54 protein-coding genes and 1 tRNA gene (2 of these 55 cut by a window edge) are annotated in these 55,125 nt (G+C 65.3%); 17 read left to right on the top strand and 38 right to left on the bottom strand.

The window, feature by feature from the left end; all coding sequences use genetic code 11:
* Positions 1–2,641 carry the 5' portion of a pyruvate dehydrogenase (acetyl-transferring), homodimeric type gene (aceE, locus tag V9K97_RS00820; protein WP_258505830.1) on the bottom strand. Its footprint begins 74 nt before the window's first position, so 2,641 of the gene's 2,715 nt are visible here — the first part of the coding sequence; it begins with the start codon at positions 2,639–2,641; its stop codon lies beyond the left edge, outside the window.
* Between the two features lie 216 nt (positions 2,642–2,857).
* Here aceE and V9K97_RS00815 point away from each other — a divergent pair, with 216 nt between their 5' ends.
* The 5 genes from V9K97_RS00815 to V9K97_RS00795 all read left to right on the top strand — a co-directional run bounded on the left by V9K97_RS00815 (position 2,858) and on the right by V9K97_RS00795 (position 9,700).
* On the top strand, positions 2,858–5,398 hold the full coding sequence (locus tag V9K97_RS00815; protein ID WP_258505829.1) for a PAS domain-containing sensor histidine kinase: 2,541 nt from the start codon (positions 2,858–2,860) through the stop codon (positions 5,396–5,398).
* On the top strand, positions 5,395–6,027 hold the full coding sequence (locus tag V9K97_RS00810; RefSeq protein ID WP_012747279.1) for a response regulator transcription factor: 633 nt from the start codon (positions 5,395–5,397) through the stop codon (positions 6,025–6,027). The genes V9K97_RS00815 and V9K97_RS00810 overlap by 4 nt, the downstream gene beginning before the upstream one ends.
* A gap of 80 nt (positions 6,028–6,107) precedes the next feature.
* Positions 6,108–6,959 (top strand): bifunctional methylenetetrahydrofolate dehydrogenase/methenyltetrahydrofolate cyclohydrolase FolD, encoded by an 852-nt coding sequence (folD, locus tag V9K97_RS00805; protein ID WP_258505827.1) that lies wholly within the window; start codon positions 6,108–6,110, stop codon positions 6,957–6,959.
* A 5-nt stretch (positions 6,960–6,964) separates the two neighbouring features.
* On the top strand, positions 6,965–9,025 hold the full coding sequence (locus tag V9K97_RS00800) for a M3 family metallopeptidase (protein WP_337315837.1): 2,061 nt from the start codon (positions 6,965–6,967) through the stop codon (positions 9,023–9,025).
* Positions 9,026–9,055: 30 nt separating this feature from the next.
* The gene (locus V9K97_RS00795) at positions 9,056–9,700 is read left to right on the top strand and encodes a glutaredoxin family protein (protein WP_337315836.1); all 645 of its coding nucleotides are present in this window, start codon (positions 9,056–9,058) and stop codon (positions 9,698–9,700) included.
* Positions 9,701–9,748: 48 nt separating this feature from the next.
* Here the strand turns inward: V9K97_RS00795 and rpiA are convergent, their stop codons facing one another.
* On the bottom strand, positions 9,749–10,477 hold the full coding sequence (gene rpiA / locus V9K97_RS00790) for a ribose-5-phosphate isomerase RpiA (protein WP_337315835.1): 729 nt from the start codon (positions 10,475–10,477) through the stop codon (positions 9,749–9,751).
* A 40-nt stretch (positions 10,478–10,517) separates the two neighbouring features.
* Here rpiA and V9K97_RS00785 point away from each other — a divergent pair, with 40 nt between their 5' ends.
* The gene (locus V9K97_RS00785) at positions 10,518–11,594 is read left to right on the top strand and encodes a quinone-dependent dihydroorotate dehydrogenase (RefSeq protein WP_337315834.1); all 1,077 of its coding nucleotides are present in this window, start codon (positions 10,518–10,520) and stop codon (positions 11,592–11,594) included.
* Positions 11,595–11,648: 54 nt separating this feature from the next.
* On the opposite strand, the gene V9K97_RS00780 is transcribed toward V9K97_RS00785, so the two are convergent.
* From V9K97_RS00780 to uvrB, 14 genes are all read right to left on the bottom strand, one after another.
* Positions 11,649–12,371, bottom strand: coding sequence for a phage holin family protein (locus tag V9K97_RS00780; RefSeq protein ID WP_337315833.1), 723 nt, complete (start codon positions 12,369–12,371; stop codon positions 11,649–11,651).
* A gap of 48 nt (positions 12,372–12,419) precedes the next feature.
* Positions 12,420–12,716, bottom strand: a complete 297-nt coding sequence (locus V9K97_RS00775; RefSeq protein WP_126747251.1) for a glycine zipper domain-containing protein — start codon at positions 12,714–12,716, stop codon at positions 12,420–12,422.
* A gap of 145 nt (positions 12,717–12,861) precedes the next feature.
* Complete coding sequence (locus tag V9K97_RS00770) at positions 12,862–13,965, bottom strand: NAD(P)/FAD-dependent oxidoreductase (RefSeq protein WP_337315832.1); 1,104 nt, start codon at positions 13,963–13,965, stop codon at positions 12,862–12,864.
* 32 nt (positions 13,966–13,997) lie between these two features.
* Complete coding sequence (locus V9K97_RS00765) at positions 13,998–14,108, bottom strand: stereocilin (protein WP_082517415.1); 111 nt, start codon at positions 14,106–14,108, stop codon at positions 13,998–14,000.
* Between the two features lie 170 nt (positions 14,109–14,278).
* Positions 14,279–14,353: transfer RNA gene (locus V9K97_RS00760), tRNA-Val, on the bottom strand.
* A gap of 78 nt (positions 14,354–14,431) precedes the next feature.
* A complete protein-coding gene (gene dnaQ / locus V9K97_RS00755) occupies positions 14,432–15,139 on the bottom strand; it encodes a DNA polymerase III subunit epsilon (RefSeq protein ID WP_126747249.1) in 708 nt (235 codons plus the stop codon).
* Between the two features lie 12 nt (positions 15,140–15,151).
* Positions 15,152–15,490, bottom strand: a complete 339-nt coding sequence (fdx, locus tag V9K97_RS00750; protein WP_258505820.1) for an ISC system 2Fe-2S type ferredoxin — start codon at positions 15,488–15,490, stop codon at positions 15,152–15,154.
* Positions 15,491–15,497: 7 nt separating this feature from the next.
* Positions 15,498–17,357 carry a Fe-S protein assembly chaperone HscA gene (gene hscA / locus V9K97_RS00745; protein ID WP_337315831.1) on the bottom strand — a complete coding sequence of 620 codons (1,860 nt, stop codon included), beginning with the start codon at positions 17,355–17,357 and terminating at the stop codon, positions 15,498–15,500.
* Positions 17,358–17,366: 9 nt separating this feature from the next.
* A complete protein-coding gene (gene hscB / locus V9K97_RS00740) occupies positions 17,367–17,885 on the bottom strand; it encodes a Fe-S protein assembly co-chaperone HscB (protein WP_281150497.1) in 519 nt (172 codons plus the stop codon).
* A 153-nt stretch (positions 17,886–18,038) separates the two neighbouring features.
* Positions 18,039–18,362: an iron-sulfur cluster assembly protein IscA gene (gene iscA / locus V9K97_RS00735; protein WP_007828190.1), complete on the bottom strand. Its 324-nt coding sequence runs from the start codon at positions 18,360–18,362 to the stop codon at positions 18,039–18,041.
* Position 18,363: 1 nt separating this feature from the next.
* Positions 18,364–18,780: a Fe-S cluster assembly scaffold IscU gene (gene iscU, locus V9K97_RS00730; RefSeq protein WP_126747244.1), complete on the bottom strand. Its 417-nt coding sequence runs from the start codon at positions 18,778–18,780 to the stop codon at positions 18,364–18,366.
* A 50-nt stretch (positions 18,781–18,830) separates the two neighbouring features.
* Positions 18,831–20,051, bottom strand: a complete 1,221-nt coding sequence (locus V9K97_RS00725; protein WP_337315830.1) for an IscS subfamily cysteine desulfurase — start codon at positions 20,049–20,051, stop codon at positions 18,831–18,833.
* Between the two features lie 84 nt (positions 20,052–20,135).
* Positions 20,136–20,672 (bottom strand): Fe-S cluster assembly transcriptional regulator IscR, encoded by a 537-nt coding sequence (gene iscR / locus V9K97_RS00720; protein ID WP_093237517.1) that lies wholly within the window; start codon positions 20,670–20,672, stop codon positions 20,136–20,138.
* A gap of 232 nt (positions 20,673–20,904) precedes the next feature.
* A complete protein-coding gene (gene uvrB, locus V9K97_RS00715) occupies positions 20,905–23,022 on the bottom strand; it encodes an excinuclease ABC subunit UvrB (protein WP_258505812.1) in 2,118 nt (705 codons plus the stop codon).
* Between the two features lie 105 nt (positions 23,023–23,127).
* On the opposite strand from uvrB, the gene V9K97_RS00710 reads away from it, so the two are divergent.
* From V9K97_RS00710 to V9K97_RS00695, 4 genes are all read left to right on the top strand, one after another.
* On the top strand, positions 23,128–24,324 hold the full coding sequence (locus V9K97_RS00710) for an amino acid aminotransferase (protein WP_337315829.1): 1,197 nt from the start codon (positions 23,128–23,130) through the stop codon (positions 24,322–24,324).
* A gap of 154 nt (positions 24,325–24,478) precedes the next feature.
* Complete coding sequence (locus tag V9K97_RS00705; RefSeq protein WP_337296004.1) at positions 24,479–25,894, top strand: polyhydroxyalkanoate depolymerase; 1,416 nt, start codon at positions 24,479–24,481, stop codon at positions 25,892–25,894.
* Entirely contained in the window at positions 25,891–26,520 is a 630-nt protein-coding gene (locus tag V9K97_RS00700; RefSeq protein ID WP_337315828.1) for an RnfABCDGE type electron transport complex subunit B, read from the top strand. The genes V9K97_RS00705 and V9K97_RS00700 overlap by 4 nt, the downstream gene beginning before the upstream one ends.
* Entirely contained in the window at positions 26,517–27,155 is a 639-nt protein-coding gene (locus tag V9K97_RS00695; protein WP_337315827.1) for a LysE family translocator, read from the top strand. The genes V9K97_RS00700 and V9K97_RS00695 overlap by 4 nt, the downstream gene beginning before the upstream one ends.
* A gap of 13 nt (positions 27,156–27,168) precedes the next feature.
* On the opposite strand, the gene yedA is transcribed toward V9K97_RS00695, so the two are convergent.
* Positions 27,169–28,083: a drug/metabolite exporter YedA gene (yedA, locus tag V9K97_RS00690; RefSeq protein WP_337315826.1), complete on the bottom strand. Its 915-nt coding sequence runs from the start codon at positions 28,081–28,083 to the stop codon at positions 27,169–27,171.
* A gap of 115 nt (positions 28,084–28,198) precedes the next feature.
* Here yedA and V9K97_RS00685 point away from each other — a divergent pair, with 115 nt between their 5' ends.
* Positions 28,199–28,696: an Lrp/AsnC family transcriptional regulator gene (locus V9K97_RS00685; protein WP_157613508.1), complete on the top strand. Its 498-nt coding sequence runs from the start codon at positions 28,199–28,201 to the stop codon at positions 28,694–28,696.
* Here V9K97_RS00685 and V9K97_RS00680 read toward each other — a convergent pair.
* Genes V9K97_RS00680 through scpA form a run of 8 tightly spaced genes read right to left on the bottom strand, consistent with a single transcriptional unit; the run spans position 28,686 to position 38,216 of the window.
* Entirely contained in the window at positions 28,686–29,180 is a 495-nt protein-coding gene (locus tag V9K97_RS00680) for a VOC family protein (protein ID WP_337315825.1), read from the bottom strand. The genes V9K97_RS00685 and V9K97_RS00680 overlap by 11 nt on opposite strands.
* Positions 29,177–30,208, bottom strand: a complete 1,032-nt coding sequence (gene bioB / locus V9K97_RS00675) for a biotin synthase BioB (protein ID WP_337315824.1) — start codon at positions 30,206–30,208, stop codon at positions 29,177–29,179. The genes V9K97_RS00680 and bioB overlap by 4 nt, the downstream gene beginning before the upstream one ends.
* Positions 30,208–32,256: an acetyl-CoA carboxylase biotin carboxylase subunit gene (gene accC, locus V9K97_RS00670; protein WP_337315823.1), complete on the bottom strand. Its 2,049-nt coding sequence runs from the start codon at positions 32,254–32,256 to the stop codon at positions 30,208–30,210. The genes bioB and accC overlap by 1 nt, the downstream gene beginning before the upstream one ends.
* A gap of 35 nt (positions 32,257–32,291) precedes the next feature.
* Positions 32,292–32,921: a DUF6630 family protein gene (locus V9K97_RS00665; RefSeq protein WP_337315822.1), complete on the bottom strand. Its 630-nt coding sequence runs from the start codon at positions 32,919–32,921 to the stop codon at positions 32,292–32,294.
* A 16-nt stretch (positions 32,922–32,937) separates the two neighbouring features.
* Complete coding sequence (locus V9K97_RS00660; RefSeq protein ID WP_337315821.1) at positions 32,938–34,482, bottom strand: acyl-CoA carboxylase subunit beta; 1,545 nt, start codon at positions 34,480–34,482, stop codon at positions 32,938–32,940.
* Positions 34,483–34,522: 40 nt separating this feature from the next.
* Entirely contained in the window at positions 34,523–35,572 is a 1,050-nt protein-coding gene (meaB, locus tag V9K97_RS00655; protein ID WP_258505801.1) for a methylmalonyl Co-A mutase-associated GTPase MeaB, read from the bottom strand.
* Entirely contained in the window at positions 35,566–36,039 is a 474-nt protein-coding gene (locus V9K97_RS00650) for a GNAT family N-acetyltransferase (RefSeq protein ID WP_337315820.1), read from the bottom strand. Before V9K97_RS00650 ends, meaB begins: the two co-directional genes overlap by 7 nt.
* Positions 36,040–36,053: 14 nt before the next feature.
* Positions 36,054–38,216 (bottom strand): methylmalonyl-CoA mutase, encoded by a 2,163-nt coding sequence (scpA, locus tag V9K97_RS00645; RefSeq protein WP_337315819.1) that lies wholly within the window; start codon positions 38,214–38,216, stop codon positions 36,054–36,056.
* Positions 38,217–38,344: 128 nt separating this feature from the next.
* Here scpA and V9K97_RS00640 point away from each other — a divergent pair, with 128 nt between their 5' ends.
* A complete protein-coding gene (locus V9K97_RS00640) occupies positions 38,345–38,992 on the top strand; it encodes a GntR family transcriptional regulator (RefSeq protein WP_126747230.1) in 648 nt (215 codons plus the stop codon).
* Between the two features lie 27 nt (positions 38,993–39,019).
* Here the strand turns inward: V9K97_RS00640 and V9K97_RS00635 are convergent, their stop codons facing one another.
* From V9K97_RS00635 to V9K97_RS00625, 3 genes are all read right to left on the bottom strand, one after another.
* The gene (locus V9K97_RS00635) at positions 39,020–39,802 is read right to left on the bottom strand and encodes an IclR family transcriptional regulator (protein WP_337315818.1); all 783 of its coding nucleotides are present in this window, start codon (positions 39,800–39,802) and stop codon (positions 39,020–39,022) included.
* Positions 39,803–39,976: 174 nt separating this feature from the next.
* Positions 39,977–40,984, bottom strand: coding sequence for a tRNA dihydrouridine(20/20a) synthase DusA (dusA, locus tag V9K97_RS00630; RefSeq protein WP_337316024.1), 1,008 nt, complete (start codon positions 40,982–40,984; stop codon positions 39,977–39,979).
* Between the two features lie 77 nt (positions 40,985–41,061).
* Entirely contained in the window at positions 41,062–41,730 is a 669-nt protein-coding gene (locus V9K97_RS00625; RefSeq protein WP_337315817.1) for a TetR/AcrR family transcriptional regulator, read from the bottom strand.
* A 132-nt stretch (positions 41,731–41,862) separates the two neighbouring features.
* On the opposite strand from V9K97_RS00625, the gene V9K97_RS00620 reads away from it, so the two are divergent.
* From V9K97_RS00620 to V9K97_RS00610, 3 genes are all read left to right on the top strand, one after another.
* The gene (locus tag V9K97_RS00620; protein ID WP_337315816.1) at positions 41,863–42,648 is read left to right on the top strand and encodes an SDR family NAD(P)-dependent oxidoreductase; all 786 of its coding nucleotides are present in this window, start codon (positions 41,863–41,865) and stop codon (positions 42,646–42,648) included.
* A gap of 199 nt (positions 42,649–42,847) precedes the next feature.
* Positions 42,848–43,090 (top strand): hypothetical protein, encoded by a 243-nt coding sequence (locus V9K97_RS00615; RefSeq protein WP_337315815.1) that lies wholly within the window; start codon positions 42,848–42,850, stop codon positions 43,088–43,090.
* 54 nt (positions 43,091–43,144) lie between these two features.
* Positions 43,145–44,020, top strand: coding sequence for an SDR family oxidoreductase (locus tag V9K97_RS00610; protein WP_337296019.1), 876 nt, complete (start codon positions 43,145–43,147; stop codon positions 44,018–44,020).
* A gap of 39 nt (positions 44,021–44,059) precedes the next feature.
* Here the strand turns inward: V9K97_RS00610 and V9K97_RS00605 are convergent, their stop codons facing one another.
* Positions 44,060–44,737 (bottom strand): glutathione S-transferase family protein, encoded by a 678-nt coding sequence (locus V9K97_RS00605; protein WP_337296020.1) that lies wholly within the window; start codon positions 44,735–44,737, stop codon positions 44,060–44,062.
* Between the two features lie 175 nt (positions 44,738–44,912).
* Between V9K97_RS00605 and V9K97_RS00600 the strand changes: the two genes are divergently transcribed.
* Positions 44,913–45,107 (top strand): hypothetical protein, encoded by a 195-nt coding sequence (locus V9K97_RS00600; protein WP_258505788.1) that lies wholly within the window; start codon positions 44,913–44,915, stop codon positions 45,105–45,107.
* 8 nt (positions 45,108–45,115) lie between these two features.
* On the opposite strand, the gene V9K97_RS00595 is transcribed toward V9K97_RS00600, so the two are convergent.
* Positions 45,116–45,334 carry a hypothetical protein gene (locus V9K97_RS00595; RefSeq protein WP_157613478.1) on the bottom strand — a complete coding sequence of 73 codons (219 nt, stop codon included), beginning with the start codon at positions 45,332–45,334 and terminating at the stop codon, positions 45,116–45,118.
* A 170-nt stretch (positions 45,335–45,504) separates the two neighbouring features.
* Here V9K97_RS00595 and V9K97_RS00590 point away from each other — a divergent pair, with 170 nt between their 5' ends.
* The gene (locus V9K97_RS00590; protein WP_337296021.1) at positions 45,505–45,783 is read left to right on the top strand and encodes a hypothetical protein; all 279 of its coding nucleotides are present in this window, start codon (positions 45,505–45,507) and stop codon (positions 45,781–45,783) included.
* Here V9K97_RS00590 and V9K97_RS00585 read toward each other — a convergent pair.
* The 8 genes from V9K97_RS00585 to V9K97_RS00550 all read right to left on the bottom strand — a co-directional run.
* Positions 45,758–47,329, bottom strand: a complete 1,572-nt coding sequence (locus tag V9K97_RS00585) for a PepSY-associated TM helix domain-containing protein (protein WP_337296022.1) — start codon at positions 47,327–47,329, stop codon at positions 45,758–45,760. The two genes, V9K97_RS00590 and V9K97_RS00585, sit on opposite strands and share 26 nt — an antisense overlap.
* Positions 47,326–47,625 (bottom strand): DUF3649 domain-containing protein, encoded by a 300-nt coding sequence (locus tag V9K97_RS00580; protein WP_337315814.1) that lies wholly within the window; start codon positions 47,623–47,625, stop codon positions 47,326–47,328. Before V9K97_RS00580 ends, V9K97_RS00585 begins: the two co-directional genes overlap by 4 nt.
* Positions 47,625–50,081 (bottom strand): TonB-dependent siderophore receptor, encoded by a 2,457-nt coding sequence (locus V9K97_RS00575; protein WP_337315813.1) that lies wholly within the window; start codon positions 50,079–50,081, stop codon positions 47,625–47,627. The genes V9K97_RS00580 and V9K97_RS00575 overlap by 1 nt, the downstream gene beginning before the upstream one ends.
* Before the next feature lie 158 nt (positions 50,082–50,239).
* Complete coding sequence (locus tag V9K97_RS00570; protein WP_337315812.1) at positions 50,240–51,226, bottom strand: FecR domain-containing protein; 987 nt, start codon at positions 51,224–51,226, stop codon at positions 50,240–50,242.
* A 20-nt stretch (positions 51,227–51,246) separates the two neighbouring features.
* Complete coding sequence (locus V9K97_RS00565) at positions 51,247–51,750, bottom strand: sigma-70 family RNA polymerase sigma factor (protein WP_337315811.1); 504 nt, start codon at positions 51,748–51,750, stop codon at positions 51,247–51,249.
* A gap of 139 nt (positions 51,751–51,889) precedes the next feature.
* Positions 51,890–53,677, bottom strand: coding sequence for an alkaline phosphatase D family protein (locus V9K97_RS00560; RefSeq protein ID WP_258505782.1), 1,788 nt, complete (start codon positions 53,675–53,677; stop codon positions 51,890–51,892).
* Positions 53,678–53,827: 150 nt separating this feature from the next.
* Entirely contained in the window at positions 53,828–54,841 is a 1,014-nt protein-coding gene (locus tag V9K97_RS00555; RefSeq protein ID WP_337315810.1) for a Bug family tripartite tricarboxylate transporter substrate binding protein, read from the bottom strand.
* A protein-coding gene (locus V9K97_RS00550; RefSeq protein WP_337315809.1) for a LysR family transcriptional regulator crosses the window boundary here: on the bottom strand, positions 54,838–55,125 show its end. It continues 633 nt past the right edge of the window; the window shows 288 of its 921 coding nt (coding positions 634–921); its start codon lies beyond the right edge, outside the window; its stop codon occupies positions 54,838–54,840. The genes V9K97_RS00555 and V9K97_RS00550 overlap by 4 nt, the downstream gene beginning before the upstream one ends.

Raw genomic sequence — 55,125 nt, 5'->3', positions numbered from 1 at the left:
GCACGGTGCCATCTTCGCTCAACGCCTTGAGCGCGGCCACCACGATGTAGTGGCGGTTGATCTCGAAGTGCTCGCGCAGCTTGTTGCGGAAGTCGCTGCGGCCGAAACCGTCGGTGCCCAGCACCTTGTAGTTGCGGCCCTTCGGAATGAAGGGACGGATCTGCTCCGCGTAGGCCTTCATGTAGTCGGTCGACGCGATCACCGGGCCTGCGGTAGGCGCGAGTTGCTCGGCCACGAAGGGCACGCGCGGCGTCTGGTCCGGGTGCAGCAGGTTCCAGCGGTCGGCGTCCTGGCCGTCGCGCGTCAGCTCGTTGAAGCTCGGGCAGCTCCACACCGAGGCGGACACGCCCCAATCCTTCTCGAGCAGTTCTTGCGCGGCAAAGCTTTCGCGCAGGATGGTGCCGCTGCCCAGCAGCTGCACCGTGGGTGCCTTGGCCTTGAGCGCGGGGCCCTGCTTGGACAGGTACATGCCCTTGATGATCTGCTCTTCGGTGCCGGGCTGCAGGCCGGGCATCGCGTAGTTCTCGTTGAGCAGCGTCAGGTAGTAATAGACGTTGTCCTGCTTCTCGACCATGCGCTTGAGGCCATGGTGCAGGATCACGCCCACTTCGTGCGCGAAGGTCGGGTCGTAGCTCACGCAGTTGGGGATGGTGTTGGCCAGGATGTGGCTGTGGCCATCTTCGTGCTGCAGGCCTTCGCCGTTGAGCGTGGTGCGCCCCGACGTACCGCCCAGCAGGAAGCCGCGCGCCTGCATGTCGCCGGCCGCCCAGGCCAGGTCGCCGATGCGCTGGAAGCCGAACATCGAGTAGTACACGTAGAACGGCACCATGATGCGGTTGTTGGTGCTGTACGAGGTGGCCGCGGCAATCCAGCTGGACATGCCGCCGGCTTCGTTGATGCCTTCCTGCAGGATCTGGCCGGCCTTGTCTTCCTTGTAGTACATGACCTGGTCCTTGTCGACCGGGGTGTACTGCTGGCCTGCGGGGTTGTAGATGCCGATCTGGCGGAACAACCCTTCCATGCCGAAGGTGCGCGCTTCGTCCACAAGAATCGGAACGACGCGCGGGCCCAGCGCCTTGTCGCGCAAGAGCTGCGTCAAGAAGCGCACGTAGGCCTGCGTGGTCGAGATCTCGCGGCCTTCGGCCGTGGGTTCCATCACCGACTTGAAGGTGTCGAGCGAAGGCACCGTGAAGCTTTCATCGGCCTTGGTGCGGCGGTGCGGCAGGTAGCCGCCGAGGGCCTTGCGGCGCTCATGCAGGTACTTCATTTCCGGCGTGTCGTCGGCCGGCTTGTAGAACGGCAGGTCCGCAATCTTGCTGTCCGGAATCGGAATATTGAAGCGGTCGCGGAAGGCCATGATGTCCTCGTCGCTGAGCTTCTTCGTCTGGTGGACGTTGTTCTTGCCTTCGCCGATCTTGCCCATGCCGAAGCCCTTGACCGTCTTGATCAGGAGCACCGTGGGCTGGCCCTTGTGCTTCACGGCCGCGTCGAAGGCCGCGTAGACCTTTTGCGAATCGTGGCCGCCGCGGCGCAGCTGCCAGATGTCGTCGTCGCTCATCTTGGACACCATCTCAAGCGTGCGCGGATCGCGGCCGAAGAAGTGCTTGCGAACGTAGGCGCCGTCATTGGCCTTGAAGGCCTGGTAGTCGCCGTCGTTGGTCTCCATCATGATCTTGCGCAGCGCGCCGTCCTTGTCGCGCGCCAAGAGCGGATCCCAGTTGCTGCCCCAGATCAGCTTGATGACGTTCCAGCCCGAGCCGCGGAATTCGCCTTCGAGCTCCTGGATGATCTTGCCGTTGCCGCGCACCGGGCCGTCCAGGCGCTGCAGGTTGCAGTTGATGACGAAGATCAGGTTGTCGAGCCCTTCGCGCGCGGCCAGGCCGATGGCGCCCAGCGATTCGACTTCGTCCATTTCGCCGTCGCCGCAGAACACCCAGACCTTGCGGTTCTCGGTGTTGGCAATGCCGCGGGCATGCAGGTACTTGAGAAAGCGGGCCTGGTAGATAGCCATCAGCGGGCCGAGGCCCATCGACACGGTCGGGAATTGCCAGAACTCGGGCATCAGCTTCGGATGCGGGTAGCTCGACAGGCCCTTGCCGTCGACTTCCTGGCGGAAGTTGAGCAGTTGCTCTTCGGTCAGGCGGCCTTCCAGGTAGGCGCGGGCATAGATGCCGGGCGACACGTGGCCCTGGATGTAGAGGCAGTCGCCGCCGTGGTTTTCGCTCTCGGCGTGCCAGAAGTGGTTGAAGCCGGCCCCGAACATGTTGGCCAGCGAAGCGAAGGAGCCGATGTGGCCGCCCAGGTCGCCGCCTTCGGGCGGATGATGGCGGTTGGCCTTGACCACCATGGCCATGGCGTTCCATCGCATGTAGGCGCGCAGGCGCTCTTCGATCTCGAGGTTGCCGGGGCAACGCTCTTCCTGGTCAGGCTCCAGGGTGTTGACGTAGGCAGTATTGGCCGAGAAAGGCTTGTCGATGCTGTGCTGCCGCGCATGCTCGAGCAACTGCTCTAGAAGGAAGTGAGCCCGCTCAGGCCCCTCGCTCTGAATAACGGAGGACAGTGCATCCATCCATTCACGGGTCTCCTGGGCGTCCGCGTCGTTCGCGGCCGAGCCGAACAGGTTCTCGGGATTTGCCGACATGCTTGTCTCTCCTATTAGGGCTGTGGCTGTAATTTAAGTGCGGTCTTCGATAAACGCGGGCGAGTTTCTCATAGAAATGCTTCTATTTCAAATGGCGCATATCAATTTCTTAATGTGATATTTATGATTGGGGTTGTTCTGGCTGCAGCCGCGCCGGAACCAATGGCACCGGGCGTTTGGCGCGCTTCGCGGGGGAGCATCCCCTAAACTCGGAAGATGCCTCTTTCCTCTCCGCTGGCGGTGGCCCGCAGCGCCGTGAATGCGTCCCCTCTGTCCTGGTGGCGCCGCTGGTGGCGCCGGCAAACGCCGGTGCTGCAGGACGCCGTCGCCATGCTCGCGCCGATTGCGGCGGTGCTGCTGTTCCTTGCCGCCATCGTTTCGGCTTTCTGGTACTTGCGCACCGAAGAAGTCGAGCGCGAGCAGGAGTCGGTGCGGCGGGACGTCGAATACGCCCAGCAGCGCATGCGCCTGCGCCTCCTGGAGCGGCAGGAACAGCTGATGCGCATCGCACGGGATGCCTCGAACCGCGAAATCGATCCCGTCGAGTTCGCGAGCCGCGCGGAATCCCTGGTGAGCCAGTTCCCCGAACTGCAGACGGTCACGTGGATCGACGACCGCCGCCGCTTCAAGGCTGGCTATTCCGCGCCGAGCGTACACCCCGCGCAGCAGCACCTCATCGGCGACGTGCTGCGGCCCGGCGATATCGAGAGCAACTACGCGCTGGCGCGAGAGCTGCGCCAACCGGTTTTCTCCCAACCCATGGCCGGCGGCGATCCCACGGCCATGCTGCAGCTGCACATTCCGCTTTTCGACCAGGGCCTGTTCGCGGGCGTGGTGCTGGGCGAGTTTTCGATCGACGGCCTGCTGCGCTACGGCATGCCATCGGAAGTGCAGGCGCGCTATGCGGTGTCGCTGCTCGACGCCAAGGGCAATCCGATTGCGGGCAACACCGTGAGCCCCAGGGAAGGCGGCACGCGCCTGCTGCCCTGGTCCGAAAGAACCAACGAATACGAAGTGCCGGTGTCGCCGGTCGGCAATGCGCTGGTGCTGCGCGCCCAGGCCTACCGCACCTCGCAGGGGGTGGTCGGCAATGGCTTGTTCTGGCTGGTCTGCGCGCTCAGCGTGCTCACCAGCTGGATGCTGATCGGTACCTGGCGGCACACCCGGCGGCGCCAGCAGGCGCAGCAGCGGCTGGTTGCCGAAACCAACTTCCGGCGTGCGATGGAAAACTCCATGCTCACCGGCATGCGCGTGCTCGACCTGCAGGGGCGCATCACCTACGTGAACGCCGCTTTCTGCGCGATGACGGGTTGGAGCGAAGCCGAACTGGTGGGCCAGACGCCGCCCTTCCCGTACTGGCTGGAGTCGGACCGCGAAGTCATGAACGAGCGGCTCGAGGAAGAGCTGCACGGGCGCGCCCTGCCCGGCGGCTTCCAGGTGCGCGTGAAGCGCAAGAACGGCAGCGTGTTCAACGCCCGCCTTTATGTGTCGCCGCTGATCGACGCGCGCGGCCACCAGACGGGCTGGATGACCTCGATGACCGACATCACGGAGCCCACGCGCATCCGCGAGCAGCTGTCGGCTTCGTACGAGCGCTTCACCACGGTGCTGGAGGCGCTGGACGCCGCGGTGTCGGTGGCGCCCATCGGCAGCGAGGAGCTGCTGTTCGCCAACAAGCTGTACCGGCTCTGGTTCGGCTCCGACACCGTGGGCCACCTGGGCATGGTGGCGCAGGCCGGTGTGCCGGCCTCCAATGCGCACGACGAGGGCCTGGACGACGTCGACCCCTACGCCGGCCTGCCGATCGATACCCTGACCGCCGCCCAGACCGCCAACAACGAGATCTTCGTGCCGCACCTGGGCAAATGGCTCGAAGTGCGTTCGCGCTATCTCACCTGGGTCGACGGCCGGCTTGCCCAACTGGTGATTGCCACCGACATCACACCGCGGCGCGACGCCGAGGAACAGGCGGCCGCGCAGGCCGACCGCGCCCAGGCCGCAAGCCGCCTGATCACGATGGGCGAAATGGCCTCCAGCGTGGCGCATGAGCTCAACCAGCCGCTGACGGCCATCACCAACTACTGCAACGGGATGATGTCCCGCATCAAGGGGCAGTCGATCGACACCGAGGCGCTGCTCGCGGCGCTCGAAAAAACCTCCAAGCAGGCGCAGCGGGCGGGCCAGATCATCCAGCGCATCCGCTCCTTCGTGAAGCGCAGCGAACCCAATCGCACGCCCGCCGACGTGGCCACCATGGTGAGCGAGGCGGTCGAACTGGCGGGCATCGAACTGCGGCGGCGCAATGTGCGGCTCAACCACTATGTGGCGGCGCGGCTGCCTGTGGTGCGCGTGGACCCCATCCTGATCGAGCAGGTGATGGTCAACCTGCTGAAGAACGCGGCCGAAGCCATCGACATTGCAGAGCGCCCGCTCGCGCGCCGTAGCGTGGAACTGCGCGTGCTGCCCAAGGTGATCGAGGGCCACAATGCCATCGAATTTTCGGTGCAGGACACCGGCAAGGGCCTGGCGCCCGAAGTGATGGACCGGCTCTACGAGGCCTTCTTCTCCACCAAGCCCGAAGGCATGGGTATCGGGCTGAATCTGTGCCGCACCATCGTCGAGTCGCACCGTGGACGGATGCAGGCGGAGAACATCTACAATGGCCCGGATGTGATCGGATGCCGCTTTTCCTTCTGGATTCCGGTGTTGGACGCTCCCAGTTCCGTAGCAAGCGACGAGGCAAAGGTACCTGCATGAGTTTGATTCCGAAGAAGGGCACTGTCTATGTCGTCGATGACGACGAGGCCGTACGAGATTCGCTGCAATGGCTGCTCGAGGGCAAGGACTACAGGGTTCGCTGCTTCGATTCAGCCGAGTCCTTTCTTTCCCGATACGACCCGCGCGAAGTCGCCTGTCTGATCGTCGACATTCGCATGGCCGGCATGACTGGCCTCGAACTGCAGGACCGGCTGATCGAACGGCGCTCCCCGCTGCCTATCGTGGTCATCACCGGCCACGGCGACGTGCCGATGGCGGTCGACAGCATGAAGAAGGGCGCCATGGATTTCATCCAGAAGCCTTTCAACGACGAAGAACTCGTCACGCTGGTCGAGCGCATGCTCGAGCACGCGCGCGGCGCTTTCACCCAGCACCAGCAGTCGGCCAGCCGCGACGCGCTGCTGTCCAAGCTCACCGGCCGCGAAGCCCAGGTGCTCGAGCGCATCGTCGCCGGCCGCCTGAACAAGCAGATTGCCGACGACCTGGGCATCAGCATCAAGACCGTCGAGGCGCACCGCGCCAACATCATGGAAAAGCTCAACGCCAACACCGTGGCCGATCTGCTCAAGATCGCGCTCGGGCAAGCGGCGCCCGCAGCCAAGGCCTGAAAACCAGCTATCTCCCCGATAGCGACGAATGTTCCCCACGCCTGCGCAAGCGGGCGTTTTTACTTGGAAAATCGAAACCGATGACCGCTCAATTGATCGATGGCAACGCGCTGGCCCAGAAAATCCGCGCCGATGTTGCCGGCCGCATTGCCGCACTGAAGGCACGCGGCGTGGAACCCACGCTGACCATCATCCTGGTGGGTGAAGATCCGGCGAGCCAGGTCTACGTGAAGCACAAGGTCAACGACAGCAGCCAGACCGGGCTCACCGCGCATCTCGAACGCCATTCCGCCAGCATGACCGAGCCCGAACTGCTGGCCCGCATCGAGGCGCTCAACGACGACCCCCAGGTGCACGGCATTCTTGTGCAACTGCCGCTGCCCAAGCACATGGACAGCCACCGCGTCATCGAAGCCATCTCTCCGGCCAAGGACGTCGACGGGTTCCATGTGGCCAGCGCCGGCGCGCTGATGGTCGGCCAGCCGGGCTTCTGGCCCTGCACGCCGCACGGTTGCATGAAGATGCTCGAATCCATCGGCTACGACCTGCGCGGCAAGCACGCAGTGGTCATCGGCCGCAGCAACATCGTCGGCAAGCCGATGGCCATGATGCTGCTGGCCAAGAACGCCACCGTCACCATCTGCCACAGCGCCACGCAAGACCTGGCCGCCATCACCCGGCAGGCCGACGTGATCGTCGCCGCCGTGGGCAAGCGCAACCTGCTGACGGCCGACATGGTGAAGCCGGGCGCCGTGGTGATCGACGTGGGCATGAACCGCAAGGAAGACGGCAAGCTGGCCGGCGACGTGGATTTCGACAGCGTCAAGGAAGTGGCCAGCTGGATTACCCCCGTGCCCGGCGGCGTGGGCCCCATGACGCGCGCAATGCTGCTCGCCAACACCCTTGAAGCTGCGGAACGCGCCGCAAAGTGATTTCCATGACCAACCCCCTCCTCGACTTCGCCGATCTCCCGCTGTTCGACCGCATCAAGCCCGAGCACGTCGCGCCCGCGGTCGACATCTTGCTGGCCGATGCCGAGGCGGCGCTGCAGACCGTCACGGCGGCCGACTTTCCGGCCGACTGGAATGCGATTTCGAAGGTGCTCGACGTGGCGTCCGAACGCTTCAGCCGCGCCTGGGGCGCCGTGGGCCATCTCAACGCCGTGGCCGATACGCCGGAGCTGCGCGCCGCCTACAACGAGGCCATGCCCCGCGTCACCGCTTTCTGGACCCGCCTGGGTTCCGATGAGCGCTTGTACGCCAAGTACAAGGCCATCGACGTGGCCACCCTCAACCCCGAGCAGCGCCAGGCGCACCGCAATGCCGTGCGCAACTTTGTGCTTGGCGGCGCGGAACTGCAGGGCGATGCGAAGAAGCGCTTTGCCGACATCCAGGAACGCCAGGCCGAGCTGAGTCAGAAATTCAGCGAAAACGCGCTCGACGCCACCGACGCTTTCTCGTACTACGCGGCGCTTGGCGAGCTCGAGGGCGTGCCTGAAGACGTGATTGGGGCCGCCCGCGCGGCCGCCGAAGCCGAGGGCAAGCAGGGCTACAAGCTCACGCTCAAGATGCCCTGCTACCTGCCCGTGATGCAGTTTGCCAAGAGCAGCGCGCTGCGCGAAACGCTCTACCGCGCGTATGTCACGCGCGCCAGCGAGCTCGGCGACCCGGCCTTCGACAACACCGCGCTCATCAACGAGATCCTCGCGCTGCGCGAAGAAGAAGCCAGGCTGCTCGGCTACAAGAATTTCGGCGAACTCTCGGTCGTGCCCAAGATGGCTGAATCGCCCGAGCAGGTGGTCAAGTTCCTGCGTGACCTCGCGGCCAAGGCCAAGCCCTATGGCGAGCGCGATCTGGCCGACCTGCGCGTGTTCGCATCGGAGCAACTGGGCATTGCCGATCCGCAAGCCTGGGACTGGAGCTACATCGGCGAAAAGCTGAAGGAAGCGCGGTACGCCTTCAGCGAGCAGGAGGTGAAGCAGTACTTTCCGGCACCCAAGGTGATGGCCGGCCTGTTCAAGATCGTCGAAACGCTGTTCGAGGTTTCCATCCGGCGCGACAACGCCCCCACCTGGCACCCGAGCGTGGAGTTCTATCGCATCGAACGCCAGACGGCTGGCGGCGTGCAGAAGGTCGGCCAGTTCTATCTCGACCCCTCGGCCCGTGCCGCCAAGCGCGGCGGTGCGTGGATGGACGACGTGCGCGCACGCTGGCTGCGGCCCGACGACGGCACCCTGCAAACGCCGGTGGCGCAGCTGGTGTGCAACTTTGCGAGCGGTGTGGACGGCAAGCCGCCGCTCCTCACGCACGATGACGTGACCACCCTCTTCCACGAATTCGGCCACGGCCTGCACCACATGCTCACGCAGGTGAACGAGCGCGACGTGTCCGGCATCAGCGGCGTCGAATGGGATGCCGTCGAGCTGCCGAGCCAGTTCATGGAAAACTTCTGCTGGGAATGGGACGTGCTCAGGCACATGACCGCCCACGTCGATACCGGCGAGCCGCTGCCGCGCGCGCTGTTCGACAAGATGACTGCCGCCAAGAACTTCCAGAGCGGCCTGCAAACGCTGCGCCAGATCGAGTTCTCGCTGTTCGACATGCTGCTGCACACCGAATACCAGGCCGCCAGTGCGCAGCCGGGCGGCGTGCTCGCGCTGCTGGGCAAGGTACGCGCCGAAGTGGCCGTGATGCCTGCGCCGCCTTTCAGCCGCACGCCCAACACCTTCAGCCACATCTTCTCGGGCGGCTACGCAGCCGGCTACTACAGCTACAAGTGGGCCGAGGTGCTGAGCGCCGACGCCTACGCCGCCTTCGAGGAAACCGTGGGCGCCGACGGCCAGCCGAACATCGAGACCGGCCGCAGGTATCGCCAGGCCATCCTCGAAGCAGGCGGCAGCCGCAGCGCCATGGATTCGTTCAAGGCTTTCCGCGGCCGCGAGCCGCAGCTTGATGCGCTGCTGCGACACCAGGGCATGGCGCAGGCCCAGCCCGTTTGAAGCGGGCCTGAAGCTTGCGATACTCAGGCAATGCATTCGATCCAAAAGAAAACCTCCTTGCATTGCCTGTCCGGCCTCGCCCTGCTGCTCGTTGCAGCAGGTGCCATGGCCCAGCCGATCTATCGCAACGTCGACAAGAACGGCAAGGTCACTTTCTCGGACCGGGCCCCCACCGCCAGCACCGAGCCCGCCGCAGGCCCGCAAGCCGGCATCACGCCGCCGGCCAATGCCGGCTTGCCGTATGAACTGCGCCAGGTGGCACAGCGCTATCCCGTGACGCTGTACACCGGTGAAGAATGCGCGCCGTGCGGCGCCGCCCGCTCGCTGCTCACCACGCGCGGCATTCCTTTTGAAGAACGCACCGTCAAGAGCAACCAGGACGTCGAGGCGCTGCAGCGGATGAGCAGCCAGGCCTCGCTGCCGTTGCTGACGATCGGTTCGCAGCAGCTCAAGGGCTTTTCCGATACTGAATGGTCGCAGTACCTCGATGCCGCGGGCTACCCGAAGAGCAACAGCCTGCCGGCGACTTACCGCAACCCGCCGGCCCGACCGCTGGTTGCGGTGCAGGCGGCACCCGTGGCGCGCGAACCCGCGCCGGCCACTCCTGCTCCGCAGCAGCCTGCGCCTGCTCCCAGCGGGCCGACTCCCAGCAACCCGGCAGGCATCAAGTTCTGAGCGGTTCCTGAGCGGGCCGCCGGTTGACGCCGGCAGCCGCTTTTCTCTTCACTCGAACGTCATCGTTTGCACGCCCGAGGGCGTGCCCAGCAGGCACACGTCGGCCTTCTGGTGAGCGAACACGCCGACGGTGACCACGCCCGGCCATTGGCTCACCTCGGATTCGAAGGCAAGCGGGTCGCTGATCCGCAGCCCGGTGACGTCGACGATGTGCTGCCCGTTGTCGGTCACCAGCGCCACACCGTCTTTTTCCCGCACCTGCGCAATGCCGCCCATCGCCTCGAACTGCCGCATGACGCGGCGCGCCGCCATCGGAATGACCTCCACCGGCAGCGGAAAGGCGCCGAGCGTGTCGACCAGCTTGGATGCGTCGGCAATGCACACAAAGCGCCGCGACTGCGCCGCCACGATCTTTTCGCGCGTGAGCGCCGCACCACCGCCCTTCACCATGAAGCCGCGATGATCGATCTCGTCCGCGCCGTCGATGTAGACGCTGAGCTCCTCGACCTCGTTGCTGTCGAACACCGGAATGCCCAAGGCGCGCAGGCGTTCCGTCGAGGCGACCGAGCTCGACACCGCGCCCTTGATCTGGTCCTTGATGGTGGCCAGGGCGTCGATGAACTTGTTCACGGTCGAGCCGGTGCCCACGCCGACGATTTCGCCCTTCACCACATAGGCCAGCGCAGCCCGGCCGACCTGGGCCTTGAGCTCGTCCTGGGAGATTGCGCTGGTGGCGCCGGCGCCGGGAGCGGAAGAAGGGGAAACGGGTGCAGTCATCGCGGAGAATCCTTGGCTCATTGAAGTCGAGAATTATCCGATGCCCCTGCTCCCCTCTTCGCTCTACGGCCTGGCCCGGCCCTTTCTGTTCGGCTTCGACCCGGAGCATGCCCACGAACTCACCCTCGACGGCCTCGCCCGCACGCAGAACACGCCCCTGGCCTGCGCGTACGCCGCTTCGCGCGTCGAAGACCCAATCACGCTCGCGGGGCTGCAGTTCCCGAATCGCGTCGGCCTGGCGGCCGGACTCGACAAGAACGCCCGCTGCATCGACGCTTTTTCCGCCATGGGCTTCGGCTTTGTCGAGGTCGGCACGGTCACGCCGAAGGCGCAGCCGGGCAATCCCAAGCCGCGCATGTTCCGCCTGCCGCAGCGCGACGCGCTGATCAACCGCCTCGGCTTCAACAATGAAGGCCTCGATGCCTTTCTTGCCAATGTGCAGAAGGCGCGCTTTCGCAGGAATGCCAGCGCGGGGAAGAAGCCGATGCTGCTCGGCCTCAACATCGGCAAGAACGCGAGCACCCCCATCGAGCGGGCGGTGGACGACTACGTGGCCTGTCTGGACGGCGTGTATGCGCATGCCGACTACGTGACCATCAATATCTCGAGCCCCAACACGGCCAATCTGCGCACGCTACAGAGCGACGAAGCGCTCGACGCGTTGCTGGGTGCCATCGCCGAGCGGCGGCAGGTGCTTGCCGACCGCGGCGGCAAGCGCGTTCCGCTGTTCGTGAAGATCGCGCCCGATCTCGACGAAAGCCAGGTCGCGGTCATCGCCGCCACGCTGCAGCGCCACGGCATGGATGGCGTGATTGCCACCAACACCACCCTGGCGCGCGACGCGGTCGCGGGCCTGCCGCATGCCGACGAAGCCGGCGGACTATCGGGTGCCCCGGTGCGCGAGGCGAGCAACCGCGTGATCGCCCAGTTGCGCGCGGCGCTGGGAACAGGTTTTCCGATCATCGGGGTGGGCGGCATCCTGAGTGGGGCCGATGCCAAGGCCAAGATAGCCGCGGGTGCCGACGTGGTGCAGATCTACACCGGCCTCATCTATCGCGGCCCGGCCCTCGTGCGCGAAGCGGCTCAGGCGTTGCTGCAAGTTCGCAGCGCAGCCTGAGCCTTCTCGCTTTTTTCAGCGCTGGTTTTCGGCGCTGGTTTTCAGCGCTGGTTTTCATCGCATGCGCCAGAGCACTGGCGCAACGACCGCTGCCCAGCGCAACAGCCGCTTGGGACGAATCACCACCAGGGCCACCGCAGCGACGACGCCCGTGGCCACCGGATGCTCCCGCGCAATGCGCAGCGCAGCGGCGGATGCCGTTTCGTCCGCGGGCGGTGCTTCTGGAGCCGCTGCCGCACCGGCGGGCTGCGGCTTGCGCGGATCGCCCTGCATGGTGGCAATGCGTTCGCGCTGGCGGTCCATGCGGGCCAGCAGTTCTTCGCGCGTGGCGGGCCGCGGGGGACGCGGCGCTTCTTCATCCTGGTCGGGGTCCTTGCCGAGCCCGAAACGGTCCTGAACCCAGGTCCAGTCGCGTTCGAACTCATGGCGCGCCGGCATGAAGCTGTTCGAGGCATTGCGAAGCGTCAGAAACAGACCCAGTGCAGCGCCCAGCCAGAGCACGATCCACACAGCCGCCACCGCCCACGCAGCCGCAACGCGATGCGGCGTGTCCCAGAAGTGCACCACCACCGCCATCGACAGCAACGCCACCGCCACCGTGGTCAGCCCGAGCACGGCGACCACCAGCACGAGCATCAGCTTGAGGCGCTGCTTCTCGTCCTCCCACGCCATGCGCAAGAGCTGCACACGGTCTTCGGCGGCCAGCGCGCCTTCGGCCGCGGCAAGGCGAAGCCGCCGCAAACGGGCATTGAGCCCGAACAGGGACAGCAAGCTCATGCGCCGGCTCCTGCTCGGCGACGGACAACGCGGCGGTGGGTGCTCAGGTCAGCGGCGGCCAAGCAGCAAACCCACCAACACACCAACTGCCAGCGCTGCGCCGGCAATCTGCCACGGTTCGTCGTGGGCGTAGGCGTTGGCGGTGTTGGCCGCCTCGCGAGCCTTCTGGGCTGCAATCTTGCTCTTCTCCGCCGCAAGCTCGCGTGCAATGGCAAGCTTGGTGTCGATGCGCTGGCGCAGCGCCTTGATGTGGGGAACCGAATCCAGGTCCTTGCTGGCCAGCACGCCGCGCACGTCGCTCGCGATGTCTTCGGCTGCTGCCTCGATGTTGTTGGATGCACTCATTGGAATCTTTCCTCCGTGATGACACCGGCACCGCGCCGGCGGCTTCACGCCAGCAAATGGCGTGGTGTCATGTTACAGGCACAAAAGCCCCTCATGCGCGGCAGTTCTTCAGACTTCTGCACACAAAGGGGCTGCGTGGCATCCGTCAGGCGCTTTCAAGCAAGCGAGCCACGTAGCCTCCGATGGCAAGGCTGCTTGTGAGCCCCGGCGATTCGATGCCGAAGAGGTTGACCAGGCCTCTTACCCCGTGCGATTCGGGCCCCTCGATCATGAAGTCGCGCGCCGGCTCGCCGGGCCCAGAAATCTTGGGGCGCAAGCCGGCGTAGCCCGGAATCAATCCCCCGTCGGGCAGCGCCGGCCAATACTTGCGCACCTCGGCGTAAAAGCCGTCGCCGCGCGCCGGGTCCACCACCAGGTCGTCGGCCGACTCTACCCATTGCACATCGGGTCCGAACTTGGCCTGCCCGCCCAAGTCGAGCGTCAGGTGCACCCCCAAGCCGCCGGGCTCGGGCACCGGGTAGATCAACCGGGTGAAAGGCGCACGTCCAGACAGGGTGAAGTAGTTGCCCTTGGCAAAGTACGCCGTCGGTATGGCCGCCCCGGGCAGGCCTTCGAACCGCCTGGCCAGCTCGGGCGCGTTGAGCCCCGCCGCATTGATGACGGTGCTGCAGCGCAGCGCAGTGCCGTCTGCCGCTACCAGCACGATAGCATCCGCGCCACATTCCGCGCGTGCAATGGGCGATTTCAGCGCCAGCATTCCACCTGCGTTCTCCAGGTCGCCCAGCAGGCTCAGCATCAGCGCGTGGCTGTCGACAATGCCGGTGCTCGGCGAGTGCAATGCGGCCACGCAATGCAGCTGCGGCTCCATGGCAAGGGCCTCGTCCGCAGTCAGCAGCACGAGGTCGTCGACGCCATTGGCCGCAGCCTTGGCGCGAATGACTTCGAGTTGCGCCACCTGCTCGGGCGAAGTCGCCACGATGAGCTTGCCGCAGCGCTTGTGCGGCAAGCCGCGCTCCGCGGCATATTCATAAAGTGCCTGCTTGCCCTCCACGCACAGGCGGGCCTTGAGCGAGCCCTGCGGGTAGTAGATGCCCGCGTGAATCACCTCGCTGTTGCGAGAACTGGTTCCAGTGCCAATGGCACCTTCCGCCTCGAGCACCACCACTTCCCGGCCCGCGAGCGCCAACGCGCGCGCCACGGCCAGGCCCACCACACCCCCGCCGATGACGGCGCAATCAAGTTCATCCATGGCGCGAGCTTATCGCGGCTCGCGCGCCAGATTCACGAGGTGGTGGGAGGAGGTTCGGGGTCAGTCGGATCGTCCGGCGGCGTGCTCGGCCCTTCGTCGGGCTCCACGGGCAGGTCGGGCGGAATGTCGGGGTGAGTGGCCATGATCGGTCTCCTTCCCCCTGGGTGTACGCGCTCCGCCACGGAATTGAGCCGGCGCGAAGCGGGAGCTGGCGTCAGCACGAGTCGACAGTTGCGTGCGGCGGCCTGAAAGCGGCGCGCAAAACAAAAAGCGACTTGGACAATCCAAGTCGCTGATTTCGTTTTGGGGAATTTGGTGGGCGGTGGAGGCTTCGAACCTCCGACCCCAGCAGTGTGAATGCTGTGCTCTACCCCTGAGCTAACCGCCCTGTCAATTCTCCGGCGCCGTGTTTCAGTGCCTTTGAATTAATCGCGTTGCGCGAAGCCTTCGATTATGCCACAGCATTTCAGGCGTTTTGCCGAAACAGCGTGCGCCCGTTGCTGGATTTGTCGAGTTGCGACAACACGGCCTCGTGCGCCGCAAGCTCCTGCTCGGCCGCCATGATCACCGGCAGGTCGAACTGGCTCAGGTCGATGGCAACCACCGTGGTGCCCTGCGCCGGTTCGTTCGACGACACGTCGATCAGCAGCGCGTCCTGGCCGCGCGTGAGATTGATGTACACGTCGGCCAGCAGCTGCGCGTCGAGCTTGGCGCCGTGGAAGGTGCGGTTCGAGCGGTCGACGCCGAAGCGGTCGCACAGCGCGTCGAGCGAATTCCGCTTGCCCGGGTACACCTGCTTGGCCATGGCCAGCGTGTCGGTCACTTCCCCAACGAAGGTGCGCAGCGGCGGCAGGCCGGCCAGCTCGAGTTCCTTGTTGAGAAAGCCGACGTCGAAGGCTGCGTTGTGAATGATCAGCTCGGCGCCGCGCAGGTACTCGACGATGTCGTTGGCCAGCGTGGCGAACTTCGGCTTGTCGCGCAAGAAGTCGGTCGTGAGACCGTGCACCTTGAGCGCGTCTTCATGGCTCTCGCGCTCGGGGTTGAAGTAGATGTGCAGGTCGTTGCCCGTGAGCTTGCGCGCGAACAGCTCCACGCAGCCGAGCTCGATGATGCGGTCGCCGTTCTCGGCGGAAAGGCCGGTGGTTTCAGTGTCGAGGACGATCTGGCGCGACATTCGGTGCCTTCTTCAATGGTTCTCTTTGGCGTGGTTGATCGAGTATTTGGGAATCTCGACCGTCACGTCTTCCTGCGCCAGGATGGCCTGGCAGCTGAGGCGCGATTGTGGCTCCAGGCCCCAGGCGCGGTCGAGCAGGTCTTCCTCGCCCTCTTCGGCTTCGTTCAGCGAACTGAACCCCTGGCGCACGATGACGTGGCAGGTGGTGCAGGCGCAGCTCATCTCGCATGCGTGCTCGATGTTGATGTGATTGTCGAGCAGCGCCTCGCAAATGGAGGTGCCGGCCGGCGCGGTGATTTCTGCACCCTGCGGGCAGTACTCGGGATGCGGAAATATCTTGATGGTGGGCATGTTGTTCTTAGAGGGATTCGACCTTGCGGCCCGACAAGGCGCGCGCAATGCCCGCGTTCATGCGCCGGGCGGCGAAGGCTTCGGTGTCGTTGGCCAGCGCCTTGGTGGCGGCTTCTATCGTGGCGGCGTCGGTGCCCGTGGCGGCTTCGCGCAGCTTTGCCATCGAAGTGTCGATGGCGGCACGCTCATCTTCGGTCAGCAGGTCGCCGTCGGCATCGAGCGCGCTCTGCGTGGCGAGCAGCATGCGCTCGGCATCCACGCGGGCCTCGACCAGCGCCCGCGCCTGCATGTCCTGCTGCGCGGTGGAAAAGCTCTCCTGCAGCATGGTCGCGATCTGGTCGTCCGAAAGCCCGTACGACGGCTTGACCGTGACGCTGGCCTCGACGCCGCTGCCCTGCTCCTTGGCACTGACGCTCAGGAGTCCATCGGCATCGACCGTGAAAGTCACGCGGATGCGCGCCGCACCCGCGGCCATCGGCGGAATGCCGCGCAAGGTGAAGCGTGCGAGGCTCCGGCAATCGGCGACCAGGTCGCGCTCGCCCTGCACCACGTGCAACGCAAGGGCTGTCTGGCCGTCTTGATAGGTGGTGAAGTCCTGCGCCATCGCAGTGGGGATGGTCTGGTTGCGCGGCACGATGCGCTCGACCAGGCCACCCATGGTCTCGATGCCGAGCGACAGCGGAATCACGTCGAGCAGCAGCAGGTCGCCCGCGCCGTTGTTGCCGGCCAGCTGATTGGCCTGGATGGCGGCGCCGAGCGCCACGACTTCGTCGGGGTTTAGGTTGACGAGCGGCTCGCGGCCGAAGAATTCGGCGACGGCGCGGCGGACCTGCGGCATGCGGGTGGAACCGCCGACCAGCACGATGCCTTTCAGTTCGTCGGGCTTGAGCTTTGCATCGCGCAGAGCCTTGCGAACAGCAGCAATGGTGCGGTCGGTGAGCGGCTTGGTGGCGGCGTCGAATTGCGCGCGGGTCACTTCGAATTGAATCGCCTGACCCGCAACCTCCGCGCGGAAAGTGGTCGATTCGGAATCGGTCAGCGCTTCTTTGGCGGCACGCGCCGCGACCAGTAATGCGGCCTTGTCGCCATCGCTCTCGGCGTGGGCGCCGGTCTGCGCGAGCACGAAGCCGGCAAGCGCGTGGTCGTAGTCGTCGCCGCCGAGTGCCGAGTCGCCGCCGGTGGCAATCACCTCGAACACACCCTGCGTCAACCGCAGGATCGAGATGTCGAAGGTGCCGCCGCCCAGGTCGTACACCGCGTAGACGCCTTCGCTGGCGTTATCGAGGCCGTAGGCAATGGCAGCGGCCGTCGGCTCGCTGATCAGGCGCAGCACATTGAGGCCCGCCAATTGCGCGGCATCCTTGGTGGCCTGTCGCTGGCCTTCGTCGAAATACGCGGGCACGGTGATGACCGCACCATAGAGCTCATCGTCGAAGGTGTCTTCGGCGCGGTAGCGCAGCGTCGCCAGAATTTCGGCGCTGATTTCGACCGGCGATTTTTCGCCCGCGAGCGTCTGCACCTTCACCATGCCGCCGTCGCTGCTGTCGATGCGGTACGACATCGATTCGCGGTTGGCGATGTCGGCCAGCCCCCGGCCCATGAGACGCTTGACCGAGGTGATGGTGTTGGCGGGGTCTTGCCCGCGTGCCGCCACGGCATCGAAGCCGATCTGCCGTCGGTCGCCATCGAGGTAGCGCACCACCGAAGGCAGCAGCACGCGGCCCTGGTCGTCGGGCAGGCATTCGGCCACGCCGTTGCGCACCGCGGCCACCAGCGAATGCGTGGTGCCCAGGTCGATGCCCACGGCAATGCGGCGCTGATGCGGATCGGGCGCCTGGCCGGGTTCTGAAATCTGTAGAAGAGCCATATATAGGGCTTATTGTCCCAACTGATCGAACTTGGCCTCGACGTCCTGGCCGAAACGCTCAATGAACATGAGGGCTCTCACCTGCTGCGCGGCGGCGGGGTAGTCGCCCTTCTCGTCGATCAGCCAGTCGAGCGACGACAGCGCGCGCGCGCGGCCGGCTTCGACCTCCGCCTGCAGCTTTTCAACCGCTTCGACATCGTCCGCGTCGTCGAGCGCCTCGCGCCATTCCATCTGCTGCATCAAGAAATCGGGCGGCATGGCCGTGTTGTTCTCGGCGTTGAGCGGCGCACCGTTCAGTTCGCAGATGTAGCTCGCGCGGCGGATCGGGTCTTTCAGCCGTTGATAGGCCTCGTTGATGCGCACCGACCACTGCATGGCCACGCGCTGCGCCGCGGCGCCTTGCGCGGCAAAGCGGTCCGGGTGCGCTTCGCGCTGCAGCTCTTTCCAGCGCGCGTCGAGCGCGGCGCGGTCCTGCGCGAACGTGGCCGGGACGGCGAACAATTGGAAGTCGGTGTCGTTGAGGTTCATCAGACTGCCTGCCGGGCCGCCCCAAAGGCGGTCTGCGCCCCCTCGGGGGGCAGTGAGGACACAAAGTGCCGAACGTGGGGGCCCATAAGGATCAAGAAAAAACCGCCAGCACATGACATGGTGGCGGCTGTTGTCGCGGTCAGCGACGGCGCATCAGATGCGGAAACTTTCCCCGCAGCCGCAACGGTCGCGCTCGTTCGGGTTGATGAACTTGAAGCCTTCGTTCAAGCCCTCGCGCACGAAGTCGAGCTGCGTGCCGTCGATATAAGCCAGGCTCTTGGGGTCGACCAGCACCTTCACGCCGTGGTCTTCGAACACCACGTCTTCGGGCGTGAACTCGTCCACGTACTCGAGCTTGTAGGCCAGGCCCGAGCATCCGGTGGTCTTCACGCCCAGCCGCACGCCCACGCCCTTGCCCCGCTTGCCGAGATAGCGGGTCACGTGGCGCGCAGCGGCTTCAGTCAGCGTGACAGCCATATCAGTGGACTGCCGGCTCGGCTTGCGCCGTCTTGACGCCGTGCTTGGCCTTGTAGTCGCTCACGGCAGCCTTGATGGCGTCTTCAGCCAGGATCGAGCAGTGGATCTTGACGGGGGGCAGCGCCAGTTCTTCGGCGATTTGCGCGTTCTTGAGCGCGGCTGCTTCGTCGAGCGTCTTGCCCTTGACCCATTCGGTCACGAGCGACGACGACGCAATGGCCGAACCGCAGCCGTAGGTCTTGAAGCGCGCGTCTTCGATCACGCCGGTTTCGGGGTTGACCTTGATCTGCAGCTTCATGACGTCGCCGCAAGCCGGTGCGCCGACCATGCCGGTGCCTACCGAGTCGTCGCCCTTTTCGAAGGAGCCGACGTTGCGGGGATTTTCGTAGTGGTCGATGACCTTGGATGAATATGCCATGGTGTACCTCTCAAACTTTGTTCAATCGTGGAGCCTGGTGCGGTCCGGCGTCAGTGCGCCGACCACTGGATCGTGCTGATGTCGACGCCGTCCTGGAACATCTCCCACAGGGGGCTCAGCTCGCGCAGCTTTGCAACGTTGTGCTTGATGGTCGAGATGGCGTAGTCGATTTCTTCTTCGGTCGTGAAACGGCCGATGGTCATGCGCAGGCTGCTGTGGGCCAGCTCGTCGCTGCGGCCGAGGGCGCGCAGCACGTAGCTGGGCTCCAGGCTGGCCGACGTGCAGGCCGAACCCGACGACACCGCCAGGCCCTTGATGCCCATGATCAGCGACTCGCCTTCGACGTAGTTGAAGCTCATGTTCAGGTTGTGCGGCACACGCTGCTCGAGGTCGCCGTTGATGAACACCTGCTCCACGTCCTTCAGGCCGTCGAGCAGACGCTTCTGCAGGCGGCGCGCATGGGCGATGTCGTCCTTCATTTCGAGCTTGGCAATGCGGTAGGCCTCGCCCATGCCCACGATCTGGTGCGTGGGCAGCGTGCCCGAGCGCATGCCGCGCTCGTGGCCACCGCCGTGCATCTGCGCCTCGAGGCGGATGCGCGGCTTGCGGCGCACGTAAAGCGCGCCGATGCCCTTCGGGCCATAGGTCTTGTGCGAAGCCAGGCTCATCAGGTCGATGGGCAGCTTGGTGATGTCGATCTCGACCTTGCCCGTGGCCTGGGCCGAGTCGACGTGGAAGATCACGCTCTTTTCGCGGCAGGCATTGCCCAGCGCGACCACGTCCTGGATGACTCCGATTTCGTTGTTCACGAACAGCACGCTCGCCAGGATGGTGTCGGGGCGGATCGCGGCCTTGAACTTGTCGAGGTCGACCAGGCCGTTTTCCTCGACGTCGAGGTAAGTCACCTCAAAGCCCTGTCGCTCGAGTTCGCGCATGGTGTCGAGCACGGCCTTGTGCTCGGTCTTCAGCGTGATCAGGTGCTTGCCCTTGCCCTTGTAGAAGTGGGCCGCACCCTTGAGCGCCAGGTTGATCGACTCGGTGGCGCCCGACGTCCAGACGATTTCACGCGGGTCGGCATTGATCAGCTCGGCCACCTGGCCGCGCGCCTTCTCGACCGCCTCTTCGGCTTCCCAGCCCCAGGCATGGCTGCGCGATGCCGGGTTGCCGAAATGCTCGCGCAACCAGGGAATCATGGCGTCGACCACGCGCGGGTCGCACGGCGTGGTGGCGCCGTAGTCGAGATAGATCGGGAAATGAGGAGTTACGTCCATGGCTGGCTCGGGCTGGCGTGGGGGTTGTTTCTTTGATCTGCGCTTCTGGTGGCGGCGCCCTCAGGCGCGCCACAACTCAGGACATCAGGACTTCGCGAACACATTGCCGAGGGCAAAGACCGAGTTCGGCGCATTCACGCGAATCGGCTTGACCACCGGCTGCGCGGAAATGGCGCGCTTGACGACCGGCTTGTTCTCGATTTGCACGCCCTTGGCGATCTGGTCGTCGACCAGCTTCTGCAGGGTGACGGAGTCGAGAAACTCGACCATGCGCTGGTTGAGCGAGGCCCAGAGCTCGTGCGTCATGCAGCGGCCGGCTTCGCCCAGGCAGTTTTCCTTGCCGCCGCACTGCGTGGCATCGATGGGCTCATCGACGGAAACAATGATGTCTGCGACGGTGATATCCGCAGCCTTGCGGCCAAGGCTGTAGCCGCCGCCGGGGCCGCGGGTCGACTCGACCAGCTCGTGGCGGCGCAGTTTGCCGAACAGCTGTTCGAGATACGACAACGAAATCTGCTGCCGCTGGCTGATCGCAGCCAGCGTGACCGGACCGGTGTTCTGACGCAGCGCCAGATCGATCATTGCTGTGACCGCAAAACGGCCTTTGGTAGTGAGACGCATCGCAAGCTCCTTCAAGTGCTTACCGTTGAAATGACACCGTGGCCCGGGGCCGCGGTGACTTCGTCTCCGCCCTGCCCGACCCCTGACGCTGGTGAACCAGCCAGTGGGATCGGTTCTTCATCGCGAAGTTCTTTTTTTGTTGTTGAGTGTTTCGGTCAAGTATAGCAGAAGCCCCTGGACTCTGCTCGGGTAAACCCCAGCGCAAACCGCTTGAAGAGACCGGCGCGCCGGCCTACGACGGCAGAACCGCGATGTTGTCGCCGCCGGAGGCGCCAAAAGCCTGCTCCCGCAGCAGCGCCAGCTGGTCGCGCACACGGGCCGCCTTCTCGAATTCGAGGTTGCGGGCGTGCTCGAGCATGAGCTTTTCGAGCCGCTTGATTTCCCGGGCGATGTCTTTTTCGCTCATGTCCTCGACCTTGGCGCGTTCCAGGTCGAGCTTGGCCATTTCCTTGCCCGTCTTTTCGCTGTACACGCCGTCGATCAGGTCGCGCACCTGCTTGACGATGCTGCGCGGGGTGATGCCGTTGGCCTCGTTGTAGGCAATTTGGCGAGCGCGGCGGCGCTCGGTCTCGTCAATCGCCTTTTTCATCGAGTCGGTCATCCGGTCGGCATAGAGGATGGCCTTGCCGTTCAGGTTCCGGGCCGCGCGGCCGATGGTCTGGATGAGCGAACGCTCGGCGCGCAGGAAACCTTCCTTGTCGGCGTCCAGGATGGCGACGAGCGACACCTCCGGAATGTCCAAGCCTTCCCGCAGCAGGTTGATGCCCACCAGCACGTCGAAAGTGCCCAGCCGGAGGTCGCGCAATATTTCCACCCGCTCCACCGTGTCGACGTCGCTGTGGAGGTAACGCACCTTCACCCCGTTGTCGCCCAGGTAGTCGGTCAGCTGCTCGGCCATGCGCTTGGTCAGCGTGGTGATGAGCACGCGCTCGTTCTTTTCCACCCGGATGCGGATCTCGCCCAGTACGTCGTCCACCTGGTGCGTGGCGGGGCGCACTTCCACCTCGGGGTCGATCAGGCCGGTTGGCCGAACCAGCTGCTCCACCACGTTGCCGGCATGGTCCTTTTCGTACTGCGCCGGGGTGGCCGAAACGAAGATGCACTGGCGCATGCGCGTTTCGAATTCCTCCAGCTTGAGCGGCCGGTTGTCCAAGGCGCTCGGCAACCGGAAGCCATATTCGACCAGCGTCGTCTTGCGCGCCCGGTCGCCGTTGTACATGGCGCTGAGCTGGCCGACCATCTGGTGGCTCTCGTCCAGGAACATCAGGGCATCTTTGGGCAGGTAGTCGGTCAGCGTGGCCGGCGGTTCGCCCGGCGCCGCCCCCGAGAGGTGGCGCGTGTAGTTCTCGATACCCTTGCAGTGGCCGATTTCAGCCAGCATTTCCAGGTCGAAGCGGGTGCGCTGCTCCAGCCGCTGCGCCTCGACCAGCTTGCCCTGGCTGACGAATTCCTTGAGCCGCTCGGCCAGTTCGATCTTGATGGTTTCCACCGCGCCCAGCACTTTGTCGCGCGGCGTCACGTAGTGGCTCGACGGATACACCGTAAAGCGCGGAATCTTCTGGCGGATGCGGCCCGTGAGCGGATCGAACAGCTGCAGCGACTCGATTTCGTCGTCGAACAGTTCGATGCGAATGGCCAGTTCGCTGTGCTCCGCCGGAAACACGTCGATGGTGTCGCCGCGCACGCGGAAGGTGCCGCGCGAAAAGTCCTGCTCGTTGCGGGTGTACTGCATGCGAATCAGCCGCCCGATCACGTCGCGCTGGCCGATCTTGTCGCCCACCCGCATGATGAAACGCATCTGCGTGTAGTCCTCGGGCGTGCCGATGCCGTAAATGGCGCTCACCGTGGCCACAATGACCGTGTCGCGCCGCTCCAGCACGCTCTTGGTGGCCGAAAGCCGCATCTGCTCGATGTGCTCGTTGATCGACGAGTCTTTCTCGATGAACAGGTCGCGCTGGGGCACATAGGCCTCGGGCTGGTAGTAGTCGTAGTAGCTCACGAAGTACTCGACCGCGTTCTTGGGAAAGAACTCGCGAAACTCGCTGTAGAGCTGCGCCGCCAGCGTCTTGTTGGGCGCAAAAACGATGGCCGGGCGGCCCAGCCGCGCAATCACGTTGGCCATGGTGAAGGTCTTGCCCGAGCCCGTCACGCCCAGCAGCGTCTGGAACACCTCGCCGTCGAGCACACCCTCCACCAGCCCGTCGATCGCCTTCGGCTGGTCTCCGGCCGGCGGATACGGCTGGAAAAGCTCGAATGGCGAATCGGGGTACTTGATGAATTCGCCCTGCTTGGCCGGACCGATCGGGTCCAGTTTCTTCAGGTCTGCTATGGCTTCGTTGTTCTCTGGCATGGCTGTTCCCGACAGGTGGCGATGGCGCCGGTAAAATTCAAGGCAACCGGAAAGCGTAGCGCAAGTCCGGTTGCCAGCGAAGCTTTCATCCCAAAGGACCTTTCCATGTCTATGTTCACCGCGGTCGAAATGGCACCGCGCGACCCGATCCTCGGCCTCAACGAGCAATTTGCAGCCGACACCAACCCCAACAAGGTCAACCTCGGCGTCGGCGTCTATTACGACGACAACGGCAAGCTGCCCCTGCTCCAGTGCGTGCAGGCCGCCGAACAGAACATGATGAAAGCCCCCACGGCGCGCGGCTACCTGCCGATCGACGGCATCGTGGCATACGACAACGCGGTCAAGGGCCTGGTCTTCGGCGCCGACAGCGAACCCGTGCAGTCGGGCCGCGTGGCCACGGTGCAGGGCATTGGCGGTACCGGCGGCCTGAAGGTTGGCGCCGACTTTCTCAAGAAGCTCAACCCCAACGCCAAGGTGCTGATCAGCGACCCGAGCTGGGAAAACCACCGCGCGCTGTTCACCAACGCCGGCTTCGTGGTCGAAAGCTATCCCTACTACGACTCCGCCAAGCGCGGCGTCAACTTCGACGGCATGCTGGCCGCCCTGAACGCAGCGCCCGCCGGCACCGTGGTGGTGCTGCACGCCTGCTGCCACAACCCCACCGGCTACGACATCACGCCAGAGCAGTGGGACCAGGTGGTTGCGGCCGTCAAGGCCAAGGGCCTTGTGCCCTTCCTCGACATGGCCTACCAGGGCTTCGGCTACGGCCTGAAGGAAGACGGCGCCGCGGTCGCCAAGTTCGTCGACGCCGGCCTGACCTTCTTCGTCTCGACCTCTTTCTCGAAGAGCTTCAGCCTGTACGGCGAGCGCGTGGGCGCCCTCTCGGTGCTGTGCGAAAACAAGGAAGAAGCCGGCCGCGTGCTCTCGCAGCTCAAGATCGCCATCCGCACCAACTACAGCAACCCGCCGATCCACGGCGGCGCCGTGGTGGCCGCGGTGCTCGGCAACCCCGAACTGCGCGCCCTGTGGGAAAAGGAACTCGGCGAGATGCGCGTGCGCATCAAGGCCATGCGCCAGAAGCTGGTCGACGGCCTCAAGGCGGCGGGCGTGAAGGAAGACATGAGCTTCATCACCACGCAGATCGGCATGTTCAGCTACTCGGGCCTCAGCAAGGACCAGATGGTGCGCCTGCGCAGCGAGTTCGGCGTGTACGGCACCGACACCGGCCGCATGTGCGTGGCCGCGCTCAACAGCAAGAACATCGACTACGTCTGCGCGTCGATCGCCAAAGTCATCTAGGTGACAGCAAAGTGTGAGGGAATCCGTTTCGCGCGATTCCTTCACACTCCTTCACGGAAGACCCTCGCACTGTGGCAGACGTAGGGTTTGGCCTCCTGCATCGCCGCAAATGCGCTGATATATTGCACTGCAACATTTCACTCCAAGACCAGCGATGCTTTATCAACTCTACGAAGCCCAGCGTTCCTTGATGGAACCGTTCTCGGACTTCGCGCAAGCGGCGTCCAAGCTTTACGGCCAAGGCGCGGTGTGGGGCCAGTTGCCCATGGCGCAGCGCATGGCTGCCGGCTACGACCTGCTCTATCGCCTGGGCAAGGACTACGAAAAGCCTGAGTTCAACATCAAGTCGGTGAAGGTCGACGGCGACGACGTCGTGATCCAGGAAGTCGTCGAGCTCGACAAGCCCTTCTGCGAGCTGCGCCGCTTCAAGCGCTTTACCGACGAGCCGCACACCCTCAAGACACTCAAGAGCCAGCCTGTGGTGCTGATCGTGGCGCCGCTGTCGGGCCACTACGCCACGCTGCTGCGCGACACCGTGCGCACCATGCTGCAGGACCACAAGGTCTACATCACCGACTGGAAGAACGCACGCCTCGTGCCGCTGTCGCAAGGCGAATTCCACCTGGACGACTACGTCAACTACGTGCAGGAGTTCATCCGCCGACTGCAAGCCGAATATGGCAACTGCCACGTGGTGAGCGTGTGCCAGCCGACCGTGCCGGTGCTGGCGGCCGTGTCGCTCATGGCAAGCCGCGGCGAGCCGCTGCCGCTCACCATGACCATGATGGGCGGCCCCATCGATGCCCGCAAGTCGCCCACCGCGGTGAACAACCTTGCGATGAACAAGAGCTACGAGTGGTTCGAGAACAACGTGATCTACCGGGTGCCGCAGGGCTTCCCGGGCGAGGGCCGCCGCGTGTACCCGGGCTTCCTGCAGCACACGGGCTTTGTGGCGATGAACCCCGACCGGCATGCCAGCAGCCACTACGACTACTTCAAGGACCTGATCAAGGGCGACGACGCCAGCGCCGAAGCCCACCGCAAGTTCTATGACGAGTACAACGCCGTGCTCGACATGGACGCCGATTACTACCTGGACACCATTCGCACCGTGTTCCAGCAGTTCGAGCTCGTGAACGGCACCTGGGACGTGAAGAACCCCAAGGGTCAGATCGAGCGCGTGCGTCCGCAAGACATTCACTCCACCGCCCTGCTCACGGTCGAGGGCGAGCTAGACGACATTTCGGGCTCGGGCCAGACCGAGGCCGCGCACAGCCTGTGCACCGGCATCGACGACGCGCAGCGCGAGCACTATGAAGTCAAGGGCGCGGGCCACTACGGCATCTTCAGCGGCCGCCGCTGGCGCGAACTGGTCTACCCCAAGGTGCAGAAGTTCATCGCCGCCCACGACCAGCCCCAGCGGCGCGCCGGCGCACGCGAGGCCCTGCCGGCCGAAGACCGCATCAAGCCCGGACGGAAGACGGTTGCCGTGGCCGCCAAGAAGAATGTCGCAGCCAAGAAAGCGGTGGCCGTTGCCGCCGTGAAGAAGCCCGCGGCACGCAGGAAGTGAACGGGCTGGCCGCACGCATTCACAACGCACTGCCGCAAACGCAGTGCACGCGTTGCGGCTACCCCGATTGCGCGGGCTATGCGCAAGCCGTGGCCGACGGAGAAGCGAACATCAACCAGTGCCCGCCCGGCGGCGCGGAAGGCATTGCCAGGCTCGCGCAGCTCACGGGCCGCGAACAGGTGCCGCTCGATCCCCAATTCGGCACCGAAGGCCCACGCGCCATGGCGGTGATCGACGAGGCCTGGTGCATCGGCTGCACGCTCTGCCTCGATGCCTGCCCCACCGATGCCATCGTCGGCATCAACAAGCGCATGCACACGGTCATCGAGGCGCACTGCACGGGCTGCGAGCTCTGCATTCCGGTCTGCCCCGTCGATTGCATCTCGCTCGAAGTCGAAACGCCGGGCCGTACAGGCTGGGCCGCATGGTCGCAAGCGCAGGCAGAGACGGCATTGAAGCGCTACCAGCTGCATGGCGAGCATCGCCGCATCGCCAAGCGAATCGAAGAACCCGCACCCGCCGCCGCTGAACCGCAAGCCGCCGACACGCGCAAGCGCTCCATCGTCGAAGCCGCCCTGGCGCGAGCCCGCGCCGCCCAGCAACGCCCACCCGCCGCCAAGCCATGACACCCGACACCCTGCTCATCTACGTGGTCGCCTCGCTCGCACTGGCCGTGATTCCGGGGCCCACGATGCTGCTGGCGCTGTCCAACGGCATCGATGGCGGCATGCGCCGCGCGAGCTGGGGCATTGCGGGTGCATCGCTCGGCAGCGTCACGCTCATCGCAGTGGTCGCCCTTGGGCTCGGCTCGCTGCTGGCCGCATCGGAACTGCTCTTCAACGCGATTCGCGTGGCGGGCGTCGCCTACCTGGTGTGGCTTGGCATCAAGCTGTGGCGCAGCGACGCCACCGACTTGGGCGAGGCGCTGGCCAAGTCCGCCATCGAGGTTCGCCCGCACGGCCGCATCGCGCTTGTGCGCAGCCTGGTCGTGGCGCTCTCGAATCCCAAGACGGTGTTGTTCTTCGCGGCCTTTCTGCCGCAGTTCATCGACATCACCAAGCCACAAGGCATGCAGTACCTGCTGCTGGGCTCGATCTTCGTGGCGCTCGACACCTGCGTGATGCTGGCCTACGCGGCCGCCGGCACGCAGGCCGTGCGCTGGCTCTCAAAGCGCGGCCTCAGGGTGCTGAACCGCAGTTGCGCGGCCGGCATGTGGCTGCTTGCCGCCACGCTGGCCTTCTGGCGCCGTCCGGGCACCTGAAGCAGGCGCAGGCTCAACCCTTCTGCGGGCGCTTGAAGAGCAACAGCAGCACGCCGGCCAGGATGACGGCCACGGCATACCACTCGAAGCGCGTCACGGTCTCGTCGGCAATCCACACGCCCAGCAGCATCGCGATCACCGGATTGACGAAGGTGTAGCTCGCCGCCAGCGCGGCCGGCGCCCTTGCGAGCAGCACCATGTAGGCGTTGAACGCGATCAGCGAACCGAAAACCACGAGGTACAGCCAGGCCCAGACGGCCTCTGGCTCCGGCGGCCATACCAGGCTCTCGCGAGACACCGCCGCAAGCACCATCAGCACCACCCCGCCACAGATCATCTCGCTCGCGAACCCCATCGCGCCGGGCGCGAGCGGCAGGCTGCGTTGGCTCAGCACGCTGCCCATGGACCAGCAGATGCAAGCAATGGAAATCGCCAGCAACCCCGCGGGCGACGACTGGAAGCCGCTGCCCTGCGTCAACATCAGCACGCCGATGAGCCCGAGCGCAATGCCCGCTGCTTCCAGCCGCGTCGGCTTCACACCCCAGATCAGGTTCAGCAATGCGATCAGCAACGGCACCACCGCGATGAAGGCCACCACCAGGCCCGAGCCGATCGATACCTCGGCATGCGCCGTGCCGCCCATGCCGCCGCCCAGCATCAGCGCCCCAACGACGAGCGCATTGCGCCATTGCAGCGCCGAAGGCCAGGCCGCGCCGCGCCAGCGCATCCACACCGCGAGCACTACGCCCGCAAACAGGAAGCGCGACCCCATCTGCAAGAACGGCGGAAAGCTGATCAGCGCGTATTTGATTGCGAGATAGGTCGAGCCCCAGACCACCCAGGTGGCGGCCAGGCAAAGCCACAGGAGCGGCGGCAGCGTGCTGCGGGAGCCGGATGCGGCTTGGGCGGGAGATGCAAGAGTCGGCATGCGAGGTCTGTCTTGTTGGTATTGAAACGCCATCCATGGTATGAAAGCAAACCCTTCGCAGCCATGCACAACTCATGGTTCTATCTGTTTTGCACCGTCGATTTAAAGGAGTTGCATGGACTTCACCTTCAACCCCGCGCTGGACGCCCACGACACGCGCATCCTGGCCGAGTTGCAGGGCGATGCGCGGCTCACCATGGCCGAGCTCGGCCGCCGCGTACACCTGAGCCAGCCGGCCGTGACCGAGCGCGTGAAAAAACTGGAAGCCGCGGGCGTGATCAGCGGCTATCGCGCCACGGTCAACCTCGGCAAGCTGGGCTATGGCATCCGCGCAATCATCCGCGTGGGCCGCGCGGATTACGCGCGCGTGGTCGAACTGGTGCAGCAGACGCCCGAGTGCGTCAATGCCTACAACGTGACCGGCGACGACAGCTGGATTCTCGAGATTGCAGTCATCGACGTGAGCCATCTCGATGCGGTGGTCACCAAGTTCTGCATCCTCACCGAAACGGCCACCTCGATCATCTTGAACCCGGCACGCGAGCACCAGCCGATGCTGCCGCCTCAGCGCTCCGATGTGAAGCCGCCGATCAAGAAGGTGCTCAACGCGTAGCGGCCAGCGCGTTGAATGCAGTCACCACCTCGGGCGGCGCCTGCACCAGTTCTATCAGCACGCCCTCGCCCGCAATCGGAAACTCGTCGTTCGCCTTCGGATGCAGAAAGCAGATGTCGAAGCCGGCCGCGCCCTGGCGAATGCCGCCGGGCGCAAAGCGCACACCCTGCGCGGTGAGCCATTCGACGGCCTTGGGCAGGTCGTCGATCCACAGGCCCACATGGTTGAGCGGCGTGGTGTGGACCGCCGGTTTCTTTTCAGGGTCGAGCGGCTGCATCAGGTCGACCTCGACCTTGAACGGCCCGCTGCCCATGGCGCAGATGTCCTCATCGACGTTCTCGCGCTCGCTCTTGAAGGTGCCCGTGACCTCGAGCCCCAGCATGTCGACCCACAGCTTCTGCAGCCGCATCTTGTCGGGCCCGCCGATGGCGATCTGCTGGATGCCCAGCACCTTGAAGGGACGCGCGGAAGCCGTGGTTGTCATGCGCAGACCTCTACCTTTTCAGTGGTCGTGGTCCGGCGCGACTGCAGGCCCAGCTTGCGCAGCAGCTGCACGTCGGCCTCCACGTCGGGGTTGCCGGTCACCAGCAGCTTGTCGCCATAGAAGATCGAGTTGGCGCCTGCCATGAAGCACAGTGCCTGCACCGCGTCACCCATCTGCTGACGGCCTGCCGAAAGCCGCACCCGCGCGGTCGGCATCGTGATGCGCGCCACCGCGATCATGCGCACGAAGTCGAAGGGATCGACCGGTTCCGAATCGGCCAGCGGCGTGCCCGGTACGCGCACCAGGCTGTTGATCGGCACCGATTCCGGATACGGATTCAGGTTGGCCAGTTGCGCGATCAGCCCGGCCCGGTGCACCGGCTGCTCGCCCATGCCGACGATGCCGCCGCAGCACACGCTGATGCCGGCGCTGCGCACATGGGCCAGCGTGTCGAGCCGGTCCTGGTAGGTGCGCGTGTCGACAATGTCGGTGTAGTACTCGGGCGCGGTGTCGAGATTGTGGTTGTAGTAGTCGAGGCCCGCGGCCTTGAGCTGGTGCGCGTGGTGCGGCTCCAGCATGCCGAGCGTGGCGCAGGTCTGCATGCCCAGGCCCTTCACGGCCTCGACCAGCACGGCCACCTTCTCCACGTCGCGGTCCTTCGGCGCGCGCCATGCGGCACCCATGCAGAACCGCGTGGCACCGGCATCCTTGGCGGCCTGCGCGGCGCGCACCACCTCGTCGACTTCCATGAGCTTCTGCGCCTTCACGCCCGTGTCGAACTCCGCCGACTGCGGGCAGTAGCCGCAGTTCTCCGGGCAGCCGCCGGTCTTGACCGAAAGCAAGGTCGCGAGTTCGATGTCGCCCTCGGGAAAATGCTCGCGATGCACGGTCTGCGCTTCGAACAGCAGTTCCATCAGCGGCTTGTCGAGCAGCGCCTGAATCGCCTCGATGGACCAAGGACCCTGCGGCTCCGCGGCCTTGGTGGGGCGGTGTAGCGTGATCGTCTGTTGCAAGTCGTTGGCACCCATCAGTTGAACTCCATAATGATTTGATCGACGGTGAGCGACTCGCCCTTGCCCGCCGAAATCTTGCCGACCACACCGTCCTGCGTGGCAAACAATACGTTTTCCATTTTCATGGCCTCGATGACGGCCAGCTTCTCGCCGGCACGTACCTGCTGGCCCGGCTGCACCGACACCTCGACCAGCAAGCCCGGCATCGGCGACATCAAGAACTTGCTCAGGTCCGGCGGAGCCTTGTAGGGCATCAGTTCGAGCAGGCGCGCGCCGAGCGGCGAGAGCACCATCGCCTCGATCTGCGTGCCGTCGTGCGACACGCGCAGCGCCAGCGGGTTCTTGCCCGCCCCGCGCTCGACCTGCGCGGTAAAGGGCCGGTCGTTCACCATGCCTTGCACGCGAATTGCGCCCAGCGCAAAGCCGCTGTCGATCTTGTAGCTCTTGTCGCCCACGGCAACGGCGCTGGCGCCCGTCTTGCCATGAAAGTCGGTCACCGACACCGGGTGATGGACATGCTTGCCTTCCGGCCCCAGCTCCACCACCACGAACTGCTCGCCCACCTTCACGCCATGGCCTTCGAGCTGGCCGCTGATGCCCGAGGCACGCGCGCGGTAGCGGCGATGCACATAGGCCGCAAGCGCGACAAGAAACGAAGGGTCTGCGTGCGGCACGTCTTCCGCATGGAAGCCCTTGCCATAGTGTTCGGCAATGAAGCCGGTGTTGAAATCGCCCGCCACGAACTTCGGGTGCGCGAGCAGCGCCGCCTGGAATGGAATGTTGCTGCTGATGCCCCGGATCACAAAGCCGTTGAGCGCCTCGCGCATGCGGGCAATCGCGTGCTGCCGATCCTTGCCGTGCACGATGAGCTTGGCGATCATCGAGTCGTAATACATCGGAATTTCGCCGCCGTCGTACACGCCCGTGTCCACCCGCACGCCGTTCAGGTGCTCGGTGTCGCTCGCGAACATGGTCTCCGCCGGTGGTTGGAACTTCACCAGGCGCCCCGTCGAAGGCAGGAAGTTGCGGAACGGGTCTTCGGCGTTGATGCGGCACTCGATGGCCCATCCGTTGCGCTTCACCTCGGCTTGCGTCAGCGGCAGCTTCTCGCCGGCGGCCACGCGGATCATCAGTTCGACCAGATCGAGCCCCGTGATGCACTCGGTCACCGGATGCTCCACCTGCAGCCGCGTGTTCATCTCCAAAAAGTAAAAGCTCTGGTCCTTGCCGACCACGAACTCCACCGTGCCCGCGCTCTGGTACTTCACGGCCTTGGCCAACTGAACCGCCTGCTCGCCCATCGCCTTGCGCGTGGCATCGGTGATGAAGGGCGAAGGCGCCTCTTCGATCACCTTCTGGTGCCGGCGCTGGATCGAGCATTCGCGCTCGTTCAGGTAGATGACGTTGCCATGCGAATCACCCAGCACCTGGATCTCGATATGACGCGGCTCCTCGACGAATTTCTCGATGAACACGCGGTCATCGCCGAAGCTGCTCATCGCTTCGTTGCGGCACGAGGTAAAGCCTTCGAAGGCCTCCTTGTCGTCAAAAGCCACGCGCAGCCCCTTGCCTCCGCCGCCGGCCGAGGCCTTGATCATCACCGGGTAGCCGATGTCCTTGGCAATCTCGACGGCACGCTCGGCCGTTTCGATGGCGTCGTTCCAGCCCGGAATGGTGTTGACCTTCGCTTCGTTCGCAAGCTTCTTCGAAGCGATCTTGTCGCCCATGGCGGCAATCGAATAGTGCTTGGGCCCGATGAAGGCGATGCCCTCTTCCTCGACCTTGCGGGCAAAGGCTTCGTTCTCCGAGAGAAAACCGTAGCCCGGGTGCACGGCCTCTGCGCCGGTCTTCTTGCAAGCCGCGATGATGCGGTCGGCTTGCAGGTAGCTCTCGCGGCTGGGCGCGGCGCCGATGTGCACGGCTTCGTCGGCAAGCTCGACGTGGCGGGCCTCCTTGTCGGCATCGGAGTACACGGCCACCGTGAGGATGCCCATCTTCTTCGCGGTCTGGATCACGCGGCAGGCGATTTCACCGCGGTTGGCGATCAGTATTTTTTTGAACATGGGATAACACTCTCCATTTATCTGACAACGCGTCTTCAACGCTGGGGCGCATCTGCGCGAATATTCAGGTCGATCTGGCAGGTTTGGCCCGCCTTCAAAATCTCAGCAACCTTGGCGTCGGGAACAACCATCGCAAAGAGATCGTCGCCGCCCGTATCGACTTGAAGCATGGTCAGGTTGTGCAGCTGAAGTTGAGTCTTGAATTCGTCGAGCATCCGCTCCATCGGCAAATCGGATCCCCGTTCTGCAATCTGCACGTCGTCGCTGATGCCGATCTGGTCGAGGATTTGCCTGAACTGAACAAGGGCTTCATCGACAGCCCGCCAGTCAGCGCGAATGAAGAATCCCGGAGGTAGATCTTCCGCGTCCCGAAGCCCCTCAAGAATTGCTTCCAAGCATCCTCCCTCGGACGCCAACCTGCCGCACCGATTTGCAAGACGCTTCGCCAAGGCGGGAGGTGCTGCCAACGCACCGAGCACCAGCATGACGAACTGCTGGGTCGCCGCCTTGCGCTGGCGAGCGTCCTCACGCTCCGCTGGTGTATCGGGAAACTCGCGCTGCAAATCGGCCAATTCCTCCGCCGATACGCGCATCTTGGCCTGATCGCTTTCCCACTTTTCCGCTGCCGTTTGCGGCCGCAAGAGTTTTTTTAGCGCTGTGAACACGGCGTGCTCTGCGTGGTCACAACGGAATGTTCCCGTGCTTACGCCACGGGTTCTCGAGCTTCTTCTCGCGCAGCATCACCAGCGAGCGGCAGATGCGCTTGCGCGTTTCGTGCGGCAGGATCACGTCGTCGATGTAGCCGCGTGCACTCGCCACGTATGGGTTGGCGAAACGCGCCTTGTATTCGGCCTCGCGTGCGGCGAGCTTCTCGGGGTCGTTCTTGTCTTCGCGGAAGATGATTTCCACCGCGCCCTTGGCGCCCATCACAGCAATCTCGGCACGCGGCCAGGCCAGGTTGACGTCGCCGCGCAGGTGCTTCGAAGCCATCACGTCGTACGCGCCGCCATAGGCCTTGCGCGTGATGACGGTGATCTTCGGCACCGTGCATTCCGCATAGGCGTAGAGCAGCTTGGCACCGTGCTTGATGATGCCGCCGTACTCCTGCCCCGTGCCGGGCATGAAACCGGGCACATCGACAAAGGTGACCACCGGAATGTTGAACGCATCGCAAAAGCGCACGAAGCGCGCGGCTTTGATGCTGCTCTTGATGTCGAGGCAGCCCGCCAGCACCAGCGGCTGGTTGGCCACGATGCCGACCGTCTGCCCTTCCATGCGCGCAAAGCCGATCACGATGTTCTTCGCGTAGTCGGGCTGCAGCTCGAAGAAGTCGCCGTCATCGACCACCTTGAGGATCAGCTCCTTGATGTCGTAGGGCTTGTTCGGGTTGTCAGGCACCAGCGTGTCCAGCGAGTAGTCGGGCCGGTCAGCCGGATCGCCCTGGCCGTTGTTGCCCAGGCGCACCGGGGGCTTTTCGCGGTTGTTGAGCGGCAGGTAGTTGTACAGGCGGCGCAACATCATGAGCGCCTCGACATCGTTCTCGAACGCCATATCTGCCACGCCGCTGCGCGTGGTGTGGGTGATGGCGCCGCCGAGCTCTTCGGCCGTCACGGTCTCGTGCGTCACGGTCTTCACCACATCGGGTCCGGTGACGAACATGTAGCTCGAGTCCTTCACCATGAAGATGAAGTCGGTCATGGCCGGCGAATACACCGCGCCGCCCGCGCACGGGCCCATGATCATGCTGATCTGCGGCACCACGCCCGAGGCCATCACGTTGCGCTGGAACACGTCCGCATAGCCGCCGAGCGAGGCCACGCCTTCTTGGATGCGCGCACCGCCGGAGTCGTTCAGGCCGATGACGGGTGCGCCGACCTTCATGGCCTGGTCCATCACCTTGCAGATTTTTTCGGCATGCGCTTCGCTGAGCGCGCCGCCGAAAACGGTGAAGTCCTGGCTGTACACAAACACCAGGCGGCCGTTGATCATGCCGTAGCCGGTGACCACGCCGTCGCCCGGAACCTTTTGCTCGGCCATGCCGAAATCGACCGAGCGGTGCTCGACGAACATGTCCCACTCTTCAAAGGTGTTGTCGTCCAGCAGCAGCTCGATGCGTTCGCGCGCGGTGAGCTTGCCCTTGGCGTGCTGCGCGTCGATGCGCTTCTGTCCGCCGCCAAGGCGCGCCTGGGCGCGGCGCTTTTCGAGTTGTTCGATCAGTTCTTGCATGGTGTGCTTCCGAAGCTGTGGTCCTGAATTTCGTGTGTTGTCATGGCCTGGCGGTGATGGCCGCTGCCGCAAGCAGCTGGCGCGCCGCGGTCGATGCGGGAAGCGAGCCCTCTGCCACTTGCCGGGTGAGTTGCGGCAGCAGTTCGCGCACTTGCGCATGCTGCCTGAATGCCTGCTTAAGGCCGGCGTCGATGCGCTCCCACATCCACGCCGTGGCCTGCTTCTCGCGGCGCTTGGCGAGCTTGCCATTCGCGGTCTGCAGTTGCCTGAATTGCGTGACGGCGTCCCAGAAAGCGTCGACCCCGGTACCCGCCAGCGCGCTCAATTGCAGCACCTTGGGCAGCCAGAAGCGAACCTCGGCGCCGCTGTGCGCGTCATGCACCGCATGCGCATGGTCCGGGTTGCCCTGGTGGCCGAACAGGCGCAGGGCAGAGGTGATCTGCGCCTGCGCACGCGTGGCGGCATCCTTGTCGATGTCGGCCTTGTTGATGACGACCAGGTCGGCCAGCTCCATCACGCCCTTCTTGATGGCCTGCAGGTCGTCGCCCGCATTGGGCAGCTGCATCAGCACGAACATGTCGGTCATGCCGGCAACGGCGGTTTCGCTCTGGCCCACACCCACGGTTTCGACAATGACGATGTCGTAGCCCGCGGCTTCGCACACCAGCATGGCCTCGCGCGTTTTCTCGGCCACGCCGCCCAGCGTGCCACTCGACGGACTCGGCCGGATGTACGCGCGCTCATGCACCGAGAGCCGCTCCATGCGCGTCTTGTCGCCGAGGATGGAGCCGCCCGAAACGGTGGATGAAGGATCGATGGTGAGCACCGCCACGCGATGGCCCTTGCCGATCAGCAGCAGGCCCAGCGTCTCGATGAAGGTCGACTTGCCGACACCCGGCACGCCCGAGATGCCAAGGCGAAATGAATTGCCGGTGCGCGGCAGCAATGCGGTGAGCAATTCATCGGCTTGCGCCCGATGATCGGCGCGGGTGGATTCGAGCAGCGTAATGGCCTTGGCGATGGCGCGGCGCTGGGCCATGCCTTCCGGCTCGGCAATGGCGCGTTCGAGTGCCTCGGCCTGCTTCAGCACGCATCCTCCGAGGCCACTCGCCAGCGGTAGTGCAGGTCGACGCCCTCTTCGCCCTCGAGCACAAAGCCATGCCGCAGGTAGAAGCGGTTGGCGTCGCTTTGCACCAGCGCGGTGAGCTTGATGTCCATCCCTTGCTCGCGCGCCTGCGACTTGGCCCATTGCAGCACCCATTCGCCAACGCCCAGGCCCTGGAAGCCGGTGCGCAGGTACAGGTGGTCGAGCCGCAGCGCATCGGAGTCTTCGGGCTTGAGCGTGACAAAGCCGATGCGCAGGTCGCCGTCGAGCACGATGTGATGCATGTAGGGCACGACGAAACCGGCCTGGAGCCGCTCGCGTGAACGCGCGGGGTCGAAGCGCCCGACGCGCTCCAGGCTGGGGCGCATCGCATCGACGCGCAAGGCCAGCATGGCTTCGAAATCGCTGGAATCCACCGGCTGCAACGACAGCCGCGACAAAAGATCGCCCACGTCTCGCGTCCCGATCAGGCCGAGACCGCTGCGCGAATCTGCTCCAGCACGTCTTTCGCGCTGGCGGGAATCGGCGTGCCCGGGCCGTAGATGCCCTTGACGCCGGCCTCGTACAGAAAGTCGTAGTCCTGCCGCGGAATCACGCCGCCGACAAACACGATGATGTCGTCTGCGCCCTGCTTCTTCAGCTCGTTGATGATGGCCGGCACAAGTGTCTTGTGGCCGGCCGCGAGGGTGCTCACGCCCACTGCATGCACGTCGTTCTCGATGGCCTGGCGCGCACACTCTTCGGGTGTCTGGAACAGCGGCCCCATGTCGACGTCGAAGCCCAGGTCGGCAAACGCCGTGGCCACCACCTTGGCGCCGCGGTCGTGCCCGTCCTGCCCCAGCTTGGAGATCATCACGCGCGGACGGCGCCCCTGCTCTTCGGCGAAGGCGTTGATTTCGGTCTTGAGGGCTTCCCAGCCCTCGGCGGAGTCATAGGCAGCAGCGTACACACCGGTCACCTTTTGCGTGTCGGCCCGATGGCGGCCGAATGATTTTTCGAGTGCATCGGAAATCTCGCCCACCGTGGCGCGCAGGCGCACCGCGTCGATGCTGAGCGCGAGCAGGTTGCCGGTGCCGTTGTCGGCGGCCTCGGTCAGCGCGTCCAGCGCAGCCTGCACCTTGCCGGTGTCGCGCGAAGAGCGGATCTTCTGCAGGCGGGCCACCTGCTGCTCGCGCACCTTCACGTTGTCGATGGAGAGGCTGTCGATGGCGTCCTCGGTCTTGAGCTTGTACTTGTTGACGCCCACGATCACGTCCTTGCCCGAGTCGATGCGCGCCTGCTTCTCTGCAGCGGCCGCTTCGATCTTGAGCTTGGCCCAGCCGCTGTCCACCGCCTTGGTCATGCCGCCCATGGCTTCGACTTCTTCGATGATGGCCCACGCCGCATCGGCCATGTCCTGCGTGAGCTTCTCCATCATGTAGCTGCCGGCCCAGGGGTCGATCACGTTGGTGATGTGCGTTTCTTCCTGGATGATGAGCTGCGTGTTGCGTGCGATGCGCGCGCTGAATTCCGTGGGCAGCGCAATGGCTTCGTCGAGCGCGTTGGTGTGCAGGCTCTGCGTGCCGCCGAACACAGCGGCCATCGCCTCGATGGTGGTGCGCACCACGTTGTTGTACGGGTCCTGCTCGGTGAGCGACCAGCCCGAGGTCTGGCAGTGGGTGCGCAGCATCAGGCTCTTGGGGTTCTTGGGGTTGAACTCCTTCATGATGCGGCACCACAAGAGGCGCGCCGCGCGCATCTTGGCCACTTCGAGGTAGAAGTTCATGCCAATGGCCCAGAAGAAGCTCAGGCGGCCGGCAAAGCCGTCGACGTCCAGGCCCTTGGCCAGCGCTGTCTTCACGTATTCCTTGCCGTCGGCCAGCGTGAAGGCCAGTTCCAGCGCCTGGTTGGCGCCGGCTTCCTGCATGTGATAGCCGCTGATCGAGATCGAGTTGAACTTGGGCATCTTCTGCGCCGTGTACTCGATGATGTCACCGATGATCCGCATGCTCGGCGCGGGCGGAAAGATGTAGGTGTTGCGGACCATGAACTCCTTGAGGATGTCGTTCTGGATGGTTCCGCTCAGCTGGTCTTGTGCCACGCCCTGCTCTTCGGCCGCGACCACGTAGCCCGCCAGCACCGGCAGCACGGCGCCGTTCATCGTCATGGACACGCTCACCTTGTCGAGAGGGATCTGGTCGAACAGGATCTTCATGTCCTCGACCGAATCGATGGCCACGCCGGCCTTGCCTACGTCGCCGGTCACGCGCGGATGGTCGCTGTCGTAGCCGCGGTGGGTCGCCAGGTCGAAAGCCACGCTCACACCCTGCCCGCCCGCGGCCAAGGCCTTGCGGTAGAAGGCGTTCGACTCCTCGGCCGTCGAAAAGCCCGCGTACTGGCGAATGGTCCATGGGCGCACCGCGTACATGGTGGCCTGCGGGCCGCGCAGGTAGGGCTCGAAGCCCGGGAGCGTGTCGGTGTACTTCAGGCCGTGCAGATCGGCCGCGGTATAGAGCGGCTTTACGGTAATGCCGTCGGGCGTGAGCCAGTTGAGCGCATTCAGGTCGCCACCCGGCGCCGACTTGGCAGCGGCCTTGGCCCAGTCGTCGAGGTTGGCAGGCTTGAAAGTGGGTTCGGGTGTGCTGCTCATGAGGGGCCGTTTTGCAGTGTCTTGCAGGGTAGTCGCAAATTCGCCTGCAAGGGATTTGCAAGCCGCAGCGAGTCTAACCCATCCATAATTATTAATTCAAACACGTTTTTTGCGGTACAGTCCGGCCCATGTCCGCCGTCACCCTTACCCCGCGCGCCCTCTATGAAGAGGTGGCCGAGCTGCTGCGCCAGCGGATCTTCCGCCGCGAGCTCGAACCCGGCAGCTGGATCGACGAACTCAAGCTGGCCGAGGAATACGGTATCAGCCGCACCCCGCTGCGAGAAGCGCTGAAGGTGCTCGCGGCCGAAGGCCTGGTGACCATGAAGGTGCGGCGCGGTGCCTACGTCACCGAGGTGTCGGAGCAGGACCTGGCGGATGTGTACCACCTGCTCTCGCTGCTGGAGAGCGACGCCGCCGGCGTGGTGGCCGAGCGTGCCACCGATGCCCAGCGCGCGGAGCTGAAGGCGCTGCACGCCGAGCTGGAGGCCGCCGGCGCGCCGGGCAAGGAAAACCGCGAGCACTTCTTTGCGCTGAACGAGCGCTTTCACATGCGCCTGCTGGCCATTGCCAACAACAAGTGGCGCGACCAGATGGTGGCCGACCTGCGCAAGGTGATGAAGCTCAACCGCCACAACTCGCTGCTCAAGGAAGGCCGCATCGCCGAATCGCTGGCGGAGCACCGCTCGATGATGGCGGCCATCGAGGCGCGCGACGCCACCGCCGCCATGGCGCGCATGCGCGAGCACTTCAGGAACGGCCTGGAGGCCGCGGTCTAGAGCCTGCCCCAGGCGCCGCCGGGTGTTTCAGTCCGCGCCGATGACGCCGGTTTCCGCCGAGATGCGCCTGGCAACCTCGAGCAAACGCGGCGCAACACGCGAGAGCATCATGTCTTTCGACAGCAGGTACGCGGGGCCGCCGCAGCTCACGCCGTAGCGCTCACCGTGCGGCCCTTGCAGCGCAAAGCCAAGCGCATGAATGTGCGGATGCCATTCCCCGAACGAGCTGCAGTAGCCCAGGCGGGCGTATTCGTCGAGCCCGGCCATCAGGCGGGGTTCGATGGAGGCCCAGCTCTCGCCGCTTTCCTGCTGGATCTTCTCGAGCACCGCCGCCCGCTCGGCCTCGGGCAGCGCCGCAAGGGAAGCACGGCCCGCGGCCGAGGTGACGATGCTCATGCGGGTGCCGACGTCCAGCCGCGAGCTGATCAGCGCCGACCGCGGGCGCAGCGAATCGATGACGAGCATGTCGAGATCGTCGCGCACCGCCACATGAACGCTCGCGCCCGCAAATTCGGACAACTCCGCCAGGTGGGGCCTGGCCACCGTGCGCAGGTCGAAATGACGGAGATAGCGGCTGCTCATGTCGAGCAGCGCCGGGCCCAGGCTGAACCGCTCGCTGTCTTGCGACTGCCGCAGATACCCCGCATTCACCAACGTGGCCGTAAGGCGCGACACCGTGGCCTTGGGAAGGCCCGTGGTATCGGCCAGTTCCCGATTGCTCATCGGCGCCGCCGACATCCCGATGACCTTGAGCAGGGCCAGACCCCGGCCCAGTGCGCTGACTTCTTCTTTGCTCCCCGCTTCATTCATGAATCGAAACCCCTTATTTATTAGCGTTTCTTGATTCTTTAGCAGAAAAGTTGAAAAGTTTCAGTCCTCAGGCAATCATTATCATTTTGGAACACTCACCGTTGCTGAGGGGCGAATCCCTTTCCGCAAGCGGCTCCGCGCCGCAGTGCCCGCTTCACTCAAGGCACGCTTCAGCTAGGCAACCTGCGCCACGGGCTCGTGCGCCAGCGCCATCACCTCGCGCGGCGAGCGCGTCTTGAGCCGGTGGTCGCTCCAGACCTGGCGCCAGCGGCGCGCACCCGGCAGGCCGTTCCGTAAGCCCAGCATGTGCCGGGCAATCGACGACCACTGCGTGCCGTGTTCCGCCGCCTCGCGAACCATGTAGTCGCACATGAGCGACTCCACCTCTTCACGCGTCAGCGGCTGCGGCCCGGCGCCGAAGAACTCGGCGTCCCATTCGGCCAGCCACCAGGGGTTGTGATAAGCCTCACGCCCCACCATCACGCCGTCGAGCAGCCGCAAGTGCTCGTGCACCTGGGCATTGGCCGAAATGCCCCCGTTGATCGAAAAGCTCAGTTCCGGAAAGTCGTGCTTGAGCCGGTGCACCAGCTCGTAGCGCAGCGGTGGAATCTCGCGGTTCTGCTTCGGGCTCAGCCCCTTCAGCCACGCATTGCGCGCATGAACGATGAACGTGCCGCAGCCGGCCTCGCTCACCGTGCCGACAAAGTCGCGCACGAACTCGTAGCTCTCGATCTTGTCGATGCCGATGCGGTGCTTGACCGTGACCGGCACGCTCACCACGTCGACCATCGCCTTCACGCAGTCGGCCACCAGCGCTGGCTCGGCCATGAGGCAGGCGCCGAAAGCGCCGCGCTGCACGCGCTCGCTGGGGCAGCCGCAATTGAGGTTGATCTCGTCGTAACCCCACTCTTCGCCCAGCTTGGCGCAGTGCGCCAGGTCGGCCGGCTCGCTCCCGCCCAACTGCAAGGCCACCGCATGTTCTTCGGCGTTGAAGCGCAGATGGCGGGGAACGTCGCCATGCACCAGCGCGCCCGTGGTCACCATTTCGGTATAGAGCAGCGCGTGGCGCGACATCAGGCGATGGAAGTACCGACAGTGGCGGTCGGTCCAGTCCATCATCGGCGCAACGGAGACGATTTTCTCTTTTAAATTCAACAACTTAGATCTACCAGCGGCAAGCATCGCCGAGCAAGGCGCCGGTCCTGCCACCATCGGCGTGGACATCGGCTGCATCCAGGCGGTAGTTTCTCACGCCAGCTTCAATCCGCAGGCGCCATCCCCCGCATCAAGGTCAGCAGGGCATGCGCAAGGTCCTGCTCGAAGTCGTATCGCAAACCCGCCAACTCGGGCAGCTCGACCACTTGCGCGGCCATCTCCGCCGGGTTGCTGAGCGGCCAAAGTCCGATGATGAGCGGCACCGTGTGCTTCATCACCTGTTCGAAGGCTTGCACCGGCATGCCGGGCACGCGGGCGTGAAAGGCCTGCGCTGCGCCCTGCCTGACGGCCAGCAGGTTGCCTTTGAATTCGACCATGCGCTCGAACGACACCTTGCGCTCGAGGATGGACGGCAGGATGCTGGTCAGCCGGCAAAGCAGGGGCCGGGCAGAAACCGTCGAGGCGAAGACGCGGGCGATGTGTTCAAAGCTGGCGCCCGCCTTGCCGCCGCGCGCCAGTGCCGTGCTCAGTTCGGCATGCCAGGCTGCAAATTCTTCGACGAGCAGGTCCATCAGCACGGCCTCGCTGCTCTCGAAATACCGGTACACGTTCGACTTGGTCATCTCGGCCTGGCGCGCCAGTTCGTTGATTCCCAACTCGAGGGCAGCCGGGTTCTGGCTCAGCATTTCTCGAGCGGTCGCCAGCAGGTGGCGGCGCCGCTCTTCCTTCTGCTCGGCGGATCGGGCGCGTACGTATGAGCTGGGCGAATTCATGCGGTGATCACACTCCATTTGCTAAAAGACCATCGGTCTGCTAAATTACAGACCAGTGGTCTCCAATCTTGCCTGAAAGCGAGGGCGCCGGCCACCTCCAGCTTTACCCTCTTTTCAACAAAGGCAAACATCATGGCTACCAACGTCGACTCCTGGGTTCTCATCACTGGAGCGTCCAGTGGTTTTGGCGAAGAATTCGCCAGGCAATACGCGGCCAAGGGCCACCCGCTCATTCTGGTCGCGCGCCGGCTCGATCGGCTGCAAGCCTTGGCTGCGGCGCTGCAACAGCAGTACAAGGTCAAAATCATCGTGGAGCAGGCCGATCTGTCGGACATGGCCGCCGTGCACGCGCTGCACGCCGGCCTTCGCGAGCGCGCGATCCCGGTTGAAATCCTGATCAACAACGCGGGCCACGGCTTGCAAGGCCCCTTGCTCGATACGCCGATGCAGAGCGCCCTGGACATATTGCAGCTCGACATTGCGAGCCTGACGGTCATGACACGGCTCTTCGGCGAAGACATGCGCGAGCGGGGCCACGGAAAGATACTGCTCGTCGCCAGCATGCTGGCTTACTTCGGCGTGGAAAACATGGCGGTCTACGGTGCTGCCAAGGCCTACGTGCTGCGGCTCGGCGATGCGTTGCACCGTGAATTCAAGCGAGACGGCGTGACTGTGACCTCGCTGTGCCCCGGCATGTCCGACACCGGCTTTGCGCAGGCCGCCAAGCAAAAGATCACTTGGGGACTCAAGCTGCTGATGATGAAACCCGCGCCGGTGGTGCGGGCGGGCATTCATGCGCTGCACGCCGGGCGGAGGAGCGTCGTTCCCGGCTTCAACAACAAGGCCGCGGTGGCAATGGTGTGGGCGACACCGCGCTGGCTGCACCAGGCCATCTTTGCGCGGTTCATGAACGGTTGATTCCGCTTGCTGCCGGCCACTGCTGAGTGGCCTCGCCGCGACGACCAGCGAACAATTGCTGGAGCGCCCCCCCGGCATCGAACAAGCGGACCGATGCCGTGGGTCTTGTCCGACGTTCGGATGCGCAAGCCTCGCGCGCGCGCCGCCGCCCACAGGCCGAAGCTTGAGCCTCTCATCCACCGCTCGAGCACACACTCCGATGAACAAATCACCCGCCCCACCCTCGCCTGTCGATCCCGCATCCGGCGGCCAGCGCGTGCAGGCGCCCGATGCCGTGAACGGCGAAGAGCCGGCGATCAGCACTGGCGACGCGCAGAGCCTGAAGCGCGGTATGAAGAAGGCTGTCGACCGCGATGCGGCGGCCCCGGCCGCAGACAGCGAAGACACGCTGAAGCGCCGCGCCGCTCGCGACACGCCGCGCGAGAACGACGCCGGCGCCTGATCTGCCGAGCAGCACTCCGCCCTTTCGTCCACCACCAATCTCTCCGGAAACGCCATGACAGAAGACCCCCGCCAGGCCGGCCCGCAGCCGCCTTTTTCCACACCCGCCCAGCAACCGCCAGGTCTCGAATCGAAGATGTCGCCGCTGCCCGATTTCGGCGAACAGTCTTACGTCGGCAGCGGCAAGCTCCAGGGCAAGGCCGCGCTCATCACCGGCGGCGACAGCGGCATCGGCCGCGCGGTGGCGATCGCCTTTGCGCGCGAAGGCGCCGACGTGCTCATCTCCTACCTCGCCGAGGAAGAGGAGGACGCCCAGGTCACCCGCCAATGGATCGAGCGCGCGGGCCGCCGCTGCGTTGCGGTGCCCGGCGACATCTGCGAAGAAGCGCATTGCCGCAGCCTCGTGGACCGCGCGTTCGACACCTTCGGCCGGCTCGATGTGCTCGTCAACAACGCGGCCTTCCAGATGAGCCACAAGTCACTCGACGAGATCTCGCCCGAGGAGTTCGACCGCACCTTCCGGACCAACGTCTACGCCAACTTCTTCCTGTGCCGCGCCGCGGCGGCGCGAATGAAGCCGGGCGCCTCGATCATCAGCACCACGTCGATCAACGCCGACAAGCCCAACGCCACGCTGGTCGCCTATGCCTCGACCAAGGGCGCGATCCAGAACATGTCGGGCGGCATGGCGCAACTTCTCGCGGAGAAAGGCATCCGGGTGAATTGCGTGGCGCCGGGCCCGTTCTGGACGCCGCTCATTCCCTCGACCATGCCGCCCGAGCAAGTGAAGGAGTTCGGCAAGCAGACGCCGATGAAGCGACCGGGCCAACCGGCCGAACTGCAGGCGGTGTATGTGCTGCTCGCCAGCGACCAGGCAAGCTACATCTCGGGCGCGACCATTCCGGTGACGGGCGGCGTGCCGTTCATCTGAGCAGCAACGCGCAGGCACCGGCGGCATGCCGGCTGCCCATCAGGGACGATCGGCCCTGATGTCGGGTGCGGGCGTCAGGGAGACGCCCTGCGCCTTGGCGGCGCCCGATTGCGCAGCCATCGCGGCCTTGAAGCCCGGCCGCGCCTGCAGCCGCTCCCAGTAAGCCGCCACCGCGGGCGTGAAGCGCTCGGCGAGGCCCAGGTGCTCGGCCAGCAGCAATGCATAGCCGACCGACACATCGGCCGCGGTGAAGCGCCCCGCGCACAGGTACTCGCGCGCGGCAAGCAGCGGCTCCAGCGTTCGCAGCCGCGCCAGGAACCACTTGGCATAGTCGTCGGCAACCTGCGGCTGCTTTCGCTCCGCCGGTTCGAAGTGCGCATACCGCAGCACGAGCGTCTGCGGAAAGGTCAAGGTCGCCTCGCCGAAATGAAGGTAGTTGAGGTACGGCCCGAAGTCCGGCTCGTCGCGCCCCACATCCAGCTGGCCCGCCGAGAACCGCGCGGCCAGGTATTGGCAGATGGCAGCCGACTCGGTCATTCGCATGGCGCCATCGGACAGCATCGGCACCGTGCCGAGCGGGTTCACCTCGAGATACGGCCGCGACAGCACGCGAGGTGGAAAAGGCAGCATCTTGAGCTCGTAGGAGAGCCCTATTTCTTCAAGCGTCCACAAAGGCCGGAACGAGCGTGCGCTGACGCAGTGGTGAAGGGTGATCATGTGTCGGCGGTCTTTGGTTCGCTGCGGTGTTGGGGCAGGTTGTCATTTTGAATCCATCCTGGTGCGCAATGAGGTTCGGGAGGTGAGGCAAGGCGCCCACGTAGGAGAGCCACCTTCAAGAAGACACGTCAAAGCGGCATGGCATTGCGCTTTCGCGGGCGTCAATCTCCGCGTCATGACAACCAAGCAACATCACAAACAGGGCGACATCGGTCGCCGATTGATGTGGACCCTGCTGGCCGTCGTAGCGGTCGTTGTTGTGGGCGTGCTCTTCTTCTACGGCCTCAAAGACCCATCGGAGGGGCCAGGCAATCTTCCTGCAAGCGGTGCGCCGGCGCAGCAGAACGGACGCCCGGCTGCACCCAAATGAGCAGCGCTTCAGCGTTGCGCCTCTCGCGACCGGCTGAGCTCCGCCCGCCCTTTGGGGGTGATGCGCAAGATCACTCCCCGATGGCCTGAAACATCGTCAGGTTCGGGGAGGTTGGCCTCAATAAGCTCGGCAGCAGCCAGCACGGCTGCGCACTGAATGTCGGCCTCTTCATGGATGGCCAGGGGGAAAGAGGCGTCCTCTATGCGGCGAAGGAAATTCATCGGCATAACTTCTCCTCGAGTAGCGACGCGGCCAGATTACTCCCAAGCAAATTGTAGAGCTTAAGGCCTACATTGCGACACGACATTGCGGCAATGGCACTTGGAAAAACCGGCCGCTAACTTGTGATTCTTTTGACCGACTCGTATCCAGATCGGACGGGCAACCGGAGAATCGCATGGCGCTTTTGTTCTTGATGCGGCTGCAGCATGTGCAGCTCCCGGTCCGGGTGGTGGTCCCGGAAGAGCTCCGGCATGTCTCGGTGCTTGTGGCTACCGGCTTGATCGAGGCCGATATCGGGCCGCTCAGCCCGAAGGCGCGCTACGCTTCGTCGCGCGTGGCCACGGTGCTTCGCATCACCGAAGACGGCCTTGCCGAAATTGCCAAGATGGGGAGTGCGCCCAAGTCCTCCGCGAAGACCTCGATGCAATTCACCCGGGGATTCCGCCTGATGTGACGCGTGGCTTCGCTTCCAGCTCCTGGCCGACCCGGGCGGTCTTCATGGCAATCGCGGCGAACATCGCGGCCGCGGCAAGCAGCGCTAGCTCGAAGCCGGCAAACACCCAATCCGCCTCGCGAATGGCGGCCAGCAGGTGGCGGTTGCCGGCAAGCAGGTTCCACAGCGGCAGAGCGGCGCACAGCACGGCAGCGGCCCCGAACTGCTCTGTCCATGCGCGCCGCACGGGCCGCACGCTCGCGTGAAACAGCATCAGCAGCCACACGGCGAAGAACAAGTGAATCTCCCAGTCCGGGCGGCCAGCGATCCCGGCCGGCAGCAGGCGGTTGCCCCAGAAGAACGCCGCCATTGCCACCGGCAGCCCCGCAATGCCGGCAACGTTGAGCCGCTCCACAAGCCGGAGTCCGGCCTGCGGCTGCCGTGCATCGAGGCGGCGGCGGGCGCGCCGCTTGACGGCCCACAGCACGAGCCCCGTCGCAACCATGCCGGCGCCCGCCAAGCTTGCCAGAAAGTACATCCAGCGCAGCCCGACGCCGGCAAAGCGCCCCAAGTGCAGGCCATACAGCACGCCGCGGGTCTCAGCGGCGGGTTCCGAGTGGTCCCTGGCCTCCAGCAACGCGCCCTCTGCGCCGTCGAAGACCAGGTAGCGCGGACTGACGGACACGCGCGTCGCGTCGCTGCGCACCACCCGCACGCGCGAAGCGGCATCGCCCGGGTGGTCGACGATCAGCCGCGACACGCCGCCGCTTCCCCAGCGCCGCTCGGCCTCGCGCACCATCGCGCCCACATCCGCCAACGGTGCGGCGCTGCCGCTCGGCGCGCCCGGCGGCATGAGCGCCGTCATCTCGACCCTGAGCGATTGGCGCGCTTGTGCCGCGCCGGGCGCGCTGTCGATGCCCCACGGCATGTACAGCGTCATCAGCGTGATCAGGCCGGTGTAGGTGATCAGCAGGTGAAAGGGCAGCACCCACACCGACAGCATGTTGTGCCCATCCAGCCACGAGCGCGCGCCTTTGCCGGGACGAAAGGTGAAGAAGTTCGTGAAGATCTTCTTGTGCGTGATCACGCCGCTGATGATCGCGACCAGCATGAACATCGTGGCCAGCCCCACGAGCCATCGTGCCGGGGCGCGCGGCAGGTAGTGGAGCGAAAAATGGAAGTAGTAGAAGAACTCTCCGCCGGTGGTTTCGCGCGCAAGCACGGCCTTGCCGGTCAACGGGTCGAGCATGGCCCTGCCGTGGCCGCCACCAATGCGCCACGATGCCGCGATGAAGTTCCTGCGTTCGTCGGCCAGGTCGATCACCCATTGGGATGCGCCCGGTGCGAGCAGCTGCAAGCCTGCAATGGCCGATGCAGTGCTTGCGGCCGCGTCCGGCGCTTGCCTGAGCGCAGGCACTTCGGGCCGCATCCATTGGGAGATCTCTTCGCGAAAATAGCTCACCGCGCCGGTGAGAAACATCGCATAGAGAAGCCAGCCGAACAGCAGGCCGGTCCAGGTGTGAAGGCCGGCCATGGCCTGGCGCAGGCTCTTTGCCGTGGCCGTCATGCCGCCGCCTCCCTCCACACCCAGCATGCCGCCGCCAGCAGCGGCACCGCGGCCACCGCCAAGCCCAGCCACGCCCTCCCCGCGCTCTTTGCCGCAAACACCCAGATCACCGCGACGGCATACACCACGAAGCTGGCCTGCATGCCTGTGAGCACCGCTTCCACCGTGCCCATGGGCAGCGCCAGCGCGGCAACGCTGGTCAGCGCCGCCAGCGCGTAGCCGCCAAACAGCGCTGCCGCGATACGCGACACAAGTGGCCCCGGGGAGCGCCGAACAGCGCCACGCGCCGGCCGCATCAGAAGCGGTAGAGCGCGCTCACGTTGGCCGTGCGCTCCGCGCTGCGGTAGCAGATGCTTCCGTTGCAATCCATCAGCGACTGCTTGTTCAAGAGGTTGTTGACGTTGAGCGAGAAGCGCCAGGGCCCCCTGTCGAAGCCCAGCGCAAGATCGACCAGCGTGAAGCTCGGGTTGGTGATGTTGGCATTGCCCGTGTCCCATGCCGAGCGGGCCTTGCCGAGGTAGCGCACGCCAAGGGCGGCAAACGCGCGCGTCGAGCCGCCCAGCGGGAACGAGTACTTGCCCCATACCGACGCGCTGTGCTTCGGCGTGCTCATCTGCGGCAGGCCCAGGTCGCCGTCGTTGCTGCGCGTGATGCGGGTGTCGAGGTAGGTGTACTGGGCAATCAGGCTGATGTTGTCCGTCACGTCGGCACGGGCCTCGAGCTCGAGCCCGCGAGATTTCACTTCACCGGTCTGGATGACTTCTCCGGGCACCTGCGGCGCCGCCGTGGTCACGTTGCTGCGAACGATGTCGAACACCGAGGCCGTGTAGCTGGCGTTCCTTCCCCCCGGCTGGTAGCGCACGCCGGCCTCGACCTGCCGGCCCTTCGAAGGCTTGAGCAGATCGCCGTTCAAGTCCTTGCCGATCTCCGGCGAGAAGGAGGTTGCGTAGTTCACATAGGGTGCCCATCCGGACTCGAACAGGTACACCACGCCCACGCGGCCGGTGGTGGCGCTGGCCGACGTGTCGTAAATCTCGCTGCTCTCGCCGGTCCTGCCGAAGGTGCGGGTGCCCGTGGCATCCGCCTTGTCGTGTCGCACGCCGGCGGTGAGAACCCAGCGGTCCCATTTCACCTGGTCTTGCAGGTAGAGGCCGACCTGCTTGGTCGGCACCCTGTCGACATACGGATCGGCGGCCGGCGCGAGCGGCTGGTGCGTGTACGCCGGCGCGAGCAGGTTCAGCGGCGCCAGGAGCGGCCGGTCGTACGGAAACTCGTCGGTGGTGCGCGACTTGGCATAGTCCACGCCCGCCAGCAGCGTGTGCGCCAGCGGGCCGCTGCTGAAGCGCGCCTGCACGCGCGTGTCCAGCAGCAAGCCCTTCCAATGCGTCTCGCGCGGCGAGAAGCTGCGGTTCATCGTGTAGCCGTCGGAGCGCAGGCCGCGGGGAAACACGTTGGTCTCGGAGCGATCGAGTTCGCTGTAGCGCATGCTCTGCTGCACCGACCAGGTGGCGTCGAAGCTGTGCTCGAACTCGTAGCCGAGCATCTTGTTGTCGCGCCGCCAGCGGTTGTCGTAGCCGCCGATGTTCACGCGCGGGCTCGGCTGGCCGAACACGCCGGGCTGCTCCAGCTGGTTCTGCCAGGCATAGGCCTGGTTGTCCTTCTGGTAGCGCCCGAGCAGCGTGAGCTTGGTGCTGGCATTGGGCTGCCACGTAAGGGCCGGCGCAATGTAGAGGCGGTTGTCGCGGTCGTGGTCCAGGCGGGTGTTCGAATCGCGCCCCAGCACCGTGAGGCGGTAGGTCCATTCGTTGCGGCTGTCCAGTGCGCCCGCAAGATCGGCCTTCAACTGCTTGCGGTTGTAGCTGCCGTACTCGATGCCGATCTCGCGCACCGTGTCTGCCGTCGGCCGCTTGCTCACCGCGTTGACCATGCCTCCGGGCGGCATCTTTCCATAGAGCACGGACGCGGGCCCGCGCAGAACTTCGAGCCGTTCGAGTCCATAGGGCTCGATGGGCGCGGCATAGGAGCGGCCGGAGGTCAGCAGCCCGTCCATGAAGATACCGGCGGTGCCGAGCTCGAAGCCGCGCAACAGCGAGAACTCGTCGACTGCCCACGGCTTCAGGTTGGGCGTGACACCTGCCGTGTAGCGCAGCGCCTCGTCGAGCGACTCTGCCTTGCGGTCTCCGATTTCGTCCGCCGTGATGACCGAGACGGACTGCGGGTTCTCGATCAGCGCCGTGTCCGTCTTGGTTGCGGTGGCGCTGCGCCTGGCGACATAGCCATTGACGCGGCCGGTGGGTGTTTCGCGCTCGGTCGCGGCAGTCACCGTCACGGGCGCGAGCGTGGCGGCGTCGCCGGTGCTGCTGCGCGCGGGAGCACCGGCCTTGCGCAACGAATAGGCACCGGCGCCCTGCCCCACGACTTCATAGCCGCTGCCTCGCAGCACCTGCTCGAAGCCTTCCTGCGCCGTGTAGCGCCCGCGCAGCCCGCCGCTTCGCAGCCCTGCGAGCATGCCCGGCTCGAAGACCAGCTGCACGCCGGTGGCTGCCGCGTACTGCGCCAGCACATCGGCCAGCGTACCGCCGGCAATCGCGTACTGGCGCGCGCTCGGGCCTGCCGCCTCGGCCGCGAACACGGGCGCCGCGCCCAATGCCAAGGCGCCAACTCCGCCAAGCGCGGCGCGAATGGCCGTGGTGGTGATCGCAACCGCGAACTTGTCGATGCGCCTGTGCCGGCGGGCCTGCTGCGATGTCATTTATCTGCGTCCTTGAATAGCTGTGAGGGTGGTGGCGCGCATCGGTGTCGACGCGTCATTCCCTCTCACACCGGACGAGACGGAAAAAGTGATCACCTCGGGATGAAAAATTTCTTGGGCGAGCCGCGTTGCCCGGGCCGAAAGCCCAAGTTCACCGGCTATCGCGGGGCCACCGTCACCCAATACCGGGTCGTCTGCTCGATGCGCAGCGGCAGCGAGCGCGCCAGCAGCGCGAGTCCGGCATCGGTGTCGGCAAGAGAAACGGCACCCGACACGCGCAGATCGGCCACCGCGGGGTGGCAGCGCAAAACGCCGCTGCGATAGCGGCTCATTTCGGCGACGACATCCGCCAGCCGCATGTTTCTTGCGAGCAGCATGCCCTGCTCCCAGAGCGCGGCGCTGGCCTCCACAGGAAGCTCCGCTCCGATGCGCCCGGCCTCGAAGTCGATCTGCTCTCCGGCACGCAGCACACGCGATGCACCTTGCACCGCCCGTAGCTCCACGGCATCTTCGAACACAGCGACCCGGGTGGTGCCTTCGTCCAGGCGGCGCACGCTGAAGCGCGTGCCCATGGCACGCACAGTGCCCTGCGGCGTCTGTACCAGGAAGGGCCGATAGGTGGGCGAGGGATCGGCATGCGTCGTCACAAGAATCTCGCCGGCCTGCAGCCGGATACGTCTTTCCGCGGCGGTGAACACGATGTCCACGGCGCTGGCGGTGTTGAGCACCAGGCGCGAGCCGTCCGCCAGCGTGATCGACTTTCGCTCGCCCGTGGCCGTTGCGACATCGGCGGTCCACTCGCGCCAGGGCATGTGCCGCCACGCCAGCCAGCCGGCCGGCGCCGCAACCAGCAACGCACCCAGCAGGCCCATGCCGCGGCGGCGATTGGGCCGCTGCAAGGCGTGGAAAGCGTTCTTGCCGATGCCCGTCGGCACTTGCGCAAACACGCCCATCAGGGCCTCCGCCCGCGCCCAGGCCTCGGCGTGCGCGGGGCTTTGCTGGCGCCAGCGGTCGAAGTTCGCCTGCGCCTCTTGTCCCGCCTGCGCGTTGTCGCCGTAGCGCAGCGTCATCATCCAGTCGGCGGCTTCACTCAGGAGTGCGGGACTGGGGCTGGCCCCTGCCGTGGCCGGCTGCTGTCTGTTCATTGCACTGGGCCCGCTGCCGCTCACGCGACGGACATGCAGGCGACCAGCGCCTTGTGGATATGGCGACGCACCGTGATCACGGGCATGGCCATGCGCTCGGCGATCTGCTGGAGCGTCAGTTCGTCGAACTGAGCCAGCAGGAAGATCTGCCGCGTGCGGCCCGGAAGGCTGGCCAGCATCGCCTCGATGCGCAGCAGCGATTCGATGATGAGCAGCCGCGCCTCGGGCGACGGCGCCTCGGGTTCAGGAAGATGCGCAATTGCTTCCAGGTAGGCCCGCTCCACCTCGCGCCGGCGCCAATAGTCGGCCACCAGTCCTTTGGCCACGTGCGTGAGGAAGGCGCGCGGTTCATCGCCGAGGCTGGCAGTGCGCGAAGAAGCCATCAGCCGCACGAAGGTGTCATGGGCCAGGTCGGCCGCATCGCAGGCATCGCCCAGGCGGCGGCGCAGCCATCCCAGCAACCAGCCATGGTGGTCGCTGTAGAGAACTTCGATGGGTGGAACAAGAGGGCCGGCCGCGGACATGAAGCGAAATTCTGGAGAACCGACGTTGACGCAACGGATGAGAATCGTTCGCAATTGTATTGGCTATTTGGTTCACAAATGCCGCGAATCTCAGGCAGGCCGTGAAATGCGCCTGCCACCGCGTCGGCCCAACCCACCCTCAGGCCGCAAGCACCTGCAGGTTGCCGGTGCCCGGCAGCGCGCGCAGCGTGGCGGCCGTTCTTACCGAATAGTCGCGGCTCAGCACCGTGCTGATCTCGATGTATTCGCAGCGCGCTTCGCCGGGTGTCAGGGTCAGCACGGCATAGCCGCGCTTGCTGGTTTCGGCGTAGCGCAGGTCGTCCACCATGCGCAGGAACCCGTCGGCCAGCAGGTCGTTGGCAATCAGCGGCACCGCCCGCTCGAAGCCGGGCGACGACACCGACGACGTTCCGAATTCCACCCCCACCCGCTGCCCCGAAACATCGGTGAGGTTGCCGGCCCAGGCGTTGTGCGTGTCGCCGGCCAGCGAGACAAGGTTCTTGCCCTGGTTGCGCGCCATGGCAAGCACGGTGTCGCGCGCGGCCGGGTAGCCGTCCCATGCGTCCATGTTGTAGGGCACCTTCTGCTGCGCGAGCAAGGCCCTCTGGCTGTCGCTGCGGGCGGCGTCCGGCAGCGCCTGCGCGGCCACATAGGCGCCCAGCGTCTCGGGGCTGAAGTCGGTCGCAATGCTCAGGGGAATGGCCATGCGCATCATCAGCACCTGCTGGCCCAGCACCTGCCAGGTACCGGCCGAGGCCGCCATGCGCGCGGAGAGCCAATCCACCTGCGGCTGGCCCAGCAGCTGGCGCGTGGGCGCGGCCGCCTCGCCGGCCAGGTATTGGTCGAGCGTGAGCTGCCGCTCGCGGCCGATCAGCCGGGTGTCGAGCATGTGCAGCGAAGCGAGCGTGCCGAAGTCGAACGAGCGGTAGATCAGCAGCGGGTTGGCCGGGTCGGGCAGCCGCGTCGGCAGCCACTCGTGGTAGGCCTGCACGGCGGCCGCGCGCCGCGCCGCAAAGCTGCCCTCGCTCGATTCGTCGTGGTTGGCGGCGCCGCCCACCCATGCGTTGTCGGCCAGGTCATGGTCGTCCCACACGGCAATCATGGGAAACCGCGCATGCAGCGCACGCAGGTCGCTGTCGGTGCGGTATTGCGCATGGCGCTCGCGGTAGTCCGCAAGCGTCAGGATCTCATGGTCGGGTGTCGATACGCGGTCGATGGCAATGGCCAACTGCGACGCATAGCCCACGCGGCCATATTCGTAGATGTAGTCGCCCAGGTGCAGCACCACGTCGATGTCGGTGCGCTTGGCAATGTCGGCATACACATTGAAGTAGCCGCTGGGAAAGTTGGAGCAGGACACCACCGCCAGCCGGGCCTGCGAAACACCGCCCACCGGCAGCGTCTTTGTGCGGCCGATGGGCGAGGCCTCGCTGCCCATCACGAAGCGGTAGAAATAGGTGCTGGCCGGCTGGAGCCCCGTGGCGTCCACCTTCACCGTGTAGTCGCGCTCGGGGCCGGTGCTCACCGTGCCGCGCGCAACAATCACGCCAAAACGCTCGTCGCTTGCAAGTTGCCATTCGACGTTCAGGGTGCCCGGTGCGGGCGCCGTCACCCGGGTCCACAGAATCACCCGGTCCGACAACGGGTCGCCGCTGGCAACGCCGTGCTTGAACACCGGGCCGGTGCTCACGGGCGGGCTGCCTCCGCCTCCGCCAATGCCCCCTCCTATGCCTCCGCCACCTCCCCCGCCTCCGCCTCCGCAACCTGTCAGGCTCACCCCGCTGGCCGAGAACATCGCAAACAGTACGGCGTTGCGTATGAGCGAGCGTCGGGTGGTGCCCGTCAGGGCTTGCTGGGGATCTGTGCCGCCGCCGTCATCGCCGGTCTGGCTTGCCTCGTCGTTCTTCTTCTCGTTCTGCGTGCGCATGGCTGTCTCCTGATCCGCCGAGGACGAGACGCACCGCACGCCTCAGTCTCCTTTCGACGTCGGCGCCATTGAAGGTGAAGACTTTGGTTTCCAGCGTAGGTTTGTACCTATGCGCGTGTCAGCCGGAAGCCAACCGACAGAAATGCGCGGCTAGTCGAACTGCGACCGGTCTCCAGACACCAGCTCGCGGTTGCGCCGGCGGTCGACGGCAATCTCCTGCGCAAGGTCTTCGATGGCGCCGCCCACCGGCAGGTTGTACGCACCACGCAGCCGCGCGCGCACGGCATCGCTGCTCAGCACCCGGTTGATCTGCGCATTGAGCCGCTGCAGCACCGCCGGGGGCGTGCGGGCCGGCGCGAAGATGCCGAAGAGCGAGTCGCGATTGGCCCGCTCGTAGCCCAGTTCGGCAAGCGTCGGCACCGCGGGCAAGGCCTCGATGCGCGCCGGCGCACCCACCGCCAGTGCCTGCAGCCGCCCTTCGCCTATGTACTGCAGCTGCTGCGCGGCGACGTTGGTCGACAGCACCTCGAACTGCCCGCCGAGTGCATCGTTGAGTTGCGGGCCGCCGCCCGCGTAGGGAATGTGCGTGATGGCGGTGCGGCTTTGCATGCGCACCTGTGCCAGCACCATGTGGCCGATGGTGGCCACGCCCGACGTGGCCCACCGCACCGCGCCGGGCTGGCTGCGCGCGAGCGCGATCAGTTCCTGGAAGCCGCGGCCCGCGAAGGCCGGCGTGCCGACCACCAGCACGGGCGTGCGCATCACGCTTGCCACCGGGGCAAAGGCGCGCAACGGGTCGTAGGGCACGCGGGCAACCAGCGGATGCAGCGTGATCGGGCTGATGGCCGAAAACGCGAGCGTGCAGCCATCGGGCGTGGCACGCGCCAACGCATCCATGCCGATGCTGCCGCCCGCGCCGGCACGGTTTTCGACGAGCACCGGAACGCCGAGCGATTGGGCCAGCGGCTCGGCCAGCACGCGGGCCATGCCGTCGCTCACGCCGCCCGGCGGGTAGACCACGATCAAACGAATCGGCCTGTTCGGCCATTGAGTCGAAGGCGAAGGCAATGGCGCAGCCCTCAGCAACTGTGGCATGGCGCAGGCGGCGGCAAGCGCAATGCCGGTGTCACGCACCAGCCGGCGGCGGCGCGGCGAAAAACTCATGACCCGGGGTTCTCGCTCGCATGCCTGCGCAGAAGCGCGGCAAAGTGCTGCGCGGGCAGGTTGTCTTCTTCAGCGCGCGACACCAGCGTGAGCGGTGCGTCGAGCTGGCCGCCGTCGGCGAGCCGGGTGTAGGCAATGGCATGCGCATGCACGCCCGTCATCGAGGCCGGCACCACCGACAGGCCGACGCCCGCGGCGACGAGATTCAGGTTGGTCATCATTCGGTCCACCTCGGCCACCACGCGCGGACGCAGGCCCTTGGCGTGGCACATGGCCAGCAGCTC

The organism is Variovorax sp. CCNWLW186 (assembly GCF_037203865.1).
Lineage (GTDB): Bacteria > Pseudomonadota > Gammaproteobacteria > Burkholderiales > Burkholderiaceae_C > Variovorax.
This window is presented reverse-complemented; position numbering and strand designations above follow the sequence as displayed.

What these genes read in the sequence shown, in the direction of transcription:
- V9K97_RS00795 (WP_337315836.1), top strand. Translation starts at nt 9,056, where the DNA reads ATGCATTCGATCCAAAAGAAAACCTCCTTGCATTGCCTGTCCGGCCTC.
- V9K97_RS00780 (WP_337315833.1), bottom strand. Translation starts at nt 12,371, where the DNA reads ATGAGCTTGCTGTCCCTGTTCGGGCTCAATGCCCGTTTGCGGCGGCTT.
- V9K97_RS00635 (WP_337315818.1), bottom strand. Translation starts at nt 39,802, where the DNA reads ATGAATGAAGCGGGGAGCAAAGAAGAAGTCAGCGCACTGGGCCGGGGT.
- V9K97_RS00575 (WP_337315813.1), bottom strand. Translation starts at nt 50,081, where the DNA reads ATGACATCGCAGCAGGCCCGCCGGCACAGGCGCATCGACAAGTTCGCG.
- V9K97_RS00610 (WP_337296019.1), top strand. Translation starts at nt 43,145, where the DNA reads ATGACAGAAGACCCCCGCCAGGCCGGCCCGCAGCCGCCTTTTTCCACA.
- scpA (WP_337315819.1), bottom strand. Translation starts at nt 38,216, where the DNA reads ATGAGCAGCACACCCGAACCCACTTTCAAGCCTGCCAACCTCGACGAC.
- V9K97_RS00580 (WP_337315814.1), bottom strand. Translation starts at nt 47,625, where the DNA reads ATGCGGCCGGCGCGTGGCGCTGTTCGGCGCTCCCCGGGGCCACTTGTG.
- V9K97_RS00560 (WP_258505782.1), bottom strand. Translation starts at nt 53,677, where the DNA reads ATGCGCACGCAGAACGAGAAGAAGAACGACGAGGCAAGCCAGACCGGC.
- V9K97_RS00685 (WP_157613508.1), top strand. Translation starts at nt 28,199, where the DNA reads ATGGACTTCACCTTCAACCCCGCGCTGGACGCCCACGACACGCGCATC.
- V9K97_RS00710 (WP_337315829.1), top strand. Translation starts at nt 23,128, where the DNA reads ATGTCTATGTTCACCGCGGTCGAAATGGCACCGCGCGACCCGATCCTC.
- V9K97_RS00680 (WP_337315825.1), bottom strand. Translation starts at nt 29,180, where the DNA reads ATGACAACCACGGCTTCCGCGCGTCCCTTCAAGGTGCTGGGCATCCAG.
- dnaQ (WP_126747249.1), bottom strand. Translation starts at nt 15,139, where the DNA reads ATGTCGCGCCAGATCGTCCTCGACACTGAAACCACCGGCCTTTCCGCC.
- V9K97_RS00605 (WP_337296020.1), bottom strand. Translation starts at nt 44,737, where the DNA reads ATGATCACCCTTCACCACTGCGTCAGCGCACGCTCGTTCCGGCCTTTG.
- V9K97_RS00725 (WP_337315830.1), bottom strand. Translation starts at nt 20,051, where the DNA reads ATGGACGTAACTCCTCATTTCCCGATCTATCTCGACTACGGCGCCACC.
- V9K97_RS00565 (WP_337315811.1), bottom strand. Translation starts at nt 51,750, where the DNA reads ATGTCCGCGGCCGGCCCTCTTGTTCCACCCATCGAAGTTCTCTACAGC.
- V9K97_RS00800 (WP_337315837.1), top strand. Translation starts at nt 6,965, where the DNA reads ATGACCAACCCCCTCCTCGACTTCGCCGATCTCCCGCTGTTCGACCGC.
- V9K97_RS00705 (WP_337296004.1), top strand. Translation starts at nt 24,479, where the DNA reads ATGCTTTATCAACTCTACGAAGCCCAGCGTTCCTTGATGGAACCGTTC.
- rpiA (WP_337315835.1), bottom strand. Translation starts at nt 10,477, where the DNA reads ATGACTGCACCCGTTTCCCCTTCTTCCGCTCCCGGCGCCGGCGCCACC.
- V9K97_RS00770 (WP_337315832.1), bottom strand. Translation starts at nt 13,965, where the DNA reads ATGGATGAACTTGATTGCGCCGTCATCGGCGGGGGTGTGGTGGGCCTG.
- hscB (WP_281150497.1), bottom strand. Translation starts at nt 17,885, where the DNA reads ATGAACCTCAACGACACCGACTTCCAATTGTTCGCCGTCCCGGCCACG.
- V9K97_RS00625 (WP_337315817.1), bottom strand. Translation starts at nt 41,730, where the DNA reads ATGAATTCGCCCAGCTCATACGTACGCGCCCGATCCGCCGAGCAGAAG.
- V9K97_RS00595 (WP_157613478.1), bottom strand. Translation starts at nt 45,334, where the DNA reads ATGCCGATGAATTTCCTTCGCCGCATAGAGGACGCCTCTTTCCCCCTG.
- V9K97_RS00620 (WP_337315816.1), top strand. Translation starts at nt 41,863, where the DNA reads ATGGCTACCAACGTCGACTCCTGGGTTCTCATCACTGGAGCGTCCAGT.
- V9K97_RS00640 (WP_126747230.1), top strand. Translation starts at nt 38,345, where the DNA reads ATGTCCGCCGTCACCCTTACCCCGCGCGCCCTCTATGAAGAGGTGGCC.
- V9K97_RS00600 (WP_258505788.1), top strand. Translation starts at nt 44,913, where the DNA reads ATGACAACCAAGCAACATCACAAACAGGGCGACATCGGTCGCCGATTG.
- V9K97_RS00590 (WP_337296021.1), top strand. Translation starts at nt 45,505, where the DNA reads ATGGCGCTTTTGTTCTTGATGCGGCTGCAGCATGTGCAGCTCCCGGTC.
- yedA (WP_337315826.1), bottom strand. Translation starts at nt 28,083, where the DNA reads ATGCCGACTCTTGCATCTCCCGCCCAAGCCGCATCCGGCTCCCGCAGC.
- folD (WP_258505827.1), top strand. Translation starts at nt 6,108, where the DNA reads ATGACCGCTCAATTGATCGATGGCAACGCGCTGGCCCAGAAAATCCGC.
- dusA (WP_337316024.1), bottom strand. Translation starts at nt 40,984, where the DNA reads ATGCTTGCCGCTGGTAGATCTAAGTTGTTGAATTTAAAAGAGAAAATC.
- V9K97_RS00775 (WP_126747251.1), bottom strand. Translation starts at nt 12,716, where the DNA reads ATGAGTGCATCCAACAACATCGAGGCAGCAGCCGAAGACATCGCGAGC.
- uvrB (WP_258505812.1), bottom strand. Translation starts at nt 23,022, where the DNA reads ATGCCAGAGAACAACGAAGCCATAGCAGACCTGAAGAAACTGGACCCG.
- V9K97_RS00660 (WP_337315821.1), bottom strand. Translation starts at nt 34,482, where the DNA reads ATGCAAGAACTGATCGAACAACTCGAAAAGCGCCGCGCCCAGGCGCGC.
- V9K97_RS00810 (WP_012747279.1), top strand. Translation starts at nt 5,395, where the DNA reads ATGAGTTTGATTCCGAAGAAGGGCACTGTCTATGTCGTCGATGACGAC.
- V9K97_RS00785 (WP_337315834.1), top strand. Translation starts at nt 10,518, where the DNA reads ATGCCCCTGCTCCCCTCTTCGCTCTACGGCCTGGCCCGGCCCTTTCTG.
- iscU (WP_126747244.1), bottom strand. Translation starts at nt 18,780, where the DNA reads ATGGCATATTCATCCAAGGTCATCGACCACTACGAAAATCCCCGCAAC.
- iscA (WP_007828190.1), bottom strand. Translation starts at nt 18,362, where the DNA reads ATGGCTGTCACGCTGACTGAAGCCGCTGCGCGCCACGTGACCCGCTAT.
- hscA (WP_337315831.1), bottom strand. Translation starts at nt 17,357, where the DNA reads ATGGCTCTTCTACAGATTTCAGAACCCGGCCAGGCGCCCGATCCGCAT.
- V9K97_RS00815 (WP_258505829.1), top strand. Translation starts at nt 2,858, where the DNA reads ATGCCTCTTTCCTCTCCGCTGGCGGTGGCCCGCAGCGCCGTGAATGCG.
- V9K97_RS00765 (WP_082517415.1), bottom strand. Translation starts at nt 14,108, where the DNA reads ATGGCCACTCACCCCGACATTCCGCCCGACCTGCCCGTGGAGCCCGAC.
- fdx (WP_258505820.1), bottom strand. Translation starts at nt 15,490, where the DNA reads ATGCCCACCATCAAGATATTTCCGCATCCCGAGTACTGCCCGCAGGGT.
- bioB (WP_337315824.1), bottom strand. Translation starts at nt 30,208, where the DNA reads ATGGGTGCCAACGACTTGCAACAGACGATCACGCTACACCGCCCCACC.
- V9K97_RS00585 (WP_337296022.1), bottom strand. Translation starts at nt 47,329, where the DNA reads ATGACGGCCACGGCAAAGAGCCTGCGCCAGGCCATGGCCGGCCTTCAC.
- V9K97_RS00570 (WP_337315812.1), bottom strand. Translation starts at nt 51,226, where the DNA reads ATGAACAGACAGCAGCCGGCCACGGCAGGGGCCAGCCCCAGTCCCGCA.
- V9K97_RS00555 (WP_337315810.1), bottom strand. Translation starts at nt 54,841, where the DNA reads ATGAGTTTTTCGCCGCGCCGCCGCCGGCTGGTGCGTGACACCGGCATT.
- iscR (WP_093237517.1), bottom strand. Translation starts at nt 20,672, where the DNA reads ATGCGTCTCACTACCAAAGGCCGTTTTGCGGTCACAGCAATGATCGAT.
- V9K97_RS00615 (WP_337315815.1), top strand. Translation starts at nt 42,848, where the DNA reads ATGAACAAATCACCCGCCCCACCCTCGCCTGTCGATCCCGCATCCGGC.
- V9K97_RS00695 (WP_337315827.1), top strand. Translation starts at nt 26,517, where the DNA reads ATGACACCCGACACCCTGCTCATCTACGTGGTCGCCTCGCTCGCACTG.
- accC (WP_337315823.1), bottom strand. Translation starts at nt 32,256, where the DNA reads ATGTTCAAAAAAATACTGATCGCCAACCGCGGTGAAATCGCCTGCCGC.